The organism is Pseudomonas sp. NBRC 111127, from assembly GCF_001320345.1.
GTDB lineage: Bacteria > Pseudomonadota > Gammaproteobacteria > Pseudomonadales > Pseudomonadaceae > Aquipseudomonas > Aquipseudomonas juntendi.
Map to the genome: position 1 here is coordinate 1 of NZ_BCBD01000034.1, position 41,971 is coordinate 41,971.

Sequence of the window (41,971 nt, forward strand, 5' to 3'; positions counted from 1 at the left end):
GTCGAGTGGGGCATGGCTGCAAACCGTGCTTGGATGCAGCTGAATAAAAAGAACAATGGGGGAGCGGCTGGATGAACACTTTGAGATCAATGTCGATCAGCCAACGCCTGTGGCTGATCCTGGTGGTGGCGGTGGCCATGCTGGTGGTGCTGGGGCTGCTGATGCTGCGCCAGATCCACGGCGACCTGTACCAGGCCAAGGCCGAAAAGACCCGCCATGTGGTGCAAACCGCTGCTGGGGTACTGGCCTATTACCAAGGGCTGGAGGCAGCCGGCACGCTCAGCCGTGAAGCCGCCCAGCAGCAAGCGCTGCAAGTTGTCCGGGGGCTGCGCTACGACCACGACGATTATTTCTGGATCAACGACCTGGGGCCGAAGATGATCATGCATCCGACCAACCCCAAGCTCGACGGCCAGGACCTGTCAGCCATCCGCGACCCCGACGGCTTTGCCGTGTTCAATGAGATGGTCGCCCTGGCGCGCCAGCACGACGCGGGCCCGGTCAACTACCGCTGGCCCAAGCCCGGGGCGAGCGAGCCGGTGGCCAAGACCTCCTACATACAGCTGTTCAAGCCATGGGGCTGGATCATCGGGTCGGGCGTGTACGTCGATGACGTGCAGGCCGAATTCGCCCGCCAGTTGCGCGATGCCTCGCTGGTTGGCCTGGGCATTGCCCTGCTGATGGCGCTGGTGGTGATGCTGATCGCCCGCAGCATTGCCCGCCCCCTTCAGGAAGCGGTGCAGGCCATGGGCAACATCGCCAGTGGTGAAAGTGACCTGACCCGGCGCCTGGACACCCATGGTCGCGACGAAATCACCCGCCTTGGTGAACACTTCAACCGCTTCAATGGCAAGCTGCAGGGCGTGGTCGGCCAATTGCAAGGGGCCGCCCATGCGCTGGCCCAGTCGGCCGGGCACGTGGGTGACAATGCCGGTGCCGCCGAGCAGCGCAGTGCCCAGCAGTCGTTGCAGATGGACCAGGTGGCTACCGCCGTGAACGAAGTGACCTACGCCGTGCAGGACGTGGCCAAGACGGCCGAACAGGCTGCCGGGGAAATGCACAGCGCCCAACTGCAGGTCACGCAGGGCCAGCAAGCCATCCACGGCAGCCTGGCGCAGATCGACCGGCTGTCCCTGACCATCGACCAGGCTGTGCAAGTGATCCGCGACCTAGCCGGGCACAGCACGCGCATCGGCGGCGTGCTCGACGTGATCCGTTCGATTGCCGAGCAAACCAACCTGCTGGCGCTGAACGCCGCCATCGAGGCGGCCCGGGCCGGGGAGCAAGGCCGCGGCTTTGCCGTGGTCGCCGACGAGGTGCGCCTGCTGGCACAGCGCACCGCGCAGTCCACGGCCGAGATCCATACCATGATCGAGCACCTGCAAAGCCAGTCGGACGCCGCTGTGCGGGCAATCGACACCAGCAGCGAGGCCTCGCGCCAGACCGTCGAACAGGCCCGCGAGGCCGGCGCCAGCCTGGACGCCATCAACCAGGCGCTGAACAACCTCACCGCCTTGAATGCGTCCATTGCCAGTGCCACCCTGCAGCAGGCGCATGTGGTCGAAGAGATCAACCGCAACGTACTGGACACTGCCGGGCTGTCCCAGCAAACCGCCGATGCGGCGCGCCAGTCCAGCGATGCGGGGGTGGCCTTGGGCCAGTTGAGTGAAGAACTGGAGCAGTTACTGCGCCAGTTCCGCGTGTAGTACGGGCTGCCGGCGGGCGCGGCTACACCTTCGCCCGCCGAACAGCTACAATCGCGCCCCTTCCCCGCAGCCTCCAAGGATCGCCGATGTCCGGCCTTGAACTCATCGCCGCCGTCCTCGGCGTCATCGCTGTCTGGCTCACGGTCAAGCAGAACGCTTGGTGCTGGCCGATCGGCCTGGTCATGGTGCTGATCTATGGCTGGCTGTTCTATGAGGTGAAGCTGTATTCGGGCATGTTGCTGCAACTGGCCTACGCCCTCCTGCAACTGTACGGCTGGTGGCAATGGCAACGCCCCGACCGCGCTGAAGACGCCCGCCAGGTCTCGCGCTTGCAAGGCCCGGCGCTATTTGCTGGCCTGGCCGTCGGGGTGCTGCTGAGTGCCGCACTGGGCGCGGCCATGGCCCACTGGACCGACGCCGCCATGCCGTGGCTGGACGCGACCCTGACCGGCTTCAGCCTGGTGGCACAACTGTGGATGGCGCAAAAGCGCCTGCAATGCTGGGCCCTCTGGGTGGTGGTCGACACCCTCTATGTCGGCCTGTACCTGCACCAGCAGCTGTATTTCACGGCAGGCTTGTTCGCCGTTTTGACCCTCATAGCCGTACGCGGCTGGCTGGAATGGCGGCGCGACCCGGCATTGGTGCAGCCATGAGCGCGGTGCAGGCGACGAAAGTACTGGTGCTGTGCGGCCCCGAGTCCAGCGGCAAAAGCTGGCTCAGCGGGGTGATCCAGGCGCATTTTGGCGGTTTGGTGGTGGCCGAATACGTGCGTCACTTCATCGAGCAGGAGCGCCGCGATACCTGCTACGCCGATATCCCCAGCATTGCCCGTGGCCAACTGGCATGGGAAGACCAGGCCCGCGAGCAGGCGCCCCCCTTGCTGATCCTCGACACCCACCTGCTCAGCAACATGCTCTGGAGCCAAACGCTGTTCGGCGACTGCCCGGCCTGGCTGGAACAGGCCCTGCTCGCCCGGCATTACGACCTGCATCTTTTGCTAAGCCCACAAGGCGTGGAATGGGTCGCCGACGGCCAGCGCAGCCAGCCGGACGTGCGCGATCGACAACGCTTTTTCGAAGACAGCCGGGCCTGGTTGCAGCAGCATGGCCAGCCCCACCAGATAATTGAAGGGAGTTGGCCACAGCGCCAGTTGCTGGCCCTGGAAGCGGTGGCTAGGCTCCTTGATAGCGATAAGCCAGCCTGCCCTGCCGAGTGTTAAGCCACTGACACAGCCCCCTGCGGTACAACCCCCGAAACCAGGCGGCTGCTCCCACTAGCAGGGTGAGTGTCAAGCGGGTGAAACACCGCTGCGAAATCCCCCTTCAGTCGACGCCACAGCAGGCCCGCCCGGCCATGCCGGTGTGCAACTGTTTCACGGCTGACACACCACACCCCACCTGCGTCTTAGCTGTCATCGCCAAGCGCCTGATTTTCATACCAATTCAAAAAGCGGCACACCTTCTGCTCTGTCCTTCGCATCGCTGATCAGGCCCAGCGCTCAAAGAAGGAAGTGCCGTCGTGAGGAAAACAGCCAACCACCTTTATCACGCCTTGCTGATGGGCTGCGTACTGGGGTCACTGAGCCTGACGGCGCAGGCCGACAAGGGGATCATCACCATCACCCGCGACGTGCAGGTGCGCAACGCAACCGTTCCCCCCCTGCGGCCCGATCCCAATCCGACCACGGTCAACGCCAACCCCTCTGCCTATGTGCTCAAGCAGACCAACGAGCTGAGCGACGGCGACTTCGCCGCCATCAGCAGCGGCGCTGGCATCAGCAACATGATCACCCAGCAGACCAACAACCTGGGCGGCAACCTCGGCAACCAGAACCAGTTGCCCAACCTGGCCGGCGGCCGCGGTACCGGTGGTTCCGGTAACGGCATCGCCAACATGGTCAACTCCAGCGTGCAACGTGGCCTGGCGCCGCTGCAAATCCTGACCGGCGGGGGCAAGTGAGATGAAGTACATGCTGCTGATGCTGGCTGCGGTGTGCAGTGCGCCCGCCTTCGCCCAGTCCCCCGTTCCGGTCATCAACAACGCTGACATCGACAGTTCCGGCAGCCGCTACCAGGGCAACCTCAGCGTCAACCAGGCCGCCGGGGACCAGCAGCAGCAGGCCAATGCCCGCGCCATCGCCGTTGGCCCCGAGGCCAGCGCCAGCACCCAGATCCGCCAACAGCTCAACACCCCCGCCGACCCGAGGATGGACGCCCGCGCGACCATTCAGGGCAACGCTTTCAGTAACGGCAGCGGCGCCCTGGGGGTGAACCAGAGTGCAGGCGCCAACACCCAGCAAGCCAATGCCATGCGCATCAGCATTGGCGCACAACCGCAAAGCATCGACGACAGCGTCCTCATGCAACAGAACGTGACGCTGCTCAACAACTCCGGAGCAACGGATATCCCAGCCGGCTATCGCCAGGTCACCACCAGTGACCAGGCCTTCACCGGTAGCCGTGGGGTGATCCAGTTGAACCAGAGTGCCGGGGTGGGAAACCGCATGGCCAACACCTTGAGCATCCGGGTCGCGGACTGACCCTTTCAGTTAAGAACGACACTTAACCTACTAGAGTACGGAGAATCACCATGAAACCCTCGATGGCAATCAAGCCTCTGGTTTTCGCAATTGCTGCGGTCATGGCTGTTGCTGTACAAGCTGGGCAAAACGACCGGCGCGGTGACTACCATAATGGCAACAATCATGGCCAGTACACGCCTCCTGCCACCAAGATCCCGGTGTATGCAACCGCCAATGCCTGGGACACTCAAACCAGTACCAACAACCGCATCACCAATCAAGGCACCATCAACGAAGCCGAGATGAGCGACTCGGGCACCGGCTCCAGCGGCAACGTCGGCATCAACGTCGCGGCCGGTAACGGCAACCAGCAGGACAACGCTGCAGCCATCGCCAACGCCGGCTCCGAATCGAGCCTGGACAACAGCTTCGTGTTCGGCATGGCCAACGCCACGGCCGACGTGGTGCAAACCAGCCGCAGCAACCGGGTAGACAACTACTCGACGCAATCGTCGGCGCTGATGAGCGGCTCGGCCAGCGGGGCTGAAGGCAACATCGGCATCAACGTGGCCGGTGGCGACCTCAACCAGCAGAAAAACACCATGGCCATCGCCAACACCGGCGCCCCATTGGGCAACGCCACGGCGACCGCCTCCGCCAACCAGTCCGGCCCAGGCCTGACGGTGAACAACAGCGCCGACCGCACCTACCGGGTAGACACGCTGACCTTCACCACGTCGGCCAGCGGGTCGAGCTCGCGTGACGGCACCTTCAACTCGAGCGATGACCGCAGCGCGTCGTCGAGCTTCAGCGTAGCCGGCTCGCAAAGCGCCAGCAACAGCGGCTCCAGCGGCTGGAACTCCAGCGGTTCGAGCAGCGCCAACGCCAGTGGCTCCAACAGTGCCAGCGCCAGCGGTTCCAACAGCTGGGGCATGAACGGTTCGGCCAGCGGTTCCAACAGCTCGTCCAGCAGTGCCAGCCTGAACGCCAGCCTGGCTGCAGCAGCCGACGCGACCCGCACGGTCACCACCGACGACGGCCGCCGCGAACGCTCGCGCACCAGCAGCTTCGATGGTTCGCTGAACGCCTCGCTGAACGCCTCGATCGACAAGTCGCACGAAAGTGCCTATGACTCGTCCTTCGAGAAGGCATTCGACTCGAACTACGACAAGTCGCACCAGTCCTCCTACGACAAGTCGCGCGATTCTTCGTACACCAAGTCTCATGACTCCTCGTACGAAAATGCTTCCGCCTCTGACTTCTCCAAGTCTGGCGAGCAATCGCATCAGTCCTCCAACGACGTCGCCAAGAGCTACAGCGAAAGCAGTGCTTACGACTTGAGCAATACCGTGTCCTTCCAAGTGCTGACCCCGACCGGCTGGGCCAACCCTGTTACCAACACTGCAACCCTTAGCGGTTCGGTCAACGGTGGCAGCGGCAACCTGGGCGTGAACGTGGCCGCCGGTGTAGGCAACCAGCAGAGCAACTCGCTGGCCATCTCCAACACCTCGTTCTAACGCTGCAATCAAGGCCCCCTTCGGGGGGCCTTTCTTCAACAGAACAAGAAGGCATCCGATCATGCGCATTATCGCCTTGGCGTTTTTGCTGTGCCTGGCCAGCGTGAGCGAAGCTGCACAAATGCCGCTGGCGGTATTGCCGGGCGGCGCCGTGGTGTTCAAACCCCTGCAAAGCGTGCGCGAGCGCAAGTTCGCCGACCTGGTGCAACAGAAAACCGACTTCAGCTGCGGTGCTGCTGCCCTGGCCACCATCCTGCGCCAGGCCTACTGGCTGGATGTGGACGAACACCAGATCATCGAAGGCATGCTGGCCCACGCCGACCAGGACCTGGTCCGCACCCAGGGCTTTTCGATGCTCGACATGAAGCGCTACGTGGAAAGCCTGGGCATGCGTGCCCGCGGCTACCGTGTAGCGCCCGATACCCTGCACAGCGTGCGCATTCCGGTGGTGGTGTTGATGGATGTGCGTGGCTACAAGCACTTCGTGGTCATGCAGAAAGTCGACAAGGGCTGGGTGTATGTCGGTGACCCGGTGCTGGGCCACAGGCGCTACAAGGTAGACGACTTCCTCAAGGGCTGGAACGGCATCATCTTCGCCGTGATCGGCCAGGGTTATGACAAGAACAATGTCTTGCTCGACCCGCCTCTGCCGCTGACCGCCAAGGGTCGAGTGAACAACTTCACCCCGGTGCAGGACGCGGAGCTGCTGGACTTTGGCTTCATCAAAAGCGACTTCTTCTAACGATACGTCCAATGATAAGGAGCATGACGCTCCCGGGAGCCCGCTATGAACAACCCCTTCCTGCTGGCATTGGCCTGCCTGGCTGCCAGCCTGCCGGTTCATGCAGAAACGTTCAAACCCATCGAACTGAAGGACCAGGAACTGGCAACTTTGCGTGGTCGCTACGTGATGCCGGGGCGCATCGTGAGCTTCGGCATCGTCATGAGCAGCACCTGGCAAAATGCCAAAGGCGACGTGATTGGCGCCAGCAGCAGCCTGCAGGTGCAAGCGTCGACAATCAAGCCACAATTCTACGTGTCGACGATCAATGAAAAAGGCACCGGCAGCGCGGCTGGGGCGGCCGCTGCGCCCGGAACCGGCAGCGTGACCGGCGGTGCCGGGCTGGCCACCAGCGAGGGCGTCACCCAGGTAGTGCGCGCCGCCGGTGATAACAACGGCGCATACAACAACGTCGACATCAACGTCACCAAGGCCAACCAGGCACCGGTGGTGCAACAGCAGGGCCAGGCGCTGGCCGCAGGCCAGACCGTGAACGCAGAAAACGGCGCCGGTTCGCTGAGTGTCTCGGCCAGCGGCGTGGGCGTGCAGCTGAACATCAACGCCAGCAACAACCAGGGTAGCAGCATGCAACGCCTGGCCCAGGGCGGCCTGATGCAGAACACCACGCTGCTGGGCAACGGCAACCTGGTCAGCAATGTCACCTCCCTCAATGTGGTCATGCGCGAGAGCGTGCCGACAGCGGCTTCGCTCAATGGCAGCCTCGATCAGCTCAAAGGCCTTCGCACTTTCGGATACTGATCTACGCTCAGTCTCATCAAAAGTAGTTGGAAGGGACGGCAACTCCATGCACCGATCTTTTACGCTCAAGGCTTTTGTTTGTCTGACTACCCTGGCCCCGGCCACATTGCTGTATGCCGCTGCCGACCCGCAGGTCGAGGCACTGAAGCAGGAACTGACCGAACTCAAGCGCCGGTATGAGGCCCAGCAGCAAGCGTTGATGGTGCTGGAACAACGCGTGCGCCAGGTTGAAGAAGCCCCGGCGGCGGCCCCACCCAAACGCCTGGTCAAGTCGCCTGCCGAAGGCGTGAAGGGTGGCCAGACGGTAGCGTCCGGCGCCCCTGGCACCACCGGCAGTTCCTATGGCCAGGCCCTGACTGCCGACTCGGAGCCGGCGCAGAGCGTGTCCAACCTGTATGACGAGGCCAGCGGCTTCTTCGGTGGCGGCAAGTTCAGCTTCGAGACCGGCCTGACCTATACCCACTACGACACCCGTGCACTGACCCTCAACGGGTTCCTGGCGCTGGACTCGATTTTCCTGGGCAGCATCAACCTCGACCGCATCAAAGCCGACAACTGGACCTTGGACATGACCGCGCGCTACAACCTGGCGCAACGTTGGCAGTTCGACATCAACGTGCCGGTGGTGTACCGCGAATCCACCTACTCGTCCGGCGGTGCCGGCGGCTCGGGCGCGGCCACCTCCGATGCCACCGTCACGCGTGACCCGGAAATCGGCGATATCAACGTTGGCGTGGCCTACAAGTTCCTCGACGAAGACGAAACCTGGCCGGATGCCGTGGCCACCCTGCGGGTCAAGGCGCCGACCGGCAAGGACCCCTATGGCATCAAGCTGCGCGAGGTGGACGGCAACAACAACCTGGCGGTACCGGACAGCCTGCCGACGGGCAACGGCGTGTGGTCGATCACCCCAGGCATCTCGCTGGTCAAGACCTTTGACCCGGCCGTGCTGTTCGGCAGCCTGTCCTACACCTACAACATGCAGGACTCGTTCAGCGACATCAGCCCGCAGGTCAACAGCAAGGTGCCGGGCGACGTCAAGCTTGGCGACTCCTGGCAAATCGGCGGGGGCATCGCGTTCGCGCTCAACGAGAAGATGAGCATGTCGTTCTCGGTGTCGGACCAGTTTGCCCGCAAGAGCAAGATCAAACCGGATGGCGGTGACTGGCAGTCGATTTCCAACAGTGACTACAACGCGGCCAACTTCAATATCGGCCTGACCTTCGCCGCCAGCAACAACCTCACCATCGTGCCCAACTTGTCCATCGGACTGACCGACGACGCCCCGGACTTTTCCTTCAGCCTGAAATTCCCCTACTACTTCTGAACCTCGCCATCAGCCAGGCCCGCGACTACGGGCCCGGCTTTTGGTAACCACCCTTGTAGCGCCCGCCTTCCCGCCCGCCCGCCTGTTATCATTCAGCACAGTTTCATGACGATTCAATGGCAAAAGGGAAGTTTTTGTGAAGAACCTGTCCGACCACCCACAGGCCCGGTTTGCCGCTCTGGCAGGCCTGCTGTTGGTGATCCCACTGGGTGCGCGCGCAATGCTGGGTTGGTCCAACCCACTGGGTTACCTGTCAGACCTCGCCCTTGGCAGCCTGCTGCTGTTACTGCTGCAGCGCCGCCCGTGGTGGCTGGCGCTGCCGGTGTTGCTGGCCTGGGCGGCCCTGTGGGTCGCCTCGGCCGAACTGGTCAGCGCGGTGGGCCGCTTGCCAACCAGCGCCGACCTGGCCTACCTGGCCGACCCGCAGTTCATGGAAAACTCCACCGGCGGCGGCCTGGCCCATGCCTGGCTGCCCTGGCTGATGGGTGGCGGCCTGCTGGCCTGGCTGGTGCTTGCCTGGCGCGGCCGTGCGCAGCGCGTCCGGGCGCTGCCGCACAAGGCCTGGGCCATCCCGGTCGTGCTGTTCGGCGCCCACTGGGGCAGCCAGCAACTGGCCCCTTCCGATGCCGACCAATGGCGGCAATACAACCTGGGCCATCAGTTGCTGTCTGCCGGGGTGGGCCAGGTACAGCGCCAGGCCGATGAGTGGCTGGGCACTTCCAAGCCCTTCACCCCCCTGCCCAGCACCGGCCTGACGCAATCCGACCTGCACGGGCAACGCCTGCTGGACGGCCCGGGCCGTGCGCGCAATTTGCTGGTGATCACCCTGGAAGGCATCCCCGGCGCTTACCTGCGGCCCAACCGTCAGGCGTTGAACAGCCCCTTCGACGAAGAGCTCATGCCCAAGCTCAGCAGGTGGGCCGAGCGCGGCATGAATACCCCGGACTACGTACTGCACACCCACCAGACCATTCGTGGGCTGTACGCCATGCTGTGTGGCGACTACGACAAGCTGGCCAACGGCACCCCCAAGGGCGTTGAGCTGCTGACCCAGAACGAACGTAACCAGGCCTGCCTGCCGGCGCAGTTGCGCCAGGCCGGGTTCACCACCCATTACCTCCAAGGTGCGGGCCTGCGCTTCATGGCCAAGGACCGCATCATGCCGCATGTCGGTTTCGAGGCTGTACATGGCCTGGAGTGGTTTGCCAACAAGAACTACCTGGACTTCCCCTGGGGCAAGGATGACCGCGCGTTCTTCGAGGGCGCATTGAGCTACGTGGGCCATTTGCAGCAGCAGGACAAACCCTGGATGCTCACGTTGCTGACCGTCGGTACCCACCAGCCCTATTCCGCGCCGGCCGAGTACCTCGAACGGTTCGACACGCCGAAACAGGCGGCAGTGGCCTACCTGGACGACGCGGTTGCGGCGTTCCTCGACAGCCTCGAACGCCAGGGGGTACTCAAGGACACGCTGGTGGTGCTGACCTCCGACGAGTCGCATGGCATCGACGGTGTGCGCCTGGCGTCCTCCTGGGGGTTCAACCTGACCCTGGCCCCGGAGCAGGCCCAATTGCCACGGCTCAAGCAAGGGACTTATGGCCACATCGACCTTGCCGCTTCACTGCTCGACTACTTCTCGCTGCCGATCCCCATGGCCCTGGGCGGTCGCTCGCTGTACCGCGACTACGACACCGGCCGCGAAATGATCGCCTACACCAACGGCATGCTGCGCTACCACAACGGCCAAGGGGTGTTTACCGAGTGCGATTTTCAACAACGTTGCCGGCGCTACGCCAGTGAGGGCTTCATTGCCGGGCAGGCCCGCTACCTTGGCAGCGGCGATAACCTGCTCGGGCAGCAGATCGGTGCCCTGGCCGGCGTGCTCGACCAGTCGCTGCTGCAGACGCCGCTGAACCTGCGCTACCAGTTTGGCGGCCCTGCGCCGATCAGGCTGCGCAAACGCATTCAGGATGATTGGGCCGACAACCTGATCGGTGCCCAGTACCTGGAAATGCCAGGGGGCTCGCGTACCCGGGTACGCATCAAGGTCCGCTCGCTGGACCCAAGGCACGTGGCCTATATCCAGCTCAAGGCCAAGCAACTGGAACAGGACGTACCGCTGGGCCTGCCTGCCGAGGTGCAAGTCACCACCGATCAGCCACTGGAGATGGACTTCCGCTTCGACAACCCGACCGATCGCAAGGCGTTTTCCTTCCACTTGCTGGGTTATGGCGGCGGCCAGGTGGAAGTCAGCGACTTCAGCGTGATAACCGCGCTGCCTGGCGATGAAGAGGCAGCCGAGGAACTGGGTGACGAGCCTATCGCCCATTCTGGCTGAATAGGCGACAGCTCAGCGGTGCGTGGCACCGCCTACGCCGCTGTGCGCGGCGGTTTAACCGCGCACACCCAGCATTCCGCGTTCGACAATGAAATCGATCACTGCCTGCAGCCCCTCGCCTTTCTTCAGGTTGCTGAAGGTCCATGGGCGCTGTGGGCGCATGCGCTGGGTATCGCGCTCCATCACCTCCAGCGAAGCCCCCACATACGGTGCCAGGTCTGTCTTGTTGATCACCAGGAAGTCGGACTTGGTGATGCCCGGGCCCCCCTTGCGCGGAATCTTCTCGCCCTCGGCTACGTCGATCACGTAGATGGTCAGGTCGGCCAGCTCCGGGCTGAATGTGGCGCTGAGGTTGTCACCGCCGCTTTCCACGAAAATGACTTCGAGGTTGCCGAACTTGCGCGCCAGCGCCTCGACCGCCGCCAGGTTCATGGAGGCGTCTTCGCGAATCGCCGTGTGCGGGCAGCCGCCGGTTTCCACCCCGACGATGCGCTCCGGCTCCAGCGCGCCGGCTTCGGTGAGGATGCGCTGGTCTTCCTTGGTGTAGATGTCGTTGGTGACCACGGCAATCTGGTAGTGATCGCGCATGGCTTTGCACAGGGCTTCGAGCAGTGCGGTCTTGCCGGAGCCGACCGGGCCGCCGACACCGACGCGCAGGGGTTGTTGATAGCTATGCATGCAGGCAGTCCTCAGGAACGGAACAAACGGGTGTATTGGGTTTCGTGACGCGATGAGGCAATGGCCAGCAATGGCAGGCCACCCCCGAGCTGGTCGTCGCCCAGGGTCAGGGCCTGGTCGATGGCCGCGGGCAAATCGGCGGCGAGATCACGCAGCAGGGTCTGGGCCGCCTGCTGGCCGAACGGCACCAGCTTGACGCCGGCCATGACCGCGCCCTCCAGCCAGGTAAAGCCATGCCCCAGGGCCAGTTGGCGCAAGGGGATGGCCCAGTGCACAGCCAACCAGGCCATGCCGCCCAACTGGGTCAGCTCGAGGCTGGTACGCCACGCCGGCGCCTGGCCCAGCTGCCAACCGTCGAGTAGCCGTGCCAGGGCCGCCCCGCGCTGTTGTTCTTCCAGGCGCAGCTCGGCGGTTTCACGGTTGGCCAGCAAAAAGCGGCTCCAATGAGCGAAGGCTCGCGCATCCTCGGCCTGGCAGGCCTGGTACAAGCGGGCGAGCACCGGCCAGTCCAGGCCGACCAGGGTGTCGTGCAACTGCTCACGCTGCCACGCAGTGAACCCGTGCACATCCCTTACCCAGCCCGCCTCCACGGCCCACTCCAGGCCCTGTGAATAGGTGAAGCCACCTACCGGCAGGCCTGGGCTGGCCAGTTGCAGCAGGCGCAGCAACGCCAGATCGCTGTCCATCAGCCGGCCAGTACCAGCGCGGCGCCGGCCAGCAGGCCACCGCCGAAAGCTTTTTGCAGGCCAGCATGGCGGCGCAGCAGGCAACCGACCGCAAAGCCGGCGGCCAGCAACAGCCCGCTGACCGTGACAAAGCCGGCGCTGAACTGCCAGAACGCGCTTGGCGTGGCCTCGACGCCATGCGCCCAGCCATGGAACAGCGCGAACACCGGCATCGCCAAGGCCAGCAGCTGTTGCCGGCCAGGCAGCAGCACGGCACCCGCGGCCACCAGCAGCGACACAGCGATCAGCGTTTCCATGCCCAGCACGTCCCCGAACAGATGCCCACATACCGCCCCGCCGAACATCGCGGCCAGGGTCGCCAGTGGCAAGGTCAGGTTGCGCCGGGTCAGCGCCGCCAGTACGCCGGTGCCCAGCAGCATCAGCAGGTGGTCGAGCCCGGTCAGCGGGTGCAGAAGGCCGTCATGCAAGGGGTTGCTGTCATGCCCGGGGTGGGCGAAAGCCGGCAAGGCCAGCATCAGCAGAAACAGGGCGAAAGTCTTTTTCATCGGTTGCTCCAGGGCAGTTCAGGAATGGGCAGGCAAGCGCACGAACGGGTGATCGTGGCCGTGAGCGTGGCTGTGGCTGTGTGGCGCACTTTGGTAGGCACCCGCTTCGGGCTCGAACGGGGCCTGCTCGGCCTCGACAGTCAGGCCCAGGCCACGCAGCATCTCGTCCAGCACATGGTCGTGCTGGAAGCGCAACAGGCCGGGCTCGATCTGCAGCGGGACATGGCGGTTGCCCAGGTGGTAGGCCGCGCGCGCCAGCAGGTGCGGGTCGGCACAGCGCACGGTGGACACCGCCTCGGGCGCTGCCAGCACGCGGATCAGCTGGGTGCCCTCGGCATCAGCCAACAGCTCGCCGCCACGCAGCAGGTGGCCACGCTCCAGCATCAGGCCGGCTTCGCGACCATCGTCCAGCGTCACCCGCAGGCGGCTCTTGATGCGGCTGTCCACATCGAGGGTGACGGTACCCGTGACAGCACGTGCGCCGGGTTCGGTAATCCGCTGGGTCAAGACAATCATCGGTGCTCCTTCAGAACAGGAAATAGCGCTGGGCCAGCGGCAGTTCACTGGCCGGTTCGCAGACCAGCAGCTCGCCATCGGCACGCACCTGGTAGGTTTGCGCGTCGACCTCGATCAGCGGTTGCAGGGTGTTGTGGACCATGTCCGGCTTGCGCACCCGGCGGCACCCGTCCACCACGCCGATCAGGCTGCGCAGGTTCAATTGCTCGACCAGGCCACGGTCCATGGCGGCCTTGGGCAGGAAGGTCATGCGCGTGGCATGGCGGGCTGCGCCCAACGCGCCGAACATCGGGCGGTAATGCACCGGCTGGGGCGTAGGGATGGACCCGTTGATATCGCCCATGGGCGCGGTGACGATCATGCCGCCCTTCAGTACCAAGGCGGGCTTGACCGCGAAAAATGCCGGCGACCACAGCACCAGGTCTGCCAGCTTGCCCACTTCGACCGAGCCCACCTCGTGGCCGATGCCATGGGTGAGCGCCGGGTTGATGGTGTATTTGGCGATGTAGCGCTTGACCCGGAAGTTGTCGCTGTAGTGGGTATCCGGTGCCAGTGGGCCACGGCGCAGCTTCATCTGGTGCGCCACCTGCCAGGTGCGCAGCACCACCTCGCCCACCCGGCCCATGGCCTGGGAGTCGGACGAGGTCATGGCGAAAGCGCCCATGTCGTGGAGGATGTCCTCGGCAGCGATGGTTTCACGGCGGATGCGCGACTCGGCAAACGCCACGTCCTCGGCAATGCTTGGGTCCAGGTGGTGGCAGACCATGAGCATGTCCAGGTGCTCGTCCACCGTGTTGATGGTGTACGGCAGTGTCGGGTTGGTCGAGGACGGCAGCACGTTGGCCTGCCCGGCCGCACGGATGATGTCGGGGGCATGGCCGCCACCGGCACCTTCGGTGTGGAAGGTGTGGATGGTGCGGTCACCGATCGCCGCCAGCGTGTCTTCGATACAGCCCGATTCGTTGAGTGTGTCGGTATGGATCGCCACCTGGATATCCATTTCTTCGGCTACGCCCAGGCAACAGTCGATGGCCGCCGGTGTCGAGCCCCAGTCCTCGTGCAGCTTGAGCCCGACCGCCCCGGCAGCGATCTGCTCGCGCAACGCTTCAGGGCGCGAGGCGTTGCCCTTGCCCAGCAAACCGATGTTGATCGGCAGGCTGTCGGCAGCCTGCAGCATGCGCGCCAGGTACCACGGGCCCGGGGTGCAGGTGGTGGCGTTGGTTCCGGTAGCCGGGCCAGTGCCGCCACCGATGAAGGTGGTTACACCGCTGTTGAGCGCCTCGTCCACCTGCTGCGGGCAGATGAAATGGATGTGCGAGTCGACCCCCCCGGCAGTGACGATCTTGCCCTCGGCGGCGATCACTTCGGTGCCTGGCCCTACGGGTATGTTGACGCCTGGTTGCACGTCGGGGTTGCCGGCCTTGCCGATCACGGCGATACGCCCGTGCTTGATGCCGATATCGGCCTTGACGATACCCCAGTGGTCGATGATCAACGCGTTGGTCAACACCAGGTCCATGGCCTCGGCGGCCAGCATCTGGCCCTGCCCCATGCCATCGCGGATGACCTTGCCGCCGCCGAACTTCACTTCTTCGCCGTAAACGGTGTAGTCCTTCTCTACTTCGACCCACAATGCCGTGTCGGCCAAGCGCACACGGTCACCCACGGTAGGGCCGAACATGTCGGCATAGGCCTGGCGGGAAATTCGGCTCATGCCCTGCCCTCCAGTGCGCCCATCACCTTGCCCTGAAAGCCGTAGACTTCGCGCTTGCCAGCGTAGGCCACCAGTTGCACGGTACGGGCCTGGCCCGGCTCGAAGCGCACGGCAGTGCCGGCCGGGATATCCAGGCGAAAGCCCAGGGTTGGCCCGCGCTCGAACACCAGCGCCTCGTTGACTTCGTAGAAGTGGTAATGCGAGCCGACCTGCACCGGGCGGTCGCCATGGTTGGCTACGCTGACACTGACCGTGGCGCGGCCACTGTTCAATTCGATGTCGCCAGCGGCGACCTGGATTTCACCTGGGATCATGCGGCGTTCCTCGGCAGGTTCAGACGATCGGGTCATGCACGGTCACCAACTTGGTGCCATCCGGAAAGGTCGCTTCGACCTGTACGTCGTGAAGCATCTCGGCGATGCCAGGCATGACCTGGTCACGGCTCAACACCTCGCGGCCCATGCTCATCAGCTCAGCGACGGTGCGCCCATCACGGGCCCCTTCCAGCACGGCGGCGCTGATCAGCGCTACGGCCTCCGGGTAGTTGAGTTTCAGGCCACGGGCCAGGCGCCGTTCAGCCAACAAGGCGGCAGTGAACAGCAGCAGTTTGTCTTTCTCTCTTGGGGTCAGCTCCATGGCGCTCTCTCAGGTGGCCCAGATACGTGGCGGGCAGGCAGGCAGGCCGAGAACGGCCGGGCGCAGCACATGCCACAGGCGTTGCAGGGTGCGTTGCAATTGTTGGTTGTCATGGTCGAGCAGGCGGATCACCAGCAGCGAACCGAGCAGCGTCGCGCCGGCAGGGGTGCCCAGCTCATCGAGCATGGGCCTGACCTGCTCCAGCAATGCCTGATCGGCCGGCGCGGCACAGAAGGTGGCTAGCAGTGGGTGGCCACCGAGCTTGCCCAGGTGGCCGCCTTCGATACGCAGGCGCTCATGCAGGCCCGTTTCGCCGGCCAGGGTGATGTGCAACAGGCTGTCGAGGGCACCTTGGTCGAACCGTTCAAGCATCACCGGGCGGCCCAGGCACAGCGTTTCCCAGGCCAGCAACCGGGCGCCGGGCTCAAGGGTGAAGTGGCTGGCGAGCCTGGCACGGGCACCGGAGAAGAAAATGCTGTCCTGAGGCAACCATTCCAGGGTGCTGCCAGCGGCCAGGTGGAAGCGCTGGGTCAGCCGCGCGGTCGGGCCGATGCTGCGGTAAAACTTGCTGGCACCGGGCATGGTCAGCAGGGCGTGGCTGCCAGCTTCAAGCTGAATGTCGAGCTCCAGGCGATCGCCGGCAACGATGCCACCCGGCGGGTGCAGTACATACACATGGCAGGGTGCACCTTCCGGATAGAACGGGCGCTGCACCAAAAGAGGTCCGAAATGTTTCCATGCACCAAGGCGGGTCGTGCCCGCACGCTGGACAAAGCGCAATTGCAGGTGGGCGCTCCAGCCTGCATCGTCTTGGTGGTGTTCGATCTGCTCCGCGAGCGACATCCTGCGGCCCCTGAAATTCGTGGCCTGCTGGCCGGTAAGAGGGTCAGCGGCGGGCGCCGGTTAGTGCGCACAGCCTGACCACTCGATCAAATTCGCAGGCTGGATATAGCAGGTTGCGGGCCAACTCCGCAGGTGAAGGCAGATGAATTATTTTTACCGGCCGCTCCGCCATCGGGCACCGCCGCGGGGGCCGCACAAAGCAGGGGCGTACCCAGGCCCTGTTTCGGTGCTGGCGAAGCCAACGCTGGCCGGCACTCAGTAGTCGAAACGGTCTACCGCACGGCGGCGTTCGTTGTCGTCACGCCGGTCGTAGATGGCCGTGGTCTGGATATTGGCATGGTGTGCCAGCTTTTGCGCAATCGACAGGTCGTGCTCCTCGATCACCCGGGTGATGAACGCGCGGCGGAAGTCGTGCGGCATGATCTTGACCCCCACCTGCGCGCCGCGCTGGCGGGCGATGTAGTAGATGGCATGCTTGGTGATACGCGCCCGGGTGATGTGGTTGCCGCGGCGGATGCGGTTGAACAGGAACGGGTCATCTTCGGCACCGGCCGGCAGGGCCTGGCGACGCAGGTCGAGCCACGCCTGCAGCTTCTCGAACGCCCAGGGCGGCGCGTACTTGATCAACTGGTGGTTGCCCTTGCCCACCACTTGCAGGCTGCGCGCGGCGAAGTCAACCTGGGCAAGGTCGATGTCGACCGATTCCGACTTGCGCATGCCTGTGCCATACAGCAAGGCAATGATCGCCGCGTCGCGCACCCCTTGCGGCCGCGGGTCGGCAGCGCACACGTCCATCAGTTCGCGAATCAGGCTACGCCGCAGGTTGCGCCCGGGCGGCAGGCGGGTACCGGTTGCCGGCTTGACCTCGCGGATGCGTAACAACTGCTCGTGGTCGATCAGGCCCTGGCGCCAGGCCTCGTTCATCACCCCGCGGATGGCGTTGACGTACAGCGAAGAGCTGTTCGGCGCGTAACCATCGGCCCGCAGGGCGGCCACCAGAGCGATCACATGGCCGGGCTCGAGCCGATGCCAGGGAACGTCGACGATATTGCAGTCGACGAACCCCAAGCGGTCGGCGGCGTCCTGAAGGATGTAGCGCATGGTTTGCTGGCTGGATGGGGCCAGGCGGGCCATGTACTGCAGCAGCGGATTTTTCGAGAGGTCGGACAAAACGTGAATCCTGTAGCGGGGCGTTGGCCGGCAGCACAGCGGGCCGACGCTGGAGCAGATCAAAACGGCATGCCAGCGAGTCTGCATGACAAACTAACGGTCGGGCCATTCTGGCCCAAGACAGTGCCATCACCTTGATATACAAGGACTTTGCATCAGGCATGGAAGGTGATCTTACCCCAATCGAGCCCCCTGAACGACCTTGGGCCTGCCTGCGCAGTGCCAGGTGCTGAACGCAGCGGTCAGGTACACTGCTCGCCTTGCGGCCACCAGCCCGGGAACATCTGCTGCACCCTCGGCTCGGCGAAACGCTCATCGATCAATACCAGTACGCCACGGTCCTGGTCCCCCCGGATCACCCTCCCCGCTGCCTGGATCACTTTGCGCACCCCAGGGTAGAGATAGGCATAATCGAAACCCGCGCCAAATTGCCGACCCAGGCGCTGCTTGAACTGCTCGTTGACCGGGTTGACCTGGGGCAGCCCGAGCGTGGCGACGAAGGCGCCGATCAGGCGGGTGCCCGGCAAGTCCACCCCTTCACCGAACGCACCACCCAGCACGGCAAAGCCGATGCCTTGGCCGTCGGCGACAAAGCGGTCGAGGAACGCCTGCCGCGCCGCTTCGTCCATGCCCGGGGCCTGGGCCCACAATGGGATCTGCGCGTAGCGCTCGGCCAGCAGCCCGGCGACCTGCTGCAGGTACTCGAAACTGCTGAAGAACGCCAGGTAGTTACCCGGCTGCCGCTCATACTGCCGGGCAATCAATTCGACGATCGGCGCCAGCGAAGCCTGGCGCTGCTGGTACCGGGTGGACACCTGGCTGGCAATGCGCACCTGCAGTTGTTCGGCACGAAACGGCGCTGCCACTTCCAGCCACGCTGTATCGGCCGGCATGCCCAACAGGTCGCTATAGAACTGCCGCGGGCTCAGCGTGGCAGAGAACAGGGTGACACTGCGCGCCGCGCGCATGCGCGGTGCCAGCAGCCGTGCCGGGGTGACATTGCGCAGGCACAAGGTCGCCAGCCGGCGCTTGCGCGGCCCTTGGCGCTGGCTGATATCGAACAGGAAATGCTCGTCGAACAGTTCGGCTACCCGGCTGAACTGCAAGGCCTGGTAGAAGAACTGCAGCACCTGCGGGTCGATGTGCGTGGGCGCCTGGTTCATCTGCTCCTGGATCAACCCGATACACTGCTGCAGGGCGCGCAACAGGTCATGCGGCAGCGCTTCGCTGGCCTGGTACGGTGCCCGTTGCTCTTTGTACAGGGCGTTCCACTGGCGGTTCAGGCGGTCCAGCGCACTGCCCAGCCCATGGGGTTTGCTTTGGCGCAACGCCAGCAACTGCCCCTGATCGAGGCTGGCGCTGTACATGCCCCGCCCGCGCTCGACCAGGTTGTGAGCCTCGTCGACCAGAACCGCGACCCGCCACTGGTTGAGCTGTGTCAGCCCGAACAGCAAGGCGTGGGCGTCGAAGTAATAGTTGTAATCGGCAACCAGAACGTCGGCCCAGCGGGCCATCTCCTGGCCCAGGTAGTACGGGCACACCTGATGCGCCAAGGCCACTTCGCGCAGGTGGGTACGGTCCAGCATCGGCACGGCCGCAGCGGCCGTGCGCGCGGCCGGCAAGCGGTCGTAGAAGCCGGCCGCCAGCGGGCAGGACTCGCCATGGCAGGCTTTGTCCGGGTACTCGCAGGCTTTGTCGCGAGCGATCAGTTCCAGGGTGCGTAGCCCGGGCTGGTTATCGCCCGTGGTGATCTGGCGCATGGCATCCAGTGCCAGCGCCCGACCCGGGGTCTTGGCCGTGAGAAAGAACAGTTTGTCCAGTTGCTGGGGCACCATGGCTTTGAGCAACGGAAACAAGGTACCCAGGGTCTTGCCGATGCCGGTGCTGGCCTGGGCCATCAGGCAACGGCCCGTGCTCACCGCCTTGTACAGGGTTTCTGCCAGTTGCCGTTGGCCTTGGCGGAACGCTGGGTAGGGAAAGCGCAGCGCCTGAAGGCCGTGGTCACGTTCGGAAAGGCGCTGCTGCTGGAACTGGGCCCAGCCCAGAAAGCGCTGGCACTGGACCTGGAAGAATGCCTGCAACTCAGCGGCCGTGCAGTGCTCACTGAACAGGGTCTGGCTATCGCTGTCGACGTCCAGGTACACCAAAGCCACCTCGATGCTCGCCAGTTGCCGGGCCTGGCACATCAGCCAGCCGTACACCTTGGCCTGCGCCCAGTGCAGCTGGCGGTGGTTGGCCGGTTGCCGGGCCAGGTCGCCACGGTGGGTCTTGATCTCTTCCAGCCGGTTGCAGGCAGGGTCGTAACCGTCAGCACGCCCCCGCACCCGAAGGCCTTCGAACTGGCCCTCCAGGGTAATTTCCGACTCGTAGCCGGCCGCACGCCGGGCCACTACCCGCTGGTGGCCCTCGATGCCCTCCTGGGCGGTGGGCGACGGCGTGAAGCGCAGGTCGAGGTCGCCGACCTTGGCACTGAACTCGCACAAGGCACGCACCGCCACGCTGTAGCTCAAGCGGCGTCACTCCAACGCACATGGCAGACCGCGACGGGCAGGCCGTGCTCCTGGCAGAATGCCAGCCAGCGCAACTGGTTGTCCTGCAGGCGGTCACCGGGGCCTTTGACCTCGACCATGCGATACCGCCCCTGCTCGGGCCAGAACTGGATAAGGTCGGGCATGCCCGCACGGTTGCTGCGAATGTCCTGCAGCAGGCGCACGAAGCAGTGCTTCAACTGCGCAGCCGGCAGGCAGGCCAGGGCCTGCTGCAGCAGCGCCTCGCTGAGCATCGACCAGAACACGAACGGTGACTGCAGCCCGTGTTTGGCTGCATAGCAATCCAGGATCGCCTGGTGGTGGCTACCATCGTCGAGCCGCGCCAGGCATTGCTCGAACAGGGCACTACGGCGCTGCTGGAAGTCGCTGTCGTGCAGATCCTGCGGCGCGGCCTGGAACGGGTTGAAAAAAGCGCCAGGCACAGGGGCGAAGATCGCCTCCCAGCACAGTAGGCCAAACAGGCTGTTGAACAGCGTGTTCTCCACATAATGGGCTTGCCCGCCCTCGGCGGCCAGGTGCTGGCGCACGGCCTCTTCAACGCCTAGCGCGGCGTGCTCACGGGGCAATTCCAGTTCGATCAGTGCCAGCGGCGCCACGCGCTGGCGGCGCTGTGGCGGGCCACCGAGCTTGCGCGCCAGGCGTGGCAACATACGCTCCAGCGCCTGGACCTCCAGTGCATTGGCCGGTGCCGCTGCCAGTTGCAACGCCAGGGCATGGGCCTGCGGCCAACGTTCGCTGCGCTCCAGCACCCGCACCTGGCGAATACGCGCCTGGGCATGGCTGCACTGCGCATAAACCGCCATGGCCTGGTCCCAGTCACCCAGGCGCTCGCATTGCTGGCCAAGGGCGAACTGCAACCGCGCACGGCGCCGGGCCAGCCAAGGGTTGTCGCAGTGCAGGTGCTGTATTGCCGTGATTACCGACTGAGGGTGTTCGCCCTGCTCCAGGCGCTCGGCACACTCATGCAGCACCATGGCCAGGTCGATATCGGCGCGTTGCTGCAGGGCACGCGAATCGGCGCTGAAGGGCACCTGCTCGTAGCGCAGCAGCCCCAGGTCGGCAAGCACGAACTCTGACCAGTCCTGGTAGAGGTTGCCGAAGAACAGCAGCCGCATGCGGTCGCAGAGCGGTTGCAGGCACCACTGCAAGATGCGCAACTCACTGCCCGGGTACCACTCGGCCAGAGACCGGGCGGCCAGTTGCAGCGGCTGCAGCTGGGCCAGCAAGTCATGCTTGGCGGCACGCGGGCGGCTCAATTGGGCGGCGAAACAGCACGCCAGTTCGTCTTTGCGCAGCAAGGCGAACAGTTGCTCCAAGTGCAGTTGCTCGGGCTCGCGGACCCAGCCCAGGGCCTTGAGCGGCTGCAGGGCCAGTTCGGTGTCGCCTATTTCCTCATAGACGAGGCGGTCGCTGCGAAACAATTCGCCCTTGCGCATCACCATGCGCACCATCAAGGCCTGAGCTGGCGCGCTCAGTTGGCCGAAGGCATGGATGAACGCCAGTTCCTGTTCATCGAGCAGGTCCTGGTAGCGCTGTTCGACCCACAGCAGTACCTGGCGGAAGTTGTGCAGGTAATAGAACGGGTCGTCGACGGAGTGGGCAATCACGGGCTGGGTCAGGTAGCGGAAACAAGGCACTGGTTATACATACAGACCCAGGGGCCTGGCAAGTGCCGTGGGTCAGCTCGCCCGTGCATGAACAGCCGCGAACGCGCCCTTGGGCATGCGGTGCCCTATGATTCAGCGGGGAACCGCCGCACCCGCCTGCGGCGAAGTTCTAGGGCCTGGGCCAGGCGCTGCACGGCTTGTTGCAGGTCGCCTGGGCAGTCGCCCAGCCACATCAGCGCCAGGTGCTGCCGGTAGCGGCCGTGCAAGCTGAACTGTTCCCCCGGCAATGCATGCAATGCGCAACCTGCCAAGGCCGTGGCAATGGCATCCCAGGCCAGCGGCTGCTCGAAGCGCACCCACAGCATGCGCCCGCCTTGGGGGGGCTCCAGCACCACCCGCTGGGCAAACTGCGCGGTCAGCGCGCAGGCGAGGTTTTGCGTGCGCTGCTGCAGGTTGCTGCGCAACGCCACCAGTTGCGCTTCGATATCGCCCTTGGCCAACAGGTGGGCCAGCGCCAACAGCCGCAGCGGCGCAAGGCGGAACGCCCGCTCGGAGAACGCCTTGGCCAGGGCGGTATCCAGGCTCAGTACGTAGGCATACGGCGCTTCGGGCCCTACTGCAGCCTCGAACGCCCCCATGATCATCAACCTGCGCGGATCGACCCAATCGCGCAGGCGGGTCGCGGGTGGGCCGCTGTAGCAAAGCTCGCTGTCCAGATCGTTCTCCAGTAGCCACACGCTGTGCTGGCTCAACAGCAGGCCAAGCTGCTGCTGGTAATGCAGGGAGACCAGCCGCCCTTGCGGCAGGCCAAGGCAGGACGGCATCACCAGCAGGCGGACCGGCTCGCAGCCCAACAGCCTGGCCACGGCCTGCAGGTCCGGGTTGCCACGTGGATCGGGTGGCACCTCCAACACCCGCATGCCAGCGCGCGCCAAAGCACGCAGCACGTGCCCGCAACAGGGCGACTGTACCAGCACCGTGGTGCCCCTTTGCAGGGCCAGCGCTGCAAGCAGCGTTTCCAGCAACGCCGGCACATCCGGGGCCAACTGAACGTCATCGGCCCGCCAGTACTGGCGCGAGCAACGGGTGTAACGCTCCGCCAGCGCGTCGCGCAGGCGCGCACTGCCCTGCACTTCCCAAGGGCCAGCGCCGCGCTCGCGCTGGCGTGCCAAGCGCCGCTCGTGGGTGAACAAGGCGCGCTCCAGCAACGGTTGTGCGGGCAGGGGCGCCTGCCGCGGCATGCCACCTTGCGGCAGGTCAGCCAGGCGAACGAAATAGCCGGAGCGTGGCAGGCAGTGCACGCGGCCCTCCTCCTCCAGCAGGCTGTAGGCGCTCTGCACCGTTGCCAGCGATACCCGCAGCCGCCGCGACAGCTCACGCAAGGACGGCAGCCGGTTCGGACCACCAGCCGTCGCCTGGCCAATCAACGCTTCCAGGTAGCGGTAGACCCGCCGATAAGCGAACTCGCCGGCCGCTGTTCGCGCCATCAAGGTTGCCTCATGGGGCTGTGCCGCCGTTCAGCGGCGTGGCGCGGTAACAGCCGCAAGTGCGCGTCGCGGCGCGCCAACGCACTGAGCAGGCGCCACGCAGGTAGCGGCATCTTACCGCCGTAGACTGCCCGCAGTTGCGCCAGTGATAGCCCACTGGTGTTCACCAGCCAGGCTTTGACCGCCGCGGGGCAAGGTTTGCCTTGCATGGCCCGGTGCAGGTAAGGCAACGCCACCAGCATGTCGGCATGGCGAGCGCGCAGAAAACGCTCGAGGTTCTTGCCCTGCCTGGCGAACGGTTTGCACAGCAGGCATTCCAGTTGGGCCTGGCTGAGGCCATAGGCCTTGCCAAACTGCAGCACAGGTTCGTCGGCAGGCTTGCTGTCGCCCGGCGCCCCCGCCAGCCTCAAGGGCGGCCGGGTGGCTTGAGGCTCCAGGCTGCGGGCCCGCAGTTCCTGCAACTGGGCCAAGGCCAATGGGTCGACGAACGCGGCCAACGGCGAGCAGGCCGTCTCGCCCGCCGCGAAGTGCCAGCCCAGCATGGCATCCAACTGCTGCCCGCCCAGCAACGGCGGCAGCAGGTCATCAATGGCTATCAACCGCACCGGCCCCCCCTTGAGCGCGGCCCCCGCAGGCTGATCCGCCGGGTTGCCGGGCGCCAGCCCCGTGGCCCCTTGCAAGCGCGCCAGGCCCTCGGCCAGCGTCGACAGGCAATGGTGGGCCAGGTAAGGGCCACGTTGCCCCGCCAGGCGCTGGCTACGCAGCGCCCACGCCAGGTAGCGGCGGCGCTGCCCTGCGGGCAAGGCGGTGACCATTGCGTCGGCGGGCGCCTGAGCCTGCAGCGCGAAGCTTACGGCCGCCGCCAGTTCCAGGTGCAGGCGGCTACCCAGCACCGCTTCTGGCCTAGCATCGACCAGGTGGCCAAACATCAGCAGCGCTTCCCTGGTCGGCAACCAGCGCTCGGACGCTACACGGGGGCGGCAACTGAACGGCACCACTTCGCGCCCCTCGATCATTTGCAGTTGCACCCGCGGGTCATCCTGCATGAACAGCGCACTGAAGCCTCGATCGAGCCCTTGCAGCGTAGGGCTGCCGGCCACCGGTAAGCTCACCACCAGCACGCGCAGTTGAAAAGTAACCGGTGCACGCATGGCGATGCTCAGCTGCGCAGCACGCAACATCGCCAGCAGCCGCGCACCCTGGCGGTCACTGCCTTGCAATACCTGCAGGCGAAAGGTGCCGATATATTCAGGCCCGCCTGCGGCTACCAATAAACGTTGTATCAACAACTGCAAGGAGGCCCGTTGCGCCTGTGACATATGGGCGAGCAAGCGTTCGAGTACTTGCTGGTAGATATAATGCATTGCCTGGTCGTGAATAGCAGTCACGGATCACCTCACCACTTCAAGTCGCCGGCGCACGCCCAAGCAAGTTGTTCAGGCTTACACTGCGCCAGGCTTTTACAGAAGAAACTTCCTACAATTGAATAAAGTGACGTGAGCCTTCACTGTCGCCAGGCCATGGAGAAGAATTCACCCCTGCAATGCTCTGATTCAGGCCTAGCCGTACGCATCCGTTACTCCTTGCACAAAGTATCATTGCGCCATTATCGAGTGATGCGAAGCGAATTGAAGATACAGATCACGGTAAAAAAACCATTCAGCAAAGCGCCAAATTCACCTTGACCCTCGAACCACCCACATGCAACCGCAAATAATTGGCGGCATGTTTCCAGTGGCATTTAATGAATGCATTATATGTAGTCCGCTTCGTCTTTTATTGTAGGAATATTCCCACTTTAGCGATGACGTGACTTTATTCCGCGCACAAAAAACCCGGGGCTGGCCCGGGTTCACGGTGAACTGCAGCGGTCAATGCTGCGCCATATCCAACACCACGCGCCCACCGCAAGGGCACTGGTCCATGTAGCGATGCGCCTCCACCACCTGCTCGAACGGGTACACCTTGATGATCTGCGGGGTCAGCAACTGGTCGGCGGTGAACTGGTTGATGTCACGCAAGGCACGCTGCAGCGCCACCTGGTCCTGGCTGATACCCAGTTCCGGCTTGCCAGTGAAGTTACCGATGCAGTGCACGTAGAACTGGATGTTTTTCTGGAAGGCCGCGCAGGCTGGGAACGGCGTCTGGTTGCCGCCTTGCAGGCCATACAGTACCAGGCTGCCCCGCGGTGCCAGCACATCGCCCAGCAACGACATCTGCGGCCCGCCCATGCCGTCCAGAACCATGTCCACGCCGCGCCCGTCAGTGTACTTGCCAACCTGCATCAACAGGTCCTGCTCTTCGGTGACGATCACCTTGTCGGCGCCCAGGCCCAGCAGGTAGTCACGCTGCTCGGCATCCTTGGTGGCGGCGAACACTTTAAGCCCCAGCGCCTTGCCCAACTGCACGAAAGCGGGGCCAGCACAGTGGCTGGCGTCGGTGACCAGGGCAGTCTGCCCGGCCTTGGCCCGTGCCAGGTCCACGTAGGCGAAATAGGCAATCAGCAGCGGCGTATAGTGCACGCTGGCCTCGATCGGGGTAAGCACCTGCGGATAGCGTGTGATCGCAGTCCGTGGCAGCACGATGACATCCCCGTATACCGGGTGGTCATTGGCGCTGGTAGCGGGAAAACTGGCAACCCGGTCACCCACGGCAATGTCTTCGATCCCTTCACCGACCGCCGTCACCACACCGGCCATCTCATGGCCGATACCGGCCGGCAGGCGTGCCTGCGAGGGCGCCAGGTTCTGCCGCCAGAGCACGTCATACCAGCTGACGCCAACCGCCTCGACGCGAATTTGCACTTCGTCGGCAGCGGGAGACGGTTCGGCCTGCTCCTCGCAACGGAGCACATCGGCAGCGCCGAACTTGTGGAAACGGATCATGCGGGACATCGCAAACCTCGCCTTTGTGAACCTCTAATTACCACTGACTCTATCCGGGCTTTTGCTGTTAGACCACCAGTGGTCATTAATAGTCGACATGCCTGTCATCGATTGGGCACCTGACATTCCCTGCAATTGGCACCCGTAAACCCGTGCAGGGTAACAGCCTTTGGCCTTAAGATTCACCCCTGCCCCCCTTCAGGCGAAGCGCACCGATGAATCGAAACGACCTGCGTCGTGTAGACCTCAACTTGCTGATTGTGTTCGAAACGCTGATGCACGAGCGCAGCGTGACCCGTGCAGCGGAAAAACTGTTCCTGGGCCAGCCGGCCATCAGCGCGGCCTTGTCGCGCCTGCGCAACCTGTTCGACGACCCGCTATTCGTACGCACAGGCCGCAGCATGGAGCCCTCGGCACGGGCTCACGAGATCTTCGCGCTGCTGTCGCCCGCGCTGGATTCGATTTCCACCGCGGTCAGCCGCGCAGCCGAATTCGACCCTGCCACCAGCAATGCCGTATTCCGCATCGGCCTGTCGGACGACGCCGAGTTCGCCCTGCTGCCGCAACTGCTCAAGCGCATTCGCGCCGAGGCCCCTGGCATCGTGCTGGTGGTGCGCCGGGTGAACTACCTGCTGATGCCGACCCTGCTGGCCTCAGGGGAAATCTCGGTGGGCGTCAGCTACACCAGCGAACTGCCCGCCAACGCCAAGCGCAAGGTGCTGCGCCGCAGCGCGCCGAAACTGCTGCGCGCCGACAGCGTGCCTGGCAGCATCACCCTGGACGACTTCTGCGCGCGGCCACATGCATTGGTGTCGTTTGCCGGGGACTTGTCTGGCTTTATCGACGAGGCGCTGGACGAGTTGGGTCGCAAGCGCCATGTCGTGCTGGCGGTACCGCAATTCAACGGGTTGGGGAGCTTGCTGGCGGGGACCGATATCGTGGCGACGGTACCGGACTACACCGCCGATGCGCTGACGGCTGCCGGCGGGTTGCGGGCGGAGGACTTGCCGATACCGGTACGTAGTTTCGAGCTGCACATGGCCTGGCGTGGCGCGCAGGATAACGACCCGGCGGAGCGCTGGCTGCGGTCACGGATACAGATGTTTTTTGGGGACCCCGATAGCCTCTGACCGAGTTCCACTGAGATCCAATAATGCTTCAAAAGCATAGACTTAGAGCAAATCATCGTCCGTTTCCGTCCATCGGAATCCACTCAATTCCAGCTTGACTGGGGGTATCTTTGGGGGACACCAAGCCCAAACTGAAAAAGATACCCCCACATCATGTCCCCCGAAAAACCGCCACCCTTCCGCCAGAAACTCAGCGATGCATTCATTCGGTCGTTGACCACATCAGGCAAGTACGCCGATGGCGACGTGCCGGGTCTCTATCTACAAGTGCGTGCCTCGCTCAAGCCTGGCAAATCTCCCTCCCGGCACTGGCGACTGAAGTACCGTCTTCGCGGCAAGGAAAACGTGTTCGTGATCGGCAGGTATCCGGATGTGGGCTTGAAAGAAGCCCGCGAGCTCGCCCGGGCAGCGCGCAATAGCGTGGCCAATCACATCGACCCACTCAAAGCCAAAAAAGCCAAGATTGAGGCGCAATGGCTAAATGAGTCACGTACGTTCGCCTACGTCGCTGAGGAGTGGATGAAGTTCAAATCCGCCGACCTAGTCAGCAAATCCGTCGCAGGATTTCGCGGCGCACTGCAGAACCACATTTTACCCGCTATCGGCGAGCGGCCCGTCAGCGAAATCAAACTCGAGCACATCACCGCGATCATTACCGAGTTGCGATACAAGCGAATCATGGCGATGGCGAGGCGCGTGCGGACGATCATTCGCTCCATCCTCGGCTTTGCCGAAGGACGTGGCTGGGTCGAGCGAAATGTGGCCCTGAGCAACACTGAGGAACTCAAGATCCGCCACGTGGTGACCAGCAACCCGGCCATTGAGCGGCCTGCTGATCTGGGCAAGTTTCTGCTGCGCCTGGATGATCTGAACCTTGGGAGCGTGGCCTATGCGATGCGCCTACTGGTGCTGTTGCCGGTTCGGCCGGGCGAACTTGTGAAGATGCGCTGGGAGGATGTCGATATGATCGGCGCCGATTGGCGATATGTGGTCAGCAAGACCAAACATCTGGACAAGAGCAAGCATATCGTGCCGCTCCCAGAGCAAGCGCTAGTCCTACTGCGCGAGCTGCACAAAGATCGGTTGGTTGATGATGCCGGTCACGGCTGGGTGTTCGGATCGCCTGTCTATCCAGGCCGGTCAATCGATGCGACGTCCATCCTCAAGTCGCTGCAAAAAGTCTGGCCTGAGTACGCAATCACCGCTCACGGCTTTCGGGCTACCTACCGCACGATCGCTCATGAGCATTTGGGCATCGATCCAATTGTACTGGAGCTGTCGCTATCGCACCGGATGCCAGGTGCGCTGGGAGCAGTTTACGCACGCGCTCAGCTCTTGAGTCAGCGCCGGGAAGCCGCGCAACTGTGGGCGAATTACTTAGATCAGCTTCGGAACAATACAAAGCTAGCGCTTGCAGATTAATCGCCGCCCCCTGAATTGAAGCCCAACGGTAACGGCCCCAGTCGTCTTTCTTCCCGTAACACGCCAAACGAATTTGGCGGAGTATGCGGGATTCGAACTCAACAGCACAGCTCCAAAAGTCAAAATTTTTACTGATAAAAATCAATATCTTATGAAAATCAGTTCGAATGCAGCGTAGTCATTCGAAGTGTGTTTCCACTCCCGACCACCGGCATCCAAAACCCGACGCCCGGCCGCTCTAGAACGGTATATTGCGGGTAACCTAAATGTTGCCACAGTCTTCTAGCTTCCGCCCAGTTCCGTCTGTTTCCAGGCTGTGAGTGGGGGACCAACTGGGGGACCAGATTCAGAGATCGGAGGTCACCACCATGCCCAAGCTCACCGCGAAATTGATAGAAAACCTCAAGGACTATGGCAAGTACGATGATGGCGATGGCCTGCGCCTTGTCATTCGAAAGTCTGGAAAAGCGTGGGTGCTGCGCTACCAGCTTGCAGGCAAGCGCAAGGAAATCGGCTTGGGCCCCTACCCTCACTATGGGTTGAAGGAGGCGCGCTCCCGCGCCGACACTCACAGAGCATTGATTCGGGAGGGTATCGACCCTTTGACACATAAGGCTGATGCACTCCAGCAAGCTGAAGCTGCTCGGATTGCTCGGGATCTGAACCTTGAAAACACCTTCCGCGCTTGTGCCGTGGACTACATCGAAGCCCATAGAGCTGGCTGGAAAAACGCAAAACACGCGCAACAATGGGTCAACACTCTTACCACGTATGCATTTCCCTTTATCGGAGAAAAGCCAGTCGACGAAGTTGAAACAGACGATATCCTGAAGATTCTGAATCCGATATGGACCGCTAAGCCTGAGACAGCGGCCAGGGTCAGAAACCGGCTAGAACTTGTTCTCGATGCTGCCAAAGCACGCCGGCTGCGCACGGGTGAAAACTCCGCTCGCTGGCGAGGTCACTTGGACAAGCTTCTGCCTAGAAGAAGGCTGGCAGACCGTGGTAATCATCCCGCTCTACCTTGGGAGCAATTACCAGCCTTCATGGCAGAACTAGAGCAATCCTGGGACCTTAGTTCAACTGCGGTGAAGTTAACCGTGCTGTGCGCTTTGCGCACAAGCGAAGTGATAGGTGGGTATTGGGAAGAGGTTGATCTGGACGAAGAAATTTGGACTATTCCGGCTTCCCGGATGAAAGCCGGGCGCCAGCATCGAGTACCGTTATCTAAAGCCGCCCTGCATACGCTCAGGTGCCTGAAGGCGGAAAGCAAAAGTGGGTTGCTTTTCCCGGGGCGGAGCATTGGTCGACCGCTCTCGAACATGGCAATGCTACAAAAAATACGCGGTATGGATGAGAAGTCCTTAGCCAACGACGGACCAGGCTGGCGCAACGAAGCGGGTGAAGTCATCACCATGCATGGTTTCCGATCAAGCTTCAGAGACTGGGCTGCCGAGACAACTAACTTCGCCAATATCGTCCCTGAAATGGCCTTGGCGCATAAAATCAGTAATGCGACTGAAGCAGCGTATCGACGAGGCGATCTGCTCGAAAAACGAAAACAGCTTATGGAGGAATGGGCTCGCTATGCACTGTCAGGTTGCAAAGCAACCTGACCAAGGCAAGGTGCTGGCTGAACTGAATTAAAGGATGAAAGACAGTCTCGAACTCAGGCAGACATCATTGGCATCTTTGTGCGCCACCAAGCTTCCCTACGCAACTGCCCCACCCCCAACGCAATCTGGAGTACCTTTCGGCGCTCCCGCGCTAGAATCTGGAGATTGCAGGTAACTCATGAACGTCCGCTATCGACCCAGGCTGTGTGAAAACGCAGTAAACACGTCGAAAACTGAGAGTCGCGCGGATTGCCTGTGGAATTAGCAGGCGAGAGCGTGAATAGCCCTACCCAGCGAAGTAGACATTTGTAGTGCTATATGGGCCGCGTCAGCGGCCCATATAGCTGTTTGCGGGCCAGCAAGCGGCGGGGTTTACGCCCTGATTGCCTCAAGTAGCCCTGCGATGCCGAAGATGCTCATCATCCGTTTGAGGTTGTAGGCGAGCACGTGAAGGCTCATCTCAGTGCTTACCCTCGGCAGGGTTCTGGTCAGGAAGTGGGTACTTCCCATCCAGAATTTGAGCGTGCCAAAGGGATGCTCCACCGTCTGCCGGCGAACCTTCATCTTCCCTGGATCTTGCTCCAATCGGATTTGCACTCTCTCGACTACTTCTTCATGCTCCCAGCGCTTGAGTCGCCGCTCTTTACCGGTCGTACACTGCTTCTGCATGGAGCAGCTCTGGCATCCTGAAAACCAATAGCAGTGCAGTAACATGCCGTCCTCCATCGAGGAATGCCGGCGCGTCAGCAACTGGCCCGCAGGGCATCGATATTCGTCCGATGCAGCCATGTAGGTGAAGTCCTGCTTGCCGAATCGGCCTTCCGCTTTGCTGCTCGATGTCAGGGGTTTCGGTACAAAGGTGGTGATACCCGCCTGCTCGCAAGCAAGGACTTCCGGGCCTTTGTAATAGCTTCGATCAGCGACCACTGTCAGCGCCTCAGCACCGATTTCTTCACGTGCCTGGTTAGCCATATTGCTCAGTTGCCCGCGATCATTACCAACGTTGGTCACCTCATGGGCAATGATCAGATGGTGCTTGTCGTCGACTGCTGTTTGTACGTTGTACCCAACTGTGCCGGAGCCTCGGCCGCTTGTGGCCATTGAGCGGGCATCTGGATCGGTAAGAGAGATTTGCTGATCGGGACTGGCGTGAAGCTGCGCCTCAATGTCCTTCAGTTTTTGCATCTGCTGTTTCAGCTTTTCGACTTTGTCTTTCAATCGCTCAGTCTTGGCCTCGGCCACTTCCGGCGCTGCCCGATCGGCTGAATCCATTGCCGCTAGATAGCGGTCGATGCTCTGCTCGATCTGCTGCATGCGCGCCTTCACCTTGCCTTGAGTGAAATTGCGGTCGCGGTTATTCACGGCTTTGAATTTGCTGCCGTCGATGGCGATGAACGATTGGGAGAAGAGATTGAGGTTGCGGCAAAGCACGACGAACTGTCGGCCGACGCTGCGAATGGCTTTACCGTTATCTCTGCGAAAGTCGGCAGGCTTCGCAGCCAGAAGCCCTCGCCTCGCGCCATAATGCGTGGTGGCACCATGGCCGGCAGGAACGGCCGCGAGTAGGCATCGGCAAGGGCGGCGATGACCTTCGGCCAGGTGGCCAGACGGGAGACATCGGCGTCGGTCAGGAATACGGTGGACACGTTTGCCACCAGGTTGTCGAGATTTTGTACTGCGTCCATAGGGTCCTCCAGAACCGTTGTGCCAAGTCTATGAAGGGCGGCACTGACGAGCTATGCGAGAGGACCCAATACAGTTATCTATAAATTGCTGATCGCTTGAGTATTGAAAAATAGATAACTGCTTTGTAATTGCTCCGGACGCAGGTGGGCATGGGCTCAGTTATCCTCCGCGTGTACGCAAACAACACGTGGACTATCATGTTCGAAATTGATGAATTGGCCGCCTTCGAATATCGACTGGTGATCGAGATGGCTGCGGCTGCACTCGCCGCACAACGCCGCAGCGTACGGGACTTAGAACGTATGGCGCGCAAGCTCGACGACCTCTTGGGGGCGCAGATTTCAACTGAGTTCGAACGTTCCGACCTGAATTTTCGTGAAGCAATGGGAGTAGCGAGTGGCAACAGGTACTTGCTCGATGCTATATCCAGCTTCAACACTCAACATGCTTCGACGACGATCGAGACGCAACAGCATATTATCGAATATCAAGCAATTTATCAGGCCATTAGCAGTAGTGACATTGAGTTCGCCAGAGCTGCAGTACATCAGCAGCTAATAAAATGGCATAACCGCTCAAAAGACCTTTCTCAGTAGGAGAGCACTGCCCTTCCAGATCTTCGGGATGACGGGATACTAAACGCAGGGTATCTTTTGTCACTGCAAAAACACTGCATATCAGTTGATATCGCACTGCTTTGCATATTGGCAAGCGCCGCATGACCGGCGCTACATCCTGAATTACTGCTGAGTTGCATGCTCAGACAAAAAATCAACGGCGGCCGCCGACATCGCCCGCGCGCCAACGATCAGCGCTTTTTCATCGACGAAGAATTTCGGGTTGTGATTCGGTGCTGCCTTGGCCGGGTCCTGCCCGTCGGGTGTCACGCCCAGGTAGAAGTAGAGGCCGGGTACCTTGCCTGCGAAGAAGGAGAAATCTTCCGAAGCACCGACCAGAGGGGTGGTGGCGACCTTGCCATAGGCCGCACGCTTGAGCACTGGCGCCATCTGCTCGGTCAATTGCTCATTGTTCATCGTCATGTCATAGGCCGGCACGATTGATACCTTGGCCGTAGCACCGGCGCTTTCGGCTATCTTCTCGGACGTGAGCTTCACATCGTGTGCCACTTGCGCACGTACCGCCGGATCGTAGGTACGAATGGTGCCTGCCATGTCGACGCTTTCCGGCACGATGTTCGGTGCACTACCACCTTTGATCATGCCCACAGTGACCACCGCTGGCGACTGGGTGAGCTTGGTGCGGCGGCTTACCACCGTCTGCAGGCCGTTGATGACCTGTGCAGAGGCCACTACCTGGTCGACAGTGTTCCAAGGCATGCCGCCATGGCCCTGCTGGCCTATAACCTTGATGTTCAAGTCGTCACTGCTGGCGGTCGTGGCACCCGAACGCCAACTCAATTGCCCTGAAGGCCCAGGCATGACATGCACAGCGAACACCGCATCAGGCTTGAGCTTGTCGAACAGCCCTTCCTGCAGCATCAACTGCGCCCCCCAACGCCGCCCCTCTCCGCCTTTGACCAGGCTCGAGCCCTCTTCAGCCGGCTGGAAAATGAACATGACCTTGCCCGGCAGGTTGTCACGCATGCCTGCAAGGATTTGCGCAGTTGCCATCAGCATGGCGGTATGGGTGTCGTGGCCGCAGGCGTGCATCACATCCACCTGCTGGCCATGATAGGTACCCCGCGCGGTCGAGGCGAATGGCAGGCCCGCAGGCTCCTTGACCGGCAAGGCATCCATATCCGCGCGCAGGGCGACGGTAGGGCCCGATTTGCCACCTTCGAGAATTCCGACCACTCCCGTGCGCCCGATACCCGTATGGACTTCGAGGCCAAGCTTTTCAAGGTGCTCGGCGACCAGCTTGGCAGTGCGTGTTTCCTGCTCGCCGAGCTCTGGGTGCTGGTGGATGTCCCGTCGCCACTCGATCATCTGCTGCTCGACCTGGGCAGCGCCGATAAAGGCCTGCTCCTCGAGAGGGTTCGCTTGGGGGGATGCGTGGCAGGCAAACGACATCATTGCCAGGCACAATGCACTGATCGAGGTAGAGGGTCGGAACAATTTGCTAGCTGATATAGTGGAAGCCTTGATGGTTTTTCGCGTAGATAGATCAATAGGCTGAACAGAAAAAGGACGACCTCACCCTAACAATTACCTAGCTAACTATCAATATGAACGTATTCCTGAATGCTTGGTTGGATCTCGATGGCCTGTAGACACAAAGCCGTGCATGCTGGCGCAGTCCTTTGCAGAGTTCCTCGAAGGACTCGCACAGCAAGGCCTCCTTGCTTTCTATTTGATTGTAGATAGAACTGCATTTCATACCTAAAGACTGGCGGTACAAGAAACAGATGGATTCTGGAAAGCAGAAATGAAATCCACAACAGCTATTGCGACCTCAACGACTACCAATCAGCCAAGTGCAAGGTTAACTTCGCGCCACAGCACCACAAGCGCAGGGTAGTCTTTTCTTCATGTTCCTAGCGCTCCGGTGACTAGGTGTCAGCTGAAGGATAGCGCTAATAGCGGGCTGCCACGAGTCGGCGTCGGCCTGAGGTATATCCGAAATACAGCATCGCTACGCCTACCCCGCTAAGAAATATCTCAACGTGCGCATAGCCAATGACCGGCGTATAAAGCACCCCGACCAGCAACGGCCCGAGTGCGCCCAGGCCGTAGCCGACGCCTTGCACCATACTCGAAAGTTCTGCCGCAACCTGTGCGTTTGCCGAGCGCAGCACAATCATGGTGATGGCAATGGAAGTCAAGGCACCTTGCCCGATGCCTTGTACCCCGCCCCACAGCCATACCGTGTCGAGCGGCGCGGACAGGCAGCCGAGAAAACCGACCGTGGTGAGCACCACAACAACCACATTGAACCAGGATTGACTCGGCAAGCGTGTGGCTATCAGCGGCCCGAGCAGACAAGCGACCATTTGTAGCAGGATTGAACTGGAGACGATGACGCTGGACTCCAGCGGCGTCATCCCCCGTCCATTCAGAAACGGGGCGAGCCAGCCGAACACGGTAAACGAATACATCGATTGCAGCACCATGAACAGCGTGAGTTGCCAGGCTAGCGCGCAGCGCCACACCCCTCGTACGCGCGGCGCAGCCTTGGGTGCCAGCGCACTGCCCTTGGGCAGTTGGAAAAGCCAGCAGGCACAGGCTGCCGCTGCCGGCACTGACCACAGCGCCAACGCCGTCGTCCAGCCACCGCCCAAGGTGCTTTGCAGCGCCAGGGTGAACCCTGCGGCAGTCGCCGCACCGCTCAACAGCGCCATGGAGTAGAGGCCGGCCATCAGCCCGGTGATCTTGGCGAAGTCGCGTTTGATAAGCCCAGGGAGCAATACGTTGATGATGGCGATGGCGCTGCCAATGACGATCGAACCGACCACCAGGCCGCTGACGTTCCCGGCGCCACGTATCAATAGCCCTGTGGACAACGCCGCCATCAATACCAAGATCGTGCGCTCTGTGCCTATTTTGCGGGCAAGCCAGGGCGCCACGGGCGCGAACAACCCCAGGCAAAATACAGGCAGGGTGGAAATTGCACTGGTGGCGGCAGGCGTCAGGCCTAGGTCGCTGGATATATCGGCAAGCACAGCGCCGAGGCTTGGGTACGCAGTGCGGAGGTTGAAGGCTACGAAAATGATGCTGCAGGCGAAATAAAAAAGCCGCGAACCCTTGGCAATTGTGCCAGGTTGCGGCAGCCCCCGTTCATTGCGAGCGTGCGCTGTCGCGTACTCCACACATGTCCTCCTTGAACCTTGGCATGGAAAAAGTCATACGGATAAAAAAAGCCGCACAGTTTCCTGTGCGGCTTGCTCGGTTACTTCTTGATGATGTTGTGTTCTGGGCCGTATGGGAACTTGGTGATGTTTTCAGCGCCGTTTTCGTTGACGATCAGAATGTCATGCTCGCGGTAACCACCCGCACCCGGCAGCCCTTCGGGCAGCATGATCATCGGCTCGATGGACACGACCATGCCAGGTTCCAGCACGGTGTCGATGTCTTCGCGCAGCTCAAGGCCAGCTTCACGGCCGTAGTAATGGCTCAGGGTGCCGAACGAATGGCCATAACCGAAGGTGCGGTATTGCAGCAGGTCGTGCTCGAGGAAAATCTCGTTCAACTGGTGGGCAATATCGCTGCAACGCATGCCTGGCTTGATCAGCTTCAGGCCGGCCTCGTGGACCTTGACGTTGACCTCCCACAGGCGCAGGTGCTCATCGGAGCAATGGTCGAGGAACAACGTGCGCTCCAGCGCGGTGTAGTAACCGGCGATCATCGGGAAGCAGTTGAGGCTCAGAATGTCGCCCTTGTTGACCTTGCGAGAGGTTACCGGGTTATGCGCGCCATCGGTGTTGATACCAGACTGGAACCAGGTCCAGGTGTCCATCAGTTCGGAATCGGGGAAAGTGCGGGCAATTTCACGGACCATGGCCTGGGTGGCATGCAGCGCCACTTCGTACTCAGGCACCTGGTCACGCAGGGCCTCAACCACCGCAGCACCACCGATATCGGCAACGCGGGCACCGTGACGAATGATGGCGTGCTCTTCAGCCGACTTGATCATGCGCATGCGCATGCATGGCGCGGCGACGTCCACCAGCTCGGCCTGGGGATAACGGCTGGCCAATTTGTCGCGGTTGACCAGGTTCAAGTGGTCGAACTCGATCCCGATACGTCCGGCCTTGGGCAAGGCTTGTTGAATCGCGACAAAGTAGTTATCGCGCTGCCAGTCGGTGTAGATGATGTTTTCGGTGCCCACGGTACGCCGCCATGGCTGGCCACCGTCGATGTTGGCGCTGATCGACACCACGGCATCCTGAGTCACCACCAGGGCATAAGGACGGCCGAACGAGCAATACAGGAAATCGCTGTAGTAGTTGATGTTGTGATAAGACGTGAAGACAGCGGCGTCGATATTGTTCTGGGCCAGGTAGCTGCGCAACTTGGATTGACGGTTGGCGTATTCCTGGTGCGAGAACGTCGGCTTAACTTTTTCGCCGTTTTGAATCTGTATTGTTTTCGGCATTTGCATGTCTTCACTCCTTGGTAGGTGATCAGTAGAGAGGCCCTGTTTTGGGTGCCACTGGAGATCATTCGAACAGATAAAAGGCGGCCTTTTTTGCGCGAATCCGACCCCTAGATGATCAGATCCGCCTTGCTGTAAACGCCGCTATGGAAAGGACAATATTGCCCGCCACTGCCGTACAGGCCTCGCTGCGGCAAGAACAGGCAGAGGTATAGATGAGGGGGAATGAAGGAGAGGAAACGCGCGATGTCGCGCCCATTGCAGGCGCGGATCAAGATAATTATCGAGGCAGGTTCAGCTCTGGTAGCGGGTGAACACGCGCTACGGGGACAACCGGGCAACGCCGATGAATTCGGCCAATTCGCCGACATCGAGCGTGCGGCAGGTCGGTTTGGTCAGCAGCGCCAGCGATTCGCGGACACTGTCGTCGGTACACAACTGCAATTCACTGCCAAGGCACAGAATCAGCACATCGAGGGGCTTGGCCTGGCTCAGTTGCACGGTGGCCGCCACGATGCCATTGTTGGCCTTCAGCGGCTGGCCCTCAAGGCTCAGTATCTGCCATTCGCAGACCACGCAGCGGGCCACGTCGTTGGCTTGGCGCAAGGGTTCCAGCGCAGCGGCCAAGGCATAGAAATCGAACCCTTCGGCCAGCAGGAAGCCAATACGCACGGCGCTGGCCAGGTTTTCGCTGGTTTCAGTCAATTGCTGCATGTACTGCCTCCTTCGGGTCAACTGGGCGTGGGTACGTCTACAATTGTCCACGCTGCCGCCCCTGCGCAGATGTCAGATATCGACCTCTAATTGCCACGTAAAATCAGCGCCCGCGCATCGTCCCACCCGACATGCACCCTCTGCCCGCTCTTGAGCCCAAGTAGGTCGTAATCCGCGTACGGCTTCTGCACTTGCAGTTCCAGCCCGTTGGCGGCTTCCAGGTATATGTTGACCATTGACCCAATGAATTCCTCCCCCATCACGGTACACGCCAGGCGGCTGGCTGTGGTCGGTTGCGCGGCGAGGTTGATATGTTCGGCACTGATGCACAGGGTGACCTCTTCCCCTACCGCAACAGATCGGTCTTCGGGCAAGCGTGCCAGAAAGCGACCATACGCCGAGTCCAGTTGCACCAGCCCGGTGTCGTCGAAGCCAAGCACAACGCCGCCAAGCATGTTCTTGCCGCCGACGAATTCAGCGACAAAACGGTTGTGCGGTTCGAAGAAAATATCCTTGGGCGTGCCAATCTGCTCAACCCGGCCACGGCTCATGATCACCACGCGGTCAGCCATGGCGAAGGCTTCGGATTGGCTGTGGGTGACATAGACGAAGGTGATGCCAAGGTCCTTCTGCAACCCAGTCAACACCGCCTGCATGCGCACGCTCAAGTGCGCATCGAGGGCACTGAGCGGTTCGTCCAGTAGCAGTATCGGGGGCTCGGTGACCAGTGAACGCGCCAGCGCCACCCGCTGCCGTTGCCCGCCAGAAAGCATGCTTATATCACGGTTGGCAAACTCGCCCAGGTCCAGGCGCTCTAGCCAGTGCAGGGCTTTTTTGCGCCGTTCAGCTTTGCCCATGCCGCGCATGCGCAAACCGAACTCAACGTTTTCAAGCACGCTCAGAAAGGGGAACAGCGCCAGGTTCTGCCACACCAGCGGGGTGTCCCTTTGCCAGGAATACAGGTCGTTGATGCGCTCGCCGTTCAAGCGAATTTCACCGCTGCTGGGCTTGTCGAGCCCGGCAAGCATGCGCAGCGTGGTGGTTTTACCACAGCCACTGGAGCCCATGATCGCGACGAACTCGCCCTTGTAGATTTCCAGGTTCATCGGTTCGACAGCGACGTAACTGCCGAATTGTTTGGTCACGTTATCGAATACCACTAACGGTTGAGTCATGGGGAGCTCCTGCGTCGGCATGGGATGTTCAGCTTTTTTTGCCGTCAGCCGGTTTCTTCTGCCGGCGCATGAGCAAAACCTGGGCAACGATCGTCAGCGTGATCGTGGTGATGAAAACGATCGTGCCTATCGCATTGATGGTCGGGCTGACCTGCCCTTGCAAAGTATTGAGGATGCGTACCGGGACTGTCTCGTTAAGGCCCGAAACGAACCAGGCCACCGCGAACTCGTCGAACGACACGGCCATGGTCACGAACAGTGCGGCGAAAATGCTCGGGGCGGTGAACGGCAGGATCACGTAGCGCATGGCCTGCCATTGGCTGGCGCTCAGGTTCCAGGCGGCGGCCTCCAGTTGCGGGGCCATCTGCGCCAGGCGCATGCGAATCACCGCCATGGCGAATGGTGAGCACATGACGATGTGGCAGATCATGACGGCATACAGCTCGCCGGACAGGCCGATTCGCGACAAGAACGCGAGCATCGCCAGGCCCAGAATCACCACCGGAATGGTAGGAGGCAGCAGTGCCAATGCCATGTACACCGACTTGCCAAAAAAGTGATAACGAAAGTCGGTATAGGCGGCAGTGAAGCCCAGCAGCGTGGAAACCAGCGATACCACCACACCGACGACCAGGCTGTTGTTGAAGGCTTGCCAGACTTGCGGGTCGGCGGCAATCGCTTCGTACCAGCGCAAACTGAAGCCACCCAGGGGCAAGGATGGGAAGCGGTCGACGTTGAAGGAAAACACGAAGCTGCCAATGATAGGCGTGAGGATGAACAAGAACACCAGGACGACGAAGCTGCGCAGCATGAAGTTGATGACACGATGTTCGTTCATGCGCGCCTCCTGTAGGCGTGGCGAACCATCAGGAACGCCGTGGCCAGCAAGGTCACGATCATCGTCGTGGCAATAACCGCCGCGCGTGGCCATTGCTGCCCCGATTTGGTCGTGTCGGTAATCAGGGTGCTCAAGGTTGGTGGTTGGCCGCCCCCTAGATAGAGCGGGCTGACAAAGTCACCGAAGGTCATGATGAAACAGAACAGTGCGGCGATGACGATGCCGACCCGCGCCGATGGAATCACTACCCCAAATACCGTGCGCAGACGGCCCGCGCGCAAGTTGTGGGCAGCTTCGATCAGCGTGCGGTCGATGTACATGAGGCTGAACAACTGCAGCAACACTACCAGCGGCAGGCACAGGGTGAAGTAACCCACATAGCTACCAAAACTGGTATTGAGCAAGGGCAACGGCCCAATCCCCAGCAACGCCAGGGCGCTATTGAGCAGCCCCTGGTCACTGAGAAAGACTTGCCAGGAATAGGTGCGCACCAGGTAACTGGTAAAAAATGGCGTGATCAACAACAGCACCAACCATTGCCGGGTCGATTCGCGGAACTTGAAGGCAATTGTATAGGCGCACGGAAAGGCTACGGCACTGATCAGCACACTGGCCCCCGCCGCCATCGCCCAGGTGTGCAAGTAGGCATCCCAGAAGTACTCGCGGCTGAACAGGTACTTCCAGTTCAGCCACTCGAACGCAGGGACCATGCGAAAGTTGCGCACCAGCCAAAAACTGATGGTCAGCAGAAACAGCAAGGGCGCTACAAAAAACAGTAGCTGCCAGACCAGTATCGGCAGCGACAGGATCAGCCCATACCCCGGTAAGCGCCAGGTGCGCTTGCCGAACTGCCCACGCGTGCGTGCAGGCTCCTCACTGGCGGGCAGTGGGGGCGATAGCTTGTTCGAAATCATTACGCCGCTCCTGTGTAGGCGCCATCAAGCGCCCTTGTACTGCGACCAGAAGTCGTTCCAGTCCTCCAGGCTCTGCTGCACGGGGAGCGCGCGATACTGAATACGCCCCTCGCGGATGTCGTCCATGACATTGCGCTGGCCCAGTACCATGCCTTGGCGTCTGGCTTCGGCAAGGTCGGTCTTGTTCAGCAACTCCCAGCCGCGCTTATTGGGAATCAGCGCCGGGTAAGCCTCCATCTTCGCCGACTTCACCTGGCCTTCAGGGGAGGTGATGTATTGAATGAACTTCTTCGCAAGTTCCGGGCTGTGGGCTTTCTTGGCGATGCAATAAGACTCGGTCCATTGCAGGCCGCCCTCCTCGGGTATCACTGTTTTTACCGGTGCCCCGGCACGCTGCAAGACCCCGGTAATCCAGTCGCCAATGCCACACATCGCGTGGATCTGGCCGTTTTTCAGGGAGGAGAAGGTACCGCCATAATCGAAGAACCCGGCCACTTGTCCGCGTAGGCTCATGGTTTTGTCCTGGAGCCTCTTCCAGTGCGCCGCGTCGATGTCGTAGGGCAGCCTGTTGCCATTGAGCAAACTGATCTGGCCCAGGTTTGGCAGGTGCCAGTCGAAGTGGCCGACCTTGCCCTTGAGGCTATCGTCCCAGAACACCTGGTAGCTTTTCGCCTTGGACTCCGGCAGCAACTGGGTATTGAAGGCGATACCGAGAAAGCCGAAGCGGACCATGACCGAATACAGTTCATCGCCCTGCCAGTGCCCTGGAAAGTGCTGAAACTCTGGGTAGAAGTCATCGAAGGGATAATCGGCAAGGTCCAGTCGCTCGATATAGTCGGCGGCGTTGAGTTGTTGCACATACTCGGCATCCGACAGGATCAGGTCGAAGGTGCCCGGTGGTGACTGCGAAATGAGCCCCAGCATGTTATCGCCGCCGGTGTAGTACTTGGCCCGCACCTTGACCCCATGCTCGCGCTCGAAATCCGCGACGATGTCGGGCGCGGCGTGGCCTGCCCACGCCAGTATCACCAGTTCTTTTTCGGCTGCGCCAAAGGTTCTGTTCGGAAGTACCCCGGAGAGCGCCGCCACACCGGCCAAAATGCTGCTGTTCTTGATGAATGTACGGCGTGAAAAATCGGCGCGACGCGTCATGGAGATA

General features: G+C 61.9%; 36 protein-coding genes and 1 pseudogene. 14 read left to right on the forward strand and 23 right to left on the reverse strand.

Annotated features, from left to right (window positions below):
- Positions 1 to 71 precede the first annotated feature (71 nt).
- The 10 genes from mcpP to APH30_RS08955 all read left to right on the forward strand — a co-directional run bounded on the left by mcpP (position 72) and on the right by APH30_RS08955 (position 10,949).
- A complete protein-coding gene (gene mcpP, locus APH30_RS08910) occupies positions 72 to 1,706 on the forward strand; it encodes a methyl-accepting chemotaxis protein McpP (RefSeq protein ID WP_054912282.1) in 1,635 nt (544 codons plus the stop codon).
- 86 nt (positions 1,707 to 1,792) lie between these two features.
- Complete coding sequence (pnuC, locus tag APH30_RS08915; protein ID WP_029884823.1) at positions 1,793 to 2,359, forward strand: nicotinamide riboside transporter PnuC; 567 nt, start codon at positions 1,793 to 1,795, stop codon at positions 2,357 to 2,359.
- Positions 2,356 to 2,925 (forward strand): AAA family ATPase, encoded by a 570-nt coding sequence (locus tag APH30_RS08920; protein WP_054912283.1) that lies wholly within the window; start codon positions 2,356 to 2,358, stop codon positions 2,923 to 2,925. Before pnuC ends, APH30_RS08920 begins: the two co-directional genes overlap by 4 nt.
- A gap of 338 nt (positions 2,926 to 3,263) precedes the next feature.
- Entirely contained in the window at positions 3,264 to 3,665 is a 402-nt protein-coding gene (locus APH30_RS08925) for a hypothetical protein (RefSeq protein WP_104148483.1), read from the forward strand.
- A gap of 1 nt (position 3,666) precedes the next feature.
- Complete coding sequence (locus APH30_RS08930) at positions 3,667 to 4,245, forward strand: hypothetical protein (protein ID WP_054912284.1); 579 nt, start codon at positions 3,667 to 3,669, stop codon at positions 4,243 to 4,245.
- Positions 4,246 to 4,295: 50 nt separating this feature from the next.
- Positions 4,296 to 5,744, forward strand: a complete 1,449-nt coding sequence (locus tag APH30_RS08935) for a hypothetical protein (RefSeq protein ID WP_054912285.1) — start codon at positions 4,296 to 4,298, stop codon at positions 5,742 to 5,744.
- A gap of 61 nt (positions 5,745 to 5,805) precedes the next feature.
- Positions 5,806 to 6,486: a C39 family peptidase gene (locus APH30_RS08940; RefSeq protein WP_009685453.1), complete on the forward strand. Its 681-nt coding sequence runs from the start codon at positions 5,806 to 5,808 to the stop codon at positions 6,484 to 6,486.
- 45 nt (positions 6,487 to 6,531) lie between these two features.
- Entirely contained in the window at positions 6,532 to 7,284 is a 753-nt protein-coding gene (locus APH30_RS08945; RefSeq protein WP_009685454.1) for a hypothetical protein, read from the forward strand.
- Between the two features lie 46 nt (positions 7,285 to 7,330).
- Complete coding sequence (locus APH30_RS08950; RefSeq protein ID WP_054912286.1) at positions 7,331 to 8,611, forward strand: hypothetical protein; 1,281 nt, start codon at positions 7,331 to 7,333, stop codon at positions 8,609 to 8,611.
- Positions 8,612 to 8,747: 136 nt separating this feature from the next.
- Positions 8,748 to 10,949, forward strand: a complete 2,202-nt coding sequence (locus APH30_RS08955) for an LTA synthase family protein (RefSeq protein ID WP_054912287.1) — start codon at positions 8,748 to 8,750, stop codon at positions 10,947 to 10,949.
- Between the two features lie 54 nt (positions 10,950 to 11,003).
- On the opposite strand, the gene ureG is transcribed toward APH30_RS08955, so the two are convergent.
- From ureG to APH30_RS09025, 14 genes are all read right to left on the reverse strand, one after another.
- Positions 11,004 to 11,627, reverse strand: coding sequence for an urease accessory protein UreG (ureG, locus tag APH30_RS08960; protein ID WP_009685457.1), 624 nt, complete (start codon positions 11,625 to 11,627; stop codon positions 11,004 to 11,006).
- 11 nt (positions 11,628 to 11,638) lie between these two features.
- On the reverse strand, positions 11,639 to 12,313 hold the full coding sequence (locus APH30_RS08965) for an urease accessory protein UreF (protein ID WP_054912288.1): 675 nt from the start codon (positions 12,311 to 12,313) through the stop codon (positions 11,639 to 11,641).
- Positions 12,313 to 12,858 (reverse strand): HupE/UreJ family protein, encoded by a 546-nt coding sequence (locus tag APH30_RS08970; protein WP_054912289.1) that lies wholly within the window; start codon positions 12,856 to 12,858, stop codon positions 12,313 to 12,315. Before APH30_RS08970 ends, APH30_RS08965 begins: the two co-directional genes overlap by 1 nt.
- Positions 12,859 to 12,876: 18 nt before the next feature.
- Positions 12,877 to 13,374 (reverse strand): urease accessory protein UreE, encoded by a 498-nt coding sequence (ureE, locus tag APH30_RS08975; RefSeq protein WP_029884816.1) that lies wholly within the window; start codon positions 13,372 to 13,374, stop codon positions 12,877 to 12,879.
- Between the two features lie 10 nt (positions 13,375 to 13,384).
- Positions 13,385 to 15,088, reverse strand: a complete 1,704-nt coding sequence (gene ureC / locus APH30_RS08980) for an urease subunit alpha (protein WP_009685461.1) — start codon at positions 15,086 to 15,088, stop codon at positions 13,385 to 13,387.
- Complete coding sequence (locus tag APH30_RS08985; protein WP_009685462.1) at positions 15,085 to 15,402, reverse strand: urease subunit beta; 318 nt, start codon at positions 15,400 to 15,402, stop codon at positions 15,085 to 15,087. Before APH30_RS08985 ends, ureC begins: the two co-directional genes overlap by 4 nt.
- A 19-nt stretch (positions 15,403 to 15,421) precedes the next feature.
- A complete protein-coding gene (locus APH30_RS08990; protein ID WP_009685463.1) occupies positions 15,422 to 15,724 on the reverse strand; it encodes an urease subunit gamma in 303 nt (100 codons plus the stop codon).
- Between the two features lie 9 nt (positions 15,725 to 15,733).
- On the reverse strand, positions 15,734 to 16,567 hold the full coding sequence (locus APH30_RS08995; RefSeq protein WP_054912290.1) for an urease accessory protein UreD: 834 nt from the start codon (positions 16,565 to 16,567) through the stop codon (positions 15,734 to 15,736).
- A 255-nt stretch (positions 16,568 to 16,822) separates the two neighbouring features.
- The gene (gene xerC, locus APH30_RS09000) at positions 16,823 to 17,737 is read right to left on the reverse strand and encodes a tyrosine recombinase XerC (protein ID WP_054912291.1); all 915 of its coding nucleotides are present in this window, start codon (positions 17,735 to 17,737) and stop codon (positions 16,823 to 16,825) included.
- Positions 17,738 to 17,979: 242 nt separating this feature from the next.
- Entirely contained in the window at positions 17,980 to 20,247 is a 2,268-nt protein-coding gene (locus tag APH30_RS09005) for an ATP-dependent DNA helicase (protein ID WP_054912292.1), read from the reverse strand.
- The gene (locus APH30_RS09010; RefSeq protein WP_054912295.1) at positions 20,244 to 21,893 is read right to left on the reverse strand and encodes a VRR-NUC domain-containing protein; all 1,650 of its coding nucleotides are present in this window, start codon (positions 21,891 to 21,893) and stop codon (positions 20,244 to 20,246) included. Before APH30_RS09010 ends, APH30_RS09005 begins: the two co-directional genes overlap by 4 nt.
- A gap of 125 nt (positions 21,894 to 22,018) precedes the next feature.
- Positions 22,019 to 23,380, reverse strand: a complete 1,362-nt coding sequence (locus APH30_RS09015) for an aminotransferase class I/II-fold pyridoxal phosphate-dependent enzyme (protein WP_054912293.1) — start codon at positions 23,378 to 23,380, stop codon at positions 22,019 to 22,021.
- Positions 23,380 to 24,768: a hypothetical protein gene (locus APH30_RS09020; protein WP_054912294.1), complete on the reverse strand. Its 1,389-nt coding sequence runs from the start codon at positions 24,766 to 24,768 to the stop codon at positions 23,380 to 23,382. Before APH30_RS09020 ends, APH30_RS09015 begins: the two co-directional genes overlap by 1 nt.
- A 483-nt stretch (positions 24,769 to 25,251) precedes the next feature.
- A complete protein-coding gene (locus APH30_RS09025) occupies positions 25,252 to 26,274 on the reverse strand; it encodes a zinc-dependent alcohol dehydrogenase family protein (protein ID WP_054881113.1) in 1,023 nt (340 codons plus the stop codon).
- Positions 26,275 to 26,480: 206 nt separating this feature from the next.
- Between APH30_RS09025 and APH30_RS09030 the strand changes: the two genes are divergently transcribed.
- The 3 genes from APH30_RS09030 (at position 26,481) to APH30_RS09040 (ending at position 30,433) form a co-directional block, all read left to right on the forward strand.
- On the forward strand, positions 26,481 to 27,395 hold the full coding sequence (locus tag APH30_RS09030; RefSeq protein WP_029884809.1) for a LysR family transcriptional regulator: 915 nt from the start codon (positions 26,481 to 26,483) through the stop codon (positions 27,393 to 27,395).
- A gap of 153 nt (positions 27,396 to 27,548) precedes the next feature.
- Positions 27,549 to 28,817, forward strand: coding sequence for an integrase arm-type DNA-binding domain-containing protein (locus APH30_RS09035; protein ID WP_054904295.1), 1,269 nt, complete (start codon positions 27,549 to 27,551; stop codon positions 28,815 to 28,817).
- A 368-nt stretch (positions 28,818 to 29,185) separates the two neighbouring features.
- On the forward strand, positions 29,186 to 30,433 hold the full coding sequence (locus APH30_RS09040; protein WP_024717430.1) for an integrase arm-type DNA-binding domain-containing protein: 1,248 nt from the start codon (positions 29,186 to 29,188) through the stop codon (positions 30,431 to 30,433).
- 372 nt (positions 30,434 to 30,805) lie between these two features.
- Here the strand turns inward: APH30_RS09040 and APH30_RS09045 are convergent.
- A pseudogene (locus tag APH30_RS09045) lies at positions 30,806 to 31,921 on the reverse strand (IS1182 family transposase); the annotation flags it as partial.
- A 395-nt stretch (positions 31,922 to 32,316) separates the two neighbouring features.
- Between APH30_RS09045 and APH30_RS09050 the strand changes: the two are divergent.
- Positions 32,317 to 32,715 (forward strand): FCD domain-containing protein, encoded by a 399-nt coding sequence (locus APH30_RS09050; protein WP_161775543.1) that lies wholly within the window; start codon positions 32,317 to 32,319, stop codon positions 32,713 to 32,715.
- 144 nt (positions 32,716 to 32,859) lie between these two features.
- Here APH30_RS09050 and APH30_RS09055 read toward each other — a convergent pair whose 3' ends face one another.
- The 8 genes from APH30_RS09055 to APH30_RS09090 form a co-directional block, all read right to left on the reverse strand.
- Positions 32,860 to 34,152 (reverse strand): amidohydrolase, encoded by a 1,293-nt coding sequence (locus tag APH30_RS09055; RefSeq protein ID WP_016488017.1) that lies wholly within the window; start codon positions 34,150 to 34,152, stop codon positions 32,860 to 32,862.
- A 500-nt stretch (positions 34,153 to 34,652) separates the two neighbouring features.
- Positions 34,653 to 35,885 carry an MFS transporter gene (locus APH30_RS09060; RefSeq protein ID WP_016488018.1) on the reverse strand — a complete coding sequence of 411 codons (1,233 nt, stop codon included), beginning with the start codon at positions 35,883 to 35,885 and terminating at the stop codon, positions 34,653 to 34,655.
- A gap of 80 nt (positions 35,886 to 35,965) precedes the next feature.
- Positions 35,966 to 37,177 carry a M24 family metallopeptidase gene (locus APH30_RS09065; protein WP_016488019.1) on the reverse strand — a complete coding sequence of 404 codons (1,212 nt, stop codon included), beginning with the start codon at positions 37,175 to 37,177 and terminating at the stop codon, positions 35,966 to 35,968.
- 315 nt (positions 37,178 to 37,492) lie between these two features.
- Entirely contained in the window at positions 37,493 to 37,885 is a 393-nt protein-coding gene (locus tag APH30_RS09070) for a hypothetical protein (protein ID WP_016488020.1), read from the reverse strand.
- Between the two features lie 86 nt (positions 37,886 to 37,971).
- Positions 37,972 to 39,060: an ABC transporter ATP-binding protein gene (locus APH30_RS09075; RefSeq protein WP_016488021.1), complete on the reverse strand. Its 1,089-nt coding sequence runs from the start codon at positions 39,058 to 39,060 to the stop codon at positions 37,972 to 37,974.
- A 28-nt stretch (positions 39,061 to 39,088) separates the two neighbouring features.
- Positions 39,089 to 39,898, reverse strand: coding sequence for an ABC transporter permease (locus tag APH30_RS09080; RefSeq protein ID WP_016488022.1), 810 nt, complete (start codon positions 39,896 to 39,898; stop codon positions 39,089 to 39,091).
- Complete coding sequence (locus APH30_RS09085) at positions 39,895 to 40,812, reverse strand: ABC transporter permease (RefSeq protein ID WP_024717429.1); 918 nt, start codon at positions 40,810 to 40,812, stop codon at positions 39,895 to 39,897. Before APH30_RS09085 ends, APH30_RS09080 begins: the two co-directional genes overlap by 4 nt.
- 24 nt (positions 40,813 to 40,836) lie before the next feature.
- Complete coding sequence (locus APH30_RS09090) at positions 40,837 to 41,964, reverse strand: spermidine/putrescine ABC transporter substrate-binding protein (protein ID WP_016488024.1); 1,128 nt, start codon at positions 41,962 to 41,964, stop codon at positions 40,837 to 40,839.
- Between the last annotated feature and the right edge of the window lie 7 nt (positions 41,965 to 41,971).

Excerpts from the sequence above, each read along its gene's own strand:
- APH30_RS08995 (WP_054912290.1), bottom strand. The coding sequence starts at position 16,567 with ATGTCGCTCGCGGAGCAGATCGAACACCACCAAGACGATGCAGGCTGG.
- APH30_RS09030 (WP_029884809.1), top strand. The coding sequence starts at position 26,481 with ATGAATCGAAACGACCTGCGTCGTGTAGACCTCAACTTGCTGATTGTG.
- APH30_RS09090 (WP_016488024.1), bottom strand. The coding sequence starts at position 41,964 with ATGACGCGTCGCGCCGATTTTTCACGCCGTACATTCATCAAGAACAGC.
- APH30_RS09035 (WP_054904295.1), top strand. The coding sequence starts at position 27,549 with ATGTCCCCCGAAAAACCGCCACCCTTCCGCCAGAAACTCAGCGATGCA.
- ureC (WP_009685461.1), bottom strand. The coding sequence starts at position 15,088 with ATGAGCCGAATTTCCCGCCAGGCCTATGCCGACATGTTCGGCCCTACC.
- mcpP (WP_054912282.1), top strand. The coding sequence starts at position 72 with ATGAACACTTTGAGATCAATGTCGATCAGCCAACGCCTGTGGCTGATC.
- APH30_RS09070 (WP_016488020.1), bottom strand. The coding sequence starts at position 37,885 with ATGCAGCAATTGACTGAAACCAGCGAAAACCTGGCCAGCGCCGTGCGT.
- APH30_RS09080 (WP_016488022.1), bottom strand. The coding sequence starts at position 39,898 with ATGAACGAACATCGTGTCATCAACTTCATGCTGCGCAGCTTCGTCGTC.
- ureG (WP_009685457.1), bottom strand. The coding sequence starts at position 11,627 with ATGCATAGCTATCAACAACCCCTGCGCGTCGGTGTCGGCGGCCCGGTC.
- APH30_RS08935 (WP_054912285.1), top strand. The coding sequence starts at position 4,296 with ATGAAACCCTCGATGGCAATCAAGCCTCTGGTTTTCGCAATTGCTGCG.
- APH30_RS09065 (WP_016488019.1), bottom strand. The coding sequence starts at position 37,177 with ATGCAAATGCCGAAAACAATACAGATTCAAAACGGCGAAAAAGTTAAG.
- APH30_RS09040 (WP_024717430.1), top strand. The coding sequence starts at position 29,186 with ATGCCCAAGCTCACCGCGAAATTGATAGAAAACCTCAAGGACTATGGC.
- APH30_RS09085 (WP_024717429.1), bottom strand. The coding sequence starts at position 40,812 with ATGATTTCGAACAAGCTATCGCCCCCACTGCCCGCCAGTGAGGAGCCT.
- APH30_RS08990 (WP_009685463.1), bottom strand. The coding sequence starts at position 15,724 with ATGGAGCTGACCCCAAGAGAGAAAGACAAACTGCTGCTGTTCACTGCC.
- pnuC (WP_029884823.1), top strand. The coding sequence starts at position 1,793 with ATGTCCGGCCTTGAACTCATCGCCGCCGTCCTCGGCGTCATCGCTGTC.
- APH30_RS08925 (WP_104148483.1), top strand. The coding sequence starts at position 3,264 with ATGGGCTGCGTACTGGGGTCACTGAGCCTGACGGCGCAGGCCGACAAG.
- APH30_RS09075 (WP_016488021.1), bottom strand. The coding sequence starts at position 39,060 with ATGACTCAACCGTTAGTGGTATTCGATAACGTGACCAAACAATTCGGC.
- APH30_RS08945 (WP_009685454.1), top strand. The coding sequence starts at position 6,532 with ATGAACAACCCCTTCCTGCTGGCATTGGCCTGCCTGGCTGCCAGCCTG.
- APH30_RS09025 (WP_054881113.1), bottom strand. The coding sequence starts at position 26,274 with ATGTCCCGCATGATCCGTTTCCACAAGTTCGGCGCTGCCGATGTGCTC.
- APH30_RS08930 (WP_054912284.1), top strand. The coding sequence starts at position 3,667 with ATGAAGTACATGCTGCTGATGCTGGCTGCGGTGTGCAGTGCGCCCGCC.
- APH30_RS08940 (WP_009685453.1), top strand. The coding sequence starts at position 5,806 with ATGCGCATTATCGCCTTGGCGTTTTTGCTGTGCCTGGCCAGCGTGAGC.
- APH30_RS08950 (WP_054912286.1), top strand. The coding sequence starts at position 7,331 with ATGCACCGATCTTTTACGCTCAAGGCTTTTGTTTGTCTGACTACCCTG.
- APH30_RS09050 (WP_161775543.1), top strand. The coding sequence starts at position 32,317 with ATGTTCGAAATTGATGAATTGGCCGCCTTCGAATATCGACTGGTGATC.
- APH30_RS08965 (WP_054912288.1), bottom strand. The coding sequence starts at position 12,313 with ATGGACAGCGATCTGGCGTTGCTGCGCCTGCTGCAACTGGCCAGCCCA.
- APH30_RS08920 (WP_054912283.1), top strand. The coding sequence starts at position 2,356 with ATGAGCGCGGTGCAGGCGACGAAAGTACTGGTGCTGTGCGGCCCCGAG.
- APH30_RS09055 (WP_016488017.1), bottom strand. The coding sequence starts at position 34,152 with ATGATGTCGTTTGCCTGCCACGCATCCCCCCAAGCGAACCCTCTCGAG.
- APH30_RS08985 (WP_009685462.1), bottom strand. The coding sequence starts at position 15,402 with ATGATCCCAGGTGAAATCCAGGTCGCCGCTGGCGACATCGAATTGAAC.
- APH30_RS09015 (WP_054912293.1), bottom strand. The coding sequence starts at position 23,380 with ATGGCGCGAACAGCGGCCGGCGAGTTCGCTTATCGGCGGGTCTACCGC.
- APH30_RS08970 (WP_054912289.1), bottom strand. The coding sequence starts at position 12,858 with ATGAAAAAGACTTTCGCCCTGTTTCTGCTGATGCTGGCCTTGCCGGCT.
- ureE (WP_029884816.1), bottom strand. The coding sequence starts at position 13,374 with ATGATTGTCTTGACCCAGCGGATTACCGAACCCGGCGCACGTGCTGTC.